Origin of the sequence: Enterococcus sp. AZ062, assembly GCF_051715065.1 — a bacterium.
Lineage (GTDB): Bacteria > Bacillota > Bacilli > Lactobacillales > Enterococcaceae > Enterococcus_B > Enterococcus_B mundtii.
Genome location: NZ_JBIOTB010000001.1, coordinates 346,029 through 403,699 on the forward strand (window position 1 = coordinate 346,029; position 57,671 = coordinate 403,699).

54 protein-coding genes and 1 pseudogene (1 of these 55 only partly in view) are annotated in these 57,671 nt (G+C 36.5%); 44 read left to right on the plus strand and 11 right to left on the minus strand.

All coding sequences use genetic code 11. The features are described from left to right. Together IGJ00_RS01670 and IGJ00_RS01675 are read left to right on the plus strand one after the other, a co-directional pair. Positions 1 to 1,018 carry the 3' portion of a PTS sugar transporter subunit IIC gene (locus IGJ00_RS01670; protein ID WP_019723248.1) on the plus strand. Its footprint begins 236 nt before the window's first position, so 1,018 of the gene's 1,254 nt are visible here — the last part of the coding sequence; the start codon falls outside the window, past its left edge; it ends in the stop codon at positions 1,016 to 1,018. 125 nt (positions 1,019 to 1,143) lie between these two features. Continuing rightward, complete coding sequence (locus IGJ00_RS01675) at positions 1,144 to 1,551, plus strand: MmcQ/YjbR family DNA-binding protein (RefSeq protein ID WP_071866202.1); 408 nt, start codon at positions 1,144 to 1,146, stop codon at positions 1,549 to 1,551. 131 nt (positions 1,552 to 1,682) lie between these two features. On the opposite strand, the gene IGJ00_RS01680 is transcribed toward IGJ00_RS01675, so the two are convergent. After that, a complete protein-coding gene (locus IGJ00_RS01680) occupies positions 1,683 to 2,411 on the minus strand; it encodes a class I SAM-dependent methyltransferase (RefSeq protein ID WP_074799647.1) in 729 nt (242 codons plus the stop codon). 202 nt (positions 2,412 to 2,613) lie between these two features. On the opposite strand from IGJ00_RS01680, the gene IGJ00_RS01685 reads away from it, so the two are divergent. Beyond that, positions 2,614 to 3,072, plus strand: coding sequence for a GNAT family N-acetyltransferase (locus tag IGJ00_RS01685; protein WP_074799669.1), 459 nt, complete (start codon positions 2,614 to 2,616; stop codon positions 3,070 to 3,072). 23 nt (positions 3,073 to 3,095) lie between these two features. Here the strand turns inward: IGJ00_RS01685 and IGJ00_RS01690 are convergent, their stop codons facing one another. Together IGJ00_RS01690 and IGJ00_RS01695 are read right to left on the minus strand one after the other, a co-directional pair. Continuing rightward, positions 3,096 to 3,422: a YrhK family protein gene (locus IGJ00_RS01690; RefSeq protein ID WP_074799648.1), complete on the minus strand. Its 327-nt coding sequence runs from the start codon at positions 3,420 to 3,422 to the stop codon at positions 3,096 to 3,098. Between the two features lie 27 nt (positions 3,423 to 3,449). Continuing rightward, positions 3,450 to 4,583, minus strand: coding sequence for an alcohol dehydrogenase catalytic domain-containing protein (locus IGJ00_RS01695; protein ID WP_019723244.1), 1,134 nt, complete (start codon positions 4,581 to 4,583; stop codon positions 3,450 to 3,452). A gap of 248 nt (positions 4,584 to 4,831) precedes the next feature. Here IGJ00_RS01695 and IGJ00_RS01700 point away from each other — a divergent pair, with 248 nt between their 5' ends. Next, the gene (locus tag IGJ00_RS01700; RefSeq protein WP_438844038.1) at positions 4,832 to 5,674 is read left to right on the plus strand and encodes a hypothetical protein; all 843 of its coding nucleotides are present in this window, start codon (positions 4,832 to 4,834) and stop codon (positions 5,672 to 5,674) included. A gap of 94 nt (positions 5,675 to 5,768) precedes the next feature. On the opposite strand, the gene IGJ00_RS01705 is transcribed toward IGJ00_RS01700, so the two are convergent. Beyond that, positions 5,769 to 7,463 carry an oleate hydratase gene (locus IGJ00_RS01705; RefSeq protein WP_074799650.1) on the minus strand — a complete coding sequence of 565 codons (1,695 nt, stop codon included), beginning with the start codon at positions 7,461 to 7,463 and terminating at the stop codon, positions 5,769 to 5,771. A 48-nt stretch (positions 7,464 to 7,511) separates the two neighbouring features. Continuing rightward, positions 7,512 to 7,640 carry a methanol dehydrogenase gene (locus IGJ00_RS01710; protein WP_074799651.1) on the minus strand — a complete coding sequence of 43 codons (129 nt, stop codon included), beginning with the start codon at positions 7,638 to 7,640 and terminating at the stop codon, positions 7,512 to 7,514. Positions 7,641 to 7,870: 230 nt separating this feature from the next. Here IGJ00_RS01710 and IGJ00_RS01715 point away from each other — a divergent pair, with 230 nt between their 5' ends. From IGJ00_RS01715 to IGJ00_RS01730, 4 genes are all read left to right on the plus strand, one after another. Beyond that, positions 7,871 to 8,113 carry an AbrB/MazE/SpoVT family DNA-binding domain-containing protein gene (locus tag IGJ00_RS01715; RefSeq protein WP_086335363.1) on the plus strand — a complete coding sequence of 81 codons (243 nt, stop codon included), beginning with the start codon at positions 7,871 to 7,873 and terminating at the stop codon, positions 8,111 to 8,113. 9 nt (positions 8,114 to 8,122) lie between these two features. Next, positions 8,123 to 8,440, plus strand: coding sequence for a hypothetical protein (locus IGJ00_RS01720; RefSeq protein ID WP_086335364.1), 318 nt, complete (start codon positions 8,123 to 8,125; stop codon positions 8,438 to 8,440). 81 nt (positions 8,441 to 8,521) lie between these two features. Next, positions 8,522 to 8,884, plus strand: coding sequence for a DUF1622 domain-containing protein (locus IGJ00_RS01725; RefSeq protein ID WP_010736474.1), 363 nt, complete (start codon positions 8,522 to 8,524; stop codon positions 8,882 to 8,884). Then, complete coding sequence (locus IGJ00_RS01730) at positions 8,884 to 9,240, plus strand: DUF1622 domain-containing protein (protein WP_142432907.1); 357 nt, start codon at positions 8,884 to 8,886, stop codon at positions 9,238 to 9,240. Before IGJ00_RS01725 ends, IGJ00_RS01730 begins: the two co-directional genes overlap by 1 nt. 235 nt (positions 9,241 to 9,475) lie before the next feature. Here IGJ00_RS01730 and IGJ00_RS01735 read toward each other — a convergent pair whose 3' ends face one another. Then, positions 9,476 to 10,906, minus strand: a complete 1,431-nt coding sequence (locus IGJ00_RS01735) for a DNA-binding protein (RefSeq protein ID WP_438744645.1) — start codon at positions 10,904 to 10,906, stop codon at positions 9,476 to 9,478. A gap of 497 nt (positions 10,907 to 11,403) precedes the next feature. Between IGJ00_RS01735 and tdc the strand changes: the two genes are divergently transcribed. From tdc to IGJ00_RS01750, 3 genes are all read left to right on the plus strand, one after another. Next, positions 11,404 to 13,239, plus strand: a complete 1,836-nt coding sequence (gene tdc / locus IGJ00_RS01740) for a tyrosine decarboxylase (protein WP_438744647.1) — start codon at positions 11,404 to 11,406, stop codon at positions 13,237 to 13,239. 27 nt (positions 13,240 to 13,266) lie between these two features. Then, positions 13,267 to 14,721 (plus strand): amino acid permease, encoded by a 1,455-nt coding sequence (locus IGJ00_RS01745; RefSeq protein ID WP_071866210.1) that lies wholly within the window; start codon positions 13,267 to 13,269, stop codon positions 14,719 to 14,721. A 153-nt stretch (positions 14,722 to 14,874) separates the two neighbouring features. After that, the gene (locus IGJ00_RS01750; protein ID WP_438744650.1) at positions 14,875 to 17,424 is read left to right on the plus strand and encodes an HAD-IC family P-type ATPase; all 2,550 of its coding nucleotides are present in this window, start codon (positions 14,875 to 14,877) and stop codon (positions 17,422 to 17,424) included. Positions 17,425 to 17,899: 475 nt separating this feature from the next. On the opposite strand, the gene IGJ00_RS01755 is transcribed toward IGJ00_RS01750, so the two are convergent. Continuing rightward, positions 17,900 to 19,342, minus strand: a complete 1,443-nt coding sequence (locus IGJ00_RS01755; RefSeq protein WP_438744652.1) for a helix-turn-helix domain-containing protein — start codon at positions 19,340 to 19,342, stop codon at positions 17,900 to 17,902. A 116-nt stretch (positions 19,343 to 19,458) separates the two neighbouring features. Here IGJ00_RS01755 and IGJ00_RS01760 point away from each other — a divergent pair, with 116 nt between their 5' ends. The 9 genes from IGJ00_RS01760 to IGJ00_RS01800 all read left to right on the plus strand — a co-directional run bounded on the left by IGJ00_RS01760 (position 19,459) and on the right by IGJ00_RS01800 (position 25,258). Next, a complete protein-coding gene (locus IGJ00_RS01760; protein ID WP_071866213.1) occupies positions 19,459 to 20,058 on the plus strand; it encodes an NUDIX hydrolase N-terminal domain-containing protein in 600 nt (199 codons plus the stop codon). Between the two features lie 68 nt (positions 20,059 to 20,126). Next, positions 20,127 to 20,579: a MarR family winged helix-turn-helix transcriptional regulator gene (locus IGJ00_RS01765; protein ID WP_062805801.1), complete on the plus strand. Its 453-nt coding sequence runs from the start codon at positions 20,127 to 20,129 to the stop codon at positions 20,577 to 20,579. A gap of 13 nt (positions 20,580 to 20,592) precedes the next feature. Further along, positions 20,593 to 21,120, plus strand: a complete 528-nt coding sequence (locus tag IGJ00_RS01770; RefSeq protein ID WP_071866215.1) for a GNAT family N-acetyltransferase — start codon at positions 20,593 to 20,595, stop codon at positions 21,118 to 21,120. A 3-nt stretch (positions 21,121 to 21,123) separates the two neighbouring features. Continuing rightward, complete coding sequence (locus IGJ00_RS01775; protein ID WP_438744656.1) at positions 21,124 to 21,834, plus strand: B3/B4 domain-containing protein; 711 nt, start codon at positions 21,124 to 21,126, stop codon at positions 21,832 to 21,834. 219 nt (positions 21,835 to 22,053) lie between these two features. Then, positions 22,054 to 22,464 carry a glyoxalase gene (locus IGJ00_RS01780; protein ID WP_438744658.1) on the plus strand — a complete coding sequence of 137 codons (411 nt, stop codon included), beginning with the start codon at positions 22,054 to 22,056 and terminating at the stop codon, positions 22,462 to 22,464. After that, the gene (locus IGJ00_RS01785) at positions 22,445 to 22,705 is read left to right on the plus strand and encodes a hypothetical protein (protein WP_019724093.1); all 261 of its coding nucleotides are present in this window, start codon (positions 22,445 to 22,447) and stop codon (positions 22,703 to 22,705) included. The genes IGJ00_RS01780 and IGJ00_RS01785 overlap by 20 nt, the downstream gene beginning before the upstream one ends. Positions 22,706 to 22,931: 226 nt before the next feature. Continuing rightward, positions 22,932 to 24,242: an NCS2 family permease gene (locus IGJ00_RS01790; RefSeq protein WP_071866218.1), complete on the plus strand. Its 1,311-nt coding sequence runs from the start codon at positions 22,932 to 22,934 to the stop codon at positions 24,240 to 24,242. Between the two features lie 164 nt (positions 24,243 to 24,406). After that, positions 24,407 to 24,886: a hypothetical protein gene (locus tag IGJ00_RS01795; protein ID WP_438844039.1), complete on the plus strand. Its 480-nt coding sequence runs from the start codon at positions 24,407 to 24,409 to the stop codon at positions 24,884 to 24,886. A gap of 21 nt (positions 24,887 to 24,907) precedes the next feature. Beyond that, positions 24,908 to 25,258 (plus strand): DUF7006 family protein, encoded by a 351-nt coding sequence (locus IGJ00_RS01800; RefSeq protein ID WP_071866219.1) that lies wholly within the window; start codon positions 24,908 to 24,910, stop codon positions 25,256 to 25,258. 309 nt (positions 25,259 to 25,567) lie between these two features. On the opposite strand, the gene IGJ00_RS01805 is transcribed toward IGJ00_RS01800, so the two are convergent. Beyond that, complete coding sequence (locus IGJ00_RS01805) at positions 25,568 to 26,464, minus strand: helix-turn-helix domain-containing protein (protein WP_071866220.1); 897 nt, start codon at positions 26,462 to 26,464, stop codon at positions 25,568 to 25,570. Between the two features lie 388 nt (positions 26,465 to 26,852). Here IGJ00_RS01805 and IGJ00_RS01810 point away from each other — a divergent pair, with 388 nt between their 5' ends. From IGJ00_RS01810 to IGJ00_RS01860, 11 genes are all read left to right on the plus strand, one after another. After that, positions 26,853 to 27,323, plus strand: coding sequence for a DapH/DapD/GlmU-related protein (locus tag IGJ00_RS01810; protein ID WP_438745437.1), 471 nt, complete (start codon positions 26,853 to 26,855; stop codon positions 27,321 to 27,323). 56 nt (positions 27,324 to 27,379) lie between these two features. Beyond that, positions 27,380 to 29,659 carry an ATP-binding cassette domain-containing protein gene (locus IGJ00_RS01815; protein ID WP_074799663.1) on the plus strand — a complete coding sequence of 760 codons (2,280 nt, stop codon included), beginning with the start codon at positions 27,380 to 27,382 and terminating at the stop codon, positions 29,657 to 29,659. 609 nt (positions 29,660 to 30,268) lie between these two features. Beyond that, positions 30,269 to 32,254, plus strand: a complete 1,986-nt coding sequence (locus IGJ00_RS01820; protein WP_438744663.1) for a BspA family leucine-rich repeat surface protein — start codon at positions 30,269 to 30,271, stop codon at positions 32,252 to 32,254. A gap of 177 nt (positions 32,255 to 32,431) precedes the next feature. Further along, complete coding sequence (locus IGJ00_RS01825; protein WP_438744665.1) at positions 32,432 to 32,920, plus strand: hypothetical protein; 489 nt, start codon at positions 32,432 to 32,434, stop codon at positions 32,918 to 32,920. Positions 32,921 to 33,461: 541 nt separating this feature from the next. Further along, positions 33,462 to 33,770, plus strand: a complete 309-nt coding sequence (locus IGJ00_RS01830) for an LPXTG cell wall anchor domain-containing protein (RefSeq protein ID WP_086335374.1) — start codon at positions 33,462 to 33,464, stop codon at positions 33,768 to 33,770. Between the two features lie 24 nt (positions 33,771 to 33,794). Then, entirely contained in the window at positions 33,795 to 34,601 is an 807-nt protein-coding gene (locus IGJ00_RS01835) for a WxL domain-containing protein (protein ID WP_086335375.1), read from the plus strand. Positions 34,602 to 34,691: 90 nt separating this feature from the next. Beyond that, complete coding sequence (locus tag IGJ00_RS01840) at positions 34,692 to 35,756, plus strand: DUF916 and DUF3324 domain-containing protein (RefSeq protein WP_438844040.1); 1,065 nt, start codon at positions 34,692 to 34,694, stop codon at positions 35,754 to 35,756. Continuing rightward, positions 35,740 to 38,742, plus strand: coding sequence for a WxL domain-containing protein (locus tag IGJ00_RS01845; RefSeq protein WP_108173652.1), 3,003 nt, complete (start codon positions 35,740 to 35,742; stop codon positions 38,740 to 38,742). The genes IGJ00_RS01840 and IGJ00_RS01845 overlap by 17 nt, the downstream gene beginning before the upstream one ends. A 61-nt stretch (positions 38,743 to 38,803) precedes the next feature. Then, a complete protein-coding gene (locus IGJ00_RS01850) occupies positions 38,804 to 40,087 on the plus strand; it encodes a helix-turn-helix domain-containing protein (protein ID WP_438844041.1) in 1,284 nt (427 codons plus the stop codon). Between the two features lie 49 nt (positions 40,088 to 40,136). After that, positions 40,137 to 41,615, plus strand: a complete 1,479-nt coding sequence (locus tag IGJ00_RS01855; protein WP_438844042.1) for a helix-turn-helix domain-containing protein — start codon at positions 40,137 to 40,139, stop codon at positions 41,613 to 41,615. 17 nt (positions 41,616 to 41,632) lie between these two features. After that, entirely contained in the window at positions 41,633 to 41,986 is a 354-nt protein-coding gene (locus IGJ00_RS01860) for a DUF7006 family protein (RefSeq protein WP_071866604.1), read from the plus strand. Between the two features lie 69 nt (positions 41,987 to 42,055). On the opposite strand, the pseudogene IGJ00_RS01865 reads toward IGJ00_RS01860, so the two are convergent. Then, positions 42,056 to 42,690 (minus strand): annotated as a pseudogene (locus IGJ00_RS01865) (recombinase family protein). A gap of 459 nt (positions 42,691 to 43,149) precedes the next feature. Here IGJ00_RS01865 and IGJ00_RS01870 point away from each other — a divergent pair. From IGJ00_RS01870 to IGJ00_RS01880, 3 genes are all read left to right on the plus strand, one after another. Then, positions 43,150 to 44,487, plus strand: coding sequence for a hypothetical protein (locus IGJ00_RS01870; protein ID WP_071866562.1), 1,338 nt, complete (start codon positions 43,150 to 43,152; stop codon positions 44,485 to 44,487). A gap of 652 nt (positions 44,488 to 45,139) precedes the next feature. Then, a complete protein-coding gene (locus tag IGJ00_RS01875) occupies positions 45,140 to 45,601 on the plus strand; it encodes a hypothetical protein (RefSeq protein WP_229078030.1) in 462 nt (153 codons plus the stop codon). A 151-nt stretch (positions 45,602 to 45,752) separates the two neighbouring features. Further along, the gene (locus IGJ00_RS01880) at positions 45,753 to 46,139 is read left to right on the plus strand and encodes a hypothetical protein (RefSeq protein ID WP_071866564.1); all 387 of its coding nucleotides are present in this window, start codon (positions 45,753 to 45,755) and stop codon (positions 46,137 to 46,139) included. Between the two features lie 688 nt (positions 46,140 to 46,827). Here the strand turns inward: IGJ00_RS01880 and IGJ00_RS01885 are convergent. Both IGJ00_RS01885 and IGJ00_RS01890 read right to left on the minus strand, forming a co-directional pair. After that, entirely contained in the window at positions 46,828 to 47,784 is a 957-nt protein-coding gene (locus IGJ00_RS01885) for a 1-phosphofructokinase family hexose kinase (protein WP_074800533.1), read from the minus strand. Continuing rightward, positions 47,784 to 48,542 (minus strand): DeoR/GlpR family DNA-binding transcription regulator, encoded by a 759-nt coding sequence (locus IGJ00_RS01890; protein ID WP_071866566.1) that lies wholly within the window; start codon positions 48,540 to 48,542, stop codon positions 47,784 to 47,786. The genes IGJ00_RS01885 and IGJ00_RS01890 overlap by 1 nt, the downstream gene beginning before the upstream one ends. Before the next feature lie 280 nt (positions 48,543 to 48,822). Between IGJ00_RS01890 and IGJ00_RS01895 the strand changes: the two genes are divergently transcribed. The 10 genes from IGJ00_RS01895 (at position 48,823) to IGJ00_RS01940 (ending at position 57,274) form a co-directional block, all read left to right on the plus strand. After that, entirely contained in the window at positions 48,823 to 49,284 is a 462-nt protein-coding gene (locus IGJ00_RS01895; protein ID WP_071866567.1) for a PTS sugar transporter subunit IIA, read from the plus strand. A gap of 20 nt (positions 49,285 to 49,304) precedes the next feature. Beyond that, positions 49,305 to 49,604: a PTS sugar transporter subunit IIB gene (locus tag IGJ00_RS01900; protein ID WP_071866568.1), complete on the plus strand. Its 300-nt coding sequence runs from the start codon at positions 49,305 to 49,307 to the stop codon at positions 49,602 to 49,604. A 37-nt stretch (positions 49,605 to 49,641) separates the two neighbouring features. Continuing rightward, positions 49,642 to 51,033: a PTS galactitol transporter subunit IIC gene (locus IGJ00_RS01905; RefSeq protein WP_071866605.1), complete on the plus strand. Its 1,392-nt coding sequence runs from the start codon at positions 49,642 to 49,644 to the stop codon at positions 51,031 to 51,033. Positions 51,034 to 51,062: 29 nt separating this feature from the next. After that, positions 51,063 to 51,308, plus strand: a complete 246-nt coding sequence (locus IGJ00_RS01910) for a hypothetical protein (protein ID WP_074800527.1) — start codon at positions 51,063 to 51,065, stop codon at positions 51,306 to 51,308. Between the two features lie 23 nt (positions 51,309 to 51,331). Further along, on the plus strand, positions 51,332 to 52,084 hold the full coding sequence (locus tag IGJ00_RS01915; protein ID WP_074800524.1) for a class II aldolase/adducin family protein: 753 nt from the start codon (positions 51,332 to 51,334) through the stop codon (positions 52,082 to 52,084). An 820-nt stretch (positions 52,085 to 52,904) separates the two neighbouring features. Continuing rightward, the gene (locus IGJ00_RS01920) at positions 52,905 to 53,159 is read left to right on the plus strand and encodes a hypothetical protein (RefSeq protein WP_130029228.1); all 255 of its coding nucleotides are present in this window, start codon (positions 52,905 to 52,907) and stop codon (positions 53,157 to 53,159) included. A gap of 500 nt (positions 53,160 to 53,659) precedes the next feature. Further along, a complete protein-coding gene (locus tag IGJ00_RS01925; RefSeq protein ID WP_086335383.1) occupies positions 53,660 to 53,926 on the plus strand; it encodes a lactococcin 972 family bacteriocin in 267 nt (88 codons plus the stop codon). A 98-nt stretch (positions 53,927 to 54,024) separates the two neighbouring features. After that, positions 54,025 to 56,193, plus strand: coding sequence for a hypothetical protein (locus IGJ00_RS01930; RefSeq protein ID WP_130029226.1), 2,169 nt, complete (start codon positions 54,025 to 54,027; stop codon positions 56,191 to 56,193). A gap of 5 nt (positions 56,194 to 56,198) precedes the next feature. Continuing rightward, a complete protein-coding gene (locus IGJ00_RS01935; RefSeq protein WP_202976743.1) occupies positions 56,199 to 56,834 on the plus strand; it encodes an ABC transporter ATP-binding protein in 636 nt (211 codons plus the stop codon). Positions 56,835 to 56,851: 17 nt separating this feature from the next. After that, on the plus strand, positions 56,852 to 57,274 hold the full coding sequence (locus IGJ00_RS01940) for a hypothetical protein (RefSeq protein ID WP_065096980.1): 423 nt from the start codon (positions 56,852 to 56,854) through the stop codon (positions 57,272 to 57,274). Positions 57,275 to 57,671 lie beyond the last annotated feature (397 nt).

The window sequence follows — 57,671 nt, forward strand, 5'->3', positions numbered from 1 at the left end:
AACGTTTGCGATTCTTTCTGTTTTGATTGCGTTCTTATTAGCTTATCATTTAGCAAACGGTTACCGTAAAGATGGCGTATCTGCCGGAGTGATTTCATTAGGTTCATTCTTCGCACTAGGCGGCGCTTTAGGTATGAGTTCAAACGGATTATTTATTGCAATTATTGTCGGAATTATTTCAACAGAGATTTTTGTTCGTTTAAGTGGAAATGAAAAATTGATCATCAAAATGCCAGACGGAGTGCCACCGGCAGTAGCAAAAGCATTTGCGTCATTATTACCAGCGATGATCACGATCTCATTTTTCGCACTAATCGCTGCAATTTTTGCAGCATTCGGTGTTGCTGATATTGTCGGAGCATTCTACACGGTGGTTCAAGAACCATTTATGGGTCTTGCTAACTCTTATCCATCTGCATTATTGCTTGCATTTATTACACCGTTCCTTTGGTTCTTCGGATTACATGGAGCAAACATGGTCGATCCATTGATGCAAACCATCAATGCGCCAGCGATCCAAGCAAACGTCGAAGCGATTGCTAACGGTCAAAGTGCACCATTTATCGTCAACAAACCTTTCTTTGACAGCTTTGTCAATTTAGGTGGTACAGGTGCAACACTAGGCTTACTGATTGCGATCTATTTAGTAGGACGTAGAAACAAACCTTATATGGTCGTAACGAACTTATCGATTGCACCAGGTGTTTTCAACATCAACGAACCAACAATGTTTGGTCTACCAATCGTCTTGAATCCAGTGATGTTTATCCCATTTATTTTAACACCGATGGTTTTAGTAACTGTTGCGTACTTTGCGACATCAACAGGACTTGTACCAGCAGCTACAGTAATGCCACCATGGGTAACACCACCAGTGATCGGCGGATTTTTAGCAACAAACAGTCTTTCAGGCGCAGTGTTATCTGCTGTCAACTTACTGATTTCAATTCTGATCTATCTACCATTCGTTAAAGTAGCAACGATCCAAGAAATGAAAAAAGACGCATTGAACGCGTAAGAAATAAAAAACGGAGAGCAAGTGATTGCTTTCCGTTTTTTTGTGTTACTACTGTTATCATTGCTATTTTTCAGAAAGCAACGTATAGTTTTTGTAAGCATTTTATTTGAATAGGAGGATAGCGTATGAATACAACAGATATTCAAAAAAGGATCGAACGATTCCAAGCATATGGGAACACACTTCCAGGAGCTAAGGTATATTTTCGTGAAGATTGGGAAACGCTTTATTTTGATTTGGATGGTAAACAGTTTGGGATGATGAGTCCAGAAGCAAATGAAAAAGCATTGATCACGTTAAAACATTTTCCAGAAAAAAACGAGGAATTACGAACGATGTACCCTGAGATCATTATACCTGGTTACTATGCCAATAAGAAACATTGGAATTCGATCATGTTAGGCAAAGATGAATTGTCAGACGAGGAAATCGAGAAAATGATTTTGATTTCTTATGAATTGGTACTAGCTAAATTCGCTAAAAAGAAACAAGAAGAAATCAAAAACTCAGTGATAGAAAGTGATAGAAAGTGATTGAAAGCTTGAAGGGGCATCAATCATTTTCTAGTCGATGAAAAAGGTCTGGAAATAGGGGCAACCTATTTCCAGACGCTTAATAAAATTTGTGCAGATGGACTAAGAATGTTTGGATCGATGATTCGCCTCTACATTTTTGTCACAGAAATAATCAACATCATCGGTCGTCTTAATTCGTCTTTCATACCAGGCATATCTAACATATGTGACGGTGGTATTGGTTCAAGCACATGGTTGATTTGAAAGCCATTAGACAATAATGTCTCAAGATAAGTTGTAATCGTTCGATGATATTTTTTTACAGAAGATCCTAGGAAGTTTGTGTCACGCTCCCCTTCGTCAAAATAATGGTCAACTGGAAAGTGCATGATCTGACTGTCTTCTGTATAAATCCAATCTTGCCGACCATCCGCTGTAAAAACAGGATGTTCAACTGAAAAAAGAAATTGGCCATTCGGTTTTAGAAAGTGATGGATATGCTTGACGAGCTGCTCCCAATTTTCCACATAATGGATAGCTAAAGAACTGAACACGACATCAAACGAGTCTTTTGCAAACTGAATCGTTGAAATATCATCTTTTATATAACTGATCGTGGTGTCATTTGTTCGAGCTCGGGCTTCTTCTAGCATCTTCTCAGACAAGTCGACACCAATGATTTTTTTTGCCCCTTGCGAAGCAGCGTAACGACAGTGCCAACCATAGCCACATCCAAGATCAAGGACTGTTTGTCCATGGAGATTGGGGAAGATAGTTGCAAGCGTTGGCCATTCTCCAGCACCTTGTAAGCCTTTTTTGCTACGAGGCATTTCTTTGTATTGATCAAAAAATTGTTGATCGTCGTAAATGTTTGTCATAATTGTTTCCTCCATGTCATTATTTTATACCACTAAACAACATGGAGCTCGTCTCTTTTGTGTGCAATCATCTCGCTCACTCCTTTGATTTCTATTCTAGCTTAGGTTAGAAAAAGAAGCAAAAATCCAAGCAACAGATAAAAGTACTTCGTGGTCTAATTTGACACTGCGTATAGAATGACTGGAGGTTGCAAAATTGAATATGTATCAATGGATCAAGTTAAATGAACACCCAGAGCTAATGGAAGAAACCGCAAGTTGGTTTTCCTCAAAATGGGGAATTCCTGCTGTAGTGTATAAGGAAAGTATTCGTACTGGCATCATTGCGAAGGAAAGTATTCCACAATGGTACGTCGTTCTAGATAAAAATGAAGCAATCGTTGGTGGAGTTGGCGTGATCGAAAATGACTTCCACGACCGTCCAGATTTAGCACCTAATCTTTGTGCTTTATATGTTGAACCGGAGCATCGGAATCAGGGGTTAGCGAAGTGGATATTGGAACAAACCAGAAAAGAGATGCATCGATTAGGGTTTAAACAACTTTATTTGATTACAGACCACACTTCCTTTTATGAACGATACGATTGGTCATTTTTGACGATGGTCAAGGAAGAAAGTGGAACAACTGCCCGGTTGTATCAAATCGCTACAATAAACTAAAAAGAGAAGCGCGAGAGGTGTGTTCAAATCTCGCGTTTCTCTTGTTTGGCTTGTTCTCTTCGTTGTTTTTTTTCATCATAGATAAAGATATTACGTACGATACGCAAGATGGGGCGAGTGGTCAAGAAGATGGCGCCTGCTAAATATAAGTAATTGCTGTAATAATCAGGAATTTTCGTGATCAAAGCAACACTTCCCAGGACATAAAAGATTCCTGTCAGCAAATCGACCGCTAATGAAATCAACGTGTAACGATTTTGAAAATACAAACGAAAGCGCCGTCCACGGATCTCAATATCTTCTTCTTTGCCAATCTCGACATCATGGGTATTTCGTTTGATTTTTGGCATATAAAATCACCTAACTAGTTTTTATTTCTACGGTTTCAAAACAACTTTGATATTTTTATCTTCTTTTTTGTCAAAAATCTCGTATGCTCGAGCCGCTTCTTCTAACGGCATTGAATGAGTGATGATCTGAGTTGGATCAAACATTCCTTCTGCAATCATGTCATAAATTTTAGGCATCAAGTGGACAACTGGTGCTTGCCCATGTTTGACGTCAATATTGCGCATAAAGAATTCTTGAAGTGGATAGGAAGAAGCAGGTGTCATATAAACACCAGTGATTTGTACTGTACCAAATTTTTTCACCGCTTTAGCAGCCATTTGGATAGGTGAGATCGTTCCACTTTGTAAGCTAACTAAATTTTTAGCTTTTTCTTTTGTTGGCTCTAAACCATCCATTCCGACACAATCAATGATGACATCTGCACCGCCACGAGCTAACTCATATAAATCATCTCCGGCTTGGTTCACGTCGTCTAATAGATAGGTTTCGATTTGATTATAGCGGACCGCTTTGTCCAAACGATGTTTGACAGGATCGACCGCAATGACACGTTTTGCTCCTGCCATCACAGCAAATTTTTGTGCAAATAAACCAACAGGACCTGAACCTAAGACGACGACGGTATCATCTTTTTTAACCCCTGCATTTGCAACGCTCCAATAAGCGGTTGGTAAAATATCAGATAAAAATAAAACTTTTTCATCAGGTAAATCATTATCTGGAACGATAAATGACGTAGAATCGGCGAAAGGTACCCGAAGATACTCTGCTTGACCACCCCAGTGATTTCCGTTCAATTTACCAAAACCGAATAATCCGCCGTATAATTCTTCCTGATTGGAATTATCACACTGACTTTCCATATGGTTTGCACAAAAATGGCAATGGCCACAACTAATATTAAAAGGAATAACTACACGTTGCCCTTTTTTCAACTTCTTCACTTCGGAACCAACTTCTTCGACAATCCCCATAGGTTCATGTCCAACAACATAGCCTTTTTCCATAACGGATTCCCCATGGTGATAAAGATGGAGATCAGATCCACAAATCGCTGTTGCAGTGATACGGATGATTGCATCGGTTGGTGCTAAAATTTTTGGATCATCAACATTTCTAATTTCCATTTTTTGCTTTCCTTGCCAAGTGACTGCTTTCATCGTAGTGCTCCTCTCCTGTTTTCGTTAATAAAACTAACGATAGTTATTTATAAACTCATTCTAAGGGAATGTTACTTTTTTTCACAATGAAACGCGCTTTTAGTTTTAGTTTAAAACAGTAAAATAACTTTTGACGAAAAAAGGAAGTTGTAGTTTTATTGACTGAAAGTTATAATTAAAGTAGTTGGTTTTCAAAAAAATAAAACGTAAAAGAACAATTTTTTGTGCTGACATAGGAAAGGAGAGAAATGAGAAATAGTCGATTAATCAAAATAATTATAGGAGTCGTGTGTACAGTCTTGCTCTTTTTTTTATCGATTGGCGGACTTTTTTATACGACTTTAGCAAATGAAGGATTTATGAATGAGCAAATCAAACAAGCAAACTACATACAAAAAGTAACGAAAGAGATCAATGGTCGTGTCCAGAGCTACCACCAAGAAGCAAGAGTCACTCCAGAATTACTTGCCGACAGTGTATCTGAGGAATTAGTTAAAAAGAATATCGAGCATTTTGTCAAAGAAACTTATCGCGGCAAGCAACCAAGCTTGATCCAAGCAACGGAGTTGGAAGAACATATCAAAGAGACGATCCATACATATAAAACAGAACATGAGATCAATATTGAAGAAGGGATTGCGGGAGAAGAACTCGCTTTACATATGATCGGCGGGATCTTTGAACGGAGTGTCCAACCAAGTTATCTGCATCTTTTTATTCGAGGAATCAATGACCTGAGCCACCAGGTACTTCACTATGCTTGGGGCATTGTGAGTGTGAGCCTATTGATCTTAGCGGGGTTCATTTATTTCAATCCTGGCTCTATCCGTTCACGTACCAAAAAATTTGCGTGTAGTCTGATGGGCGCTGGACTGATAAGTCTAGCATTGGCCGCAACTTTATACTATGCACAGATTTTGCAGACGGATGAGCAAATGGAGTCACTTCAAGACTTGATGCGGACGTATCTTTCTAACTTTACTCTGATTGTTTTACTGATCGGTGGAAGTGAGATTGTTGTGGGCGGCTTTGCATGGCTCCTTGCGAAAAGAGAAAACAAAAAAAGAACTGTCGGGCAAAATCAAAAGTAGCGAAACAAGAAAAGTCCTCCACCTATTTCCATAGGTGGAGGACTTTTCTTTTAGGACTGAAGTAGCACAGGAAAGTGAACTCCTTTAGTGAACCTCAATCAAACATTTTTTTCGCTGCACGCATCAACGTAGGGATATCTTTGTCATAACGTGGTGTTTTCACCAAACGTGACATTGGAATACCTGCAAAATGGAACGCAGCAATTTCTCCTGAACGAACAGCACTTTGTTCGGTAAATATCATTTGATAAGGCTGTTCAACGAACTCACCAGTAAAGGCAAGGTTTGTTGAATGTTTAGGAATGACTTTTGGTCGATCACTTTTCGCACGATTGTTGAATAAGGCAGAAGCATATGGCATGTAAACCGGAATATTATTGATGACACTATCGTAGATTTCGGTTTCTTTTTCGCGAATGTTTACTGGACCAGGATCAACTTTTGAAAGCTGACCAAGCAATTCTTCCAACATTTCTTTTCCGTTCATTTTAATATACTCTTTGTCGACAAATTCACCACGACGTCTTGGATACAAGAAGTAGCCCCAAATTACTGTTTCATTCGGTTTTTGTGAAGTGAAATGCGGTTGGTGATGCACGACGATCGACATATTGACATCTTTTTGACCAAGTGGGGTGATCGGTGTTGTTGAAATAAATGAATTCAACGCATTACCTGGTTCTTGTGTCGTGATACGTGTGATCTCGTTTAGCAACACATGATTTTTCGTTGTCAACGTAAAGCTGACCCATTCACTTGCGTCACGATCTGCGAAAAATTTATCTGGATTACCTAAATTGTAGAATTTTTCACTGGCTTTTTTCCACAAACTAGAAGCAGCACCGTAATCCATATTTTCCTCTGCGGGTGTTTCGTAGTCGCCAAGTGTTGCCGAATCAGTGATCGAACCATTCGTAAATAATACGCCAGTATCTCCATCAACGACGACATGTTCTTCTTCTTGTGTTTTTGTATTGATCATTTTCAAGCCAGTCACAGTGATTTCATCTTGCATCGCTGTTTCTTTGAATTCCCAGTCAATGACACGACGATTCAAAATGATTTTACATCCTTGTTCTTTCAAATAATTGATCAGTGGCAACATAATACTTTCGTATTGATTATAGCGTGTCCGATTGACCCCAACTAAATGCTCGATTTGAGTAAACTCATAAATCATTTGGTGCATATAGCGACGTAATTCTTGTGCAGAACTACGTGTTCGAAAAGCGAAAGTCGTTTCCCACATAAACCAGAAGTTTGTTTCAAAGAAATGAGGATCATCTTTGAAATACTCAGCAATCGTCACATTATCTAATTTTTCTTCTTCTGAATCAGGCATGGCAATCAGTTTCGTTAATAATACGCGATCTTTATTGTTGAAGCCTAATTTACCGCCATCAATGATTCCCTTGCCACCTTCCAACAAACGAGCTTTATCAAAAGTCGGATGTTTGGCATCGAAATCTCGTGTATCTTCTTCGGCTGTCATGCCCGGTTCTGTAGCAGAAGGGATGCGACTGAGTAGATCCATCAAATCGACATACGTACGGTAATTCAGCATACGTCCACCACGTGCAACGTAGCCTTTTTGATTTTCTAATGGGTGATTTTTGTTCCAATATTCATCAGTAACTGTGTCCACAGGAGCGCCATCATTTGATCCATGGTCATCTAAGGAGTAGAAAGTGATTTGATCTCCACGCCATTTGCCTTCTTGGATCAAATAAACAGCTGCTGCCATATTCGCGATTCCTGCACCAATCATAATTGCTTTCTTTTTTTGCATTGTCCAATCCTCCAATATCTCCTAAATCATTGTATTCTGGCTAATTTTCTAGATTGATTCAAATTCGTCATAAAGGTGACTATCATCTTCTAGTAAGCCTGTTTTTTTGCCAAGATAAACAGCACCTATAGCGACTAGTCCTAAGCCAATGCCTACTTTCAACCATTTCTTGTTCATAAAAAAACCTCCTTTTGGTTTGTGAACTATTTCTACTTCAAAGCATAGAGCGTTTAGAAAAATAAGCCAAATGATAGGGTAAGGAAGCAACCTGGGTTTTTGACAGTTTGGAGGAAGTGTCTGTTTTTTCGTGTGTTTTGTAATAAATTCTTAACAAAGAGAAGTAAAAAAAATTTGGGAATGAGTTATAACGCGTTTTAATTCATGTGAATCAGAAAGGTGTGGAAAAGATGAAGAGTTTAAAGGTGAGAAAAATTGGGAATAGTGTCGGTATCATTTTACCTAAGGAACTTAGGTTACATGAGGGGAATATTTTGAGCTATACGAAAGAAGGTACAACATTGATAATTGATACAAAAGAAGTGATGAGAGAACAAGACCGTAAAGAAATAGAAAAAGCATTTACTGATTTCTCAAAAGGTTTAGTAGTTTCCGAATCTGAAATGAAAGATACTTTTAGTAAGTATGGTTGAGGTGAGTAGATGGTGTATACGATCGTGTATTCGGAGAGTTTTCGCCAGGGGTTAGAGCAGTTGATCAATGGATGGGGAAATGAATTATTTTTATCTAAAGAAAATATTCGACATTTTACAAGGATGATCTATCAATCAATCGAACTTACTAAAAATTTTCTCGAAATGCATGAAGAAATATCTGCGTTGTATCATTTTCATGAACGTACATATCGTATATTAATCGGAAACAAATATGCCATATTTTACCGAATAAATAAAAAGAAACATCTTATTTTGATTGGCAATATTTTTCAGCAACGTCAGATGAAGCTCAGCGTTCAATAGCTAATAGTTAGTTTTGCTCAAACTGGACGAAACTCCGTACTCTTAGTAGGATAGGAGTAGAAGAAAAAGTGGGGTGTTAGGATGTTTAGTGAAACGTTGGTCCATTTGTTGGAATGGGTGACTGCGATTTTGAATATTTTCTCGATTTTAGTCTTATTGGTTGGAATTTTTTTAGTTTTAAAAAATTTGATGTTGGAACGTCCACTGATCAAAGATTATGCGACGCGGAATCGGCGGAATGCGGATATTCGAAAACTACTAGCTAGTTATATTTTGTTGAGTTTAGAAGTACTGATCGTGGCAGATCTCATTGAATCTGTCATTAAACCAACTTGGACAGACATTTTAAAATTAGCATTGATCATTATCATTCGCACGATCATCTCTTATTTCTTAAATTTAGAAATCGCGAGTCATGTATCGCATGAAAGAAGGGAAGTTTGATGGAACTCAGTTGGATGACACTTCTTTATCCATATCTTGAATGGTTGGTCTTGATTTTAGATATTTTTGCCATTGCGGTCTTATTATGGGGTGGTTTTCTTTCGATCAAAGATTTTTTGAAAGATTCTTTGAACCCGTCATTCAAACAAAATGAACGGATTCATCAAAATAATGGCATCAAAAAAATGCTGGGTGGGTATATCTTATTGAGTTTAGAGATATTGATCTCTGCTGGGATCATCGAGTCGATCATCAAACCGACATTACAAGATATTTTTCAGTTGGCCGCATTAGTCGTGATTCGTACGATCATCTCTTACTTCTTGAATAAAGAAATCGGTCCAGCGGATGTCTAAGTTTGCATAATCATCATAGGCAGAATGGGCAAATGATATTAGTGATCACGTCTCTTAAAATTGGATAGATAGTTTTTCAGAAAGTAACAATTATAAAAAAAGCTAGAAAAACCAAAATCTTGTAGGATGAATTTTTGGTTTTCTAGCTTTTTTTATGGAACTGTCTAGTTTTTCACACGCTTTATACGACAGAATAAATGTGTGCAAGAGTTACTATTACGAAAGTATGCCTCCCTCATGAACTATTTTTTACAAGCAATATAATCGCTTGTTCCACTGTTTCGACTGAGATTGGAATAACATGTTCCATGGACAAGGCAACAGGGGTGTAGAGTGTACGTTCACACAACAGCCGGTTAGAAGAGGCTGCCACAAAATCGAGAGCTTCTTTACTTAATTGTTTATAAATCATTGGCTCAACGGAAATGTCACATGTCGTAACGGCCTCTAAAGCTTCGCGATAAATCAAGTATTTGATATCTGAGTTGGTCACGATCCGCACAGTTAATTTTTGTTTATCTAAGCGTAAAATACCAGTCAATTCAATAACGAATGACCGCAGACAATTTGGATTGATCTTTAATTGATAAGGAAGTGCATGGCTCCAATCGCTAACGATCCGTTTTACTTCTTCAAATAACTCTCGTTGTTCATCGGTCAATAAATGGAATTTTTCAGGTAAGAACAATTGATAGTTTTTCCAAGCAGAACGCAAAATACGTATCAAAGCACGCTCAAAAGCTTTGTTTCCAAGAAAAGGATGGTCAAAATGTTGTTCAAATCGTTGGATCAATTGTTTTGTCTCTGGATTATTTTCAATAAAGACCTGATGCAATTGGGCAAAATCCTCTTCGATTGCTTCATAAGAATCAAATCCATAATCACATAGATTGAAGAGTATCAGAATAAAATAAAATTCATTTGGTTGAAAAAATTGCTTAAACGGACTTTCTTCCCAAGCAGCAAGAACGAAATGATAAATCGGTCTCTTTTTGATTTTATCGATGAATGATGGATCGATTGATAGCGGGGCATCTTTTTGATAGAACAGACTGATCAGAAAGCCTGTTTGCAAAATCTCTTGGGTATCCCGATCATAGATTCGCCCACTTTTTTTAGTGACTGCTTGAATAAACTCTTGCGCTTGGACATCAAAGGAGCAAGGAAGAGAGAGGTCAGGCAATGTGCCTGTCCGATAGCTCACATTTAGCAAAACCAAGCGTCTTTCGATGTCAGTAAAGTGAGGGGAATGATGTTCAATGGCGATATCGCATGCTTGAAAGTAGTCTAACACTTGTTTCTTCAATGCGTAAGCTTTGCTGACTGAAACAAATTCGAGTTCGGTCAATTGGATATAATCTGGTTCATCCTCTAAGTAAAGAAGGCAAGTTTTTAAAAATAAAGACGGCCGAGAGAGTCGTTGCATCAATTGGAAGCGAGAAGTTGTTGGTGCGAAGTATAAAGAATAGGTTTCTTTTTCTTTTGATTGATAAATGATTTGGTCGCTCAATTCTCTACTTAATGATTTGATATCATTCAACAGAGTGGTTTGACAAACATGTAACAAAGTAGCTGTCGTTGGAAGATCGACTTCCTTATTTACATAAAACTGTCCACAAAGAAAGAGTTGGCGTAAGAGATTTTTCTCAAGATAATGTTCAATCATGGGGAATCCTCCCTATTTGTATAGTCATGCACAAGCACGTAGCTATTATGCCATGTTTTTTGTAGATACGCATCTATCACCCAATCTTTCTTAGCAAACAAAATGCTAAATTTACTTATTTTTGTTATTGTATCTGTTTTAATTAAAAAAATTGGGAACTGATTGATAAAAAGAACCAAATAGAAAAAAAAAATATGACTATTTTTCAACGAATAAGTACATTTGATTTCTTTTTTTTGTTCGTGACTTAAACGTTATAATCAATAAATTGAACCATTCTTAGTAGGAAGTTTAGTCACAACGTTCGTTTTTTTGAGCTAAAAATACAGAATAATCAGACTTTATTTTTTTTGTCTTCAAAGTAAGAAATATAAAGATATGTTATTAAAAAAAATTTTTTAAAATTTGAGCGTATAGTCAAACACGTAAACTGATCAAGCAACAACAGCCGGCTGAGTATTTCCTGTGATCAGGTAACAAGAGAGGAGAAATGAATCATGAAAGATATGGACATCAAAGCCGTCTTTATTGGCGACAAAGCAGAAAATGGCCAAGTGTATAAAATGTTATTGAATAAGATGTTGGATGAACATTTAGGTTGGCGTGAAAATTATTTACCAGCTGACCTTCCCGCAATCAGTGAAGCAGACAAATCAACAACGTCTTATCTTACGACTCGACAACATATGATGGAGGTCTTAGATGAAGTCAGTGAACGAATGCGTGCCGGTTCAATTCCTTGGCATTCAGCCGGACGTTATTGGGGCCAAATGAATGCAGAAACATTGATGCCAGCTTTGTTGGCTTATCACTTTGCGATGCTTTGGAATCCTAATAACGTGGCATTGGAATCCTCAATGGCCACATCACAAATGGAAGCAGAAATCGGAGAAGACTTTGCGAAGCTGTTCAGTATGCCGAATGGTTGGGGACATCTGACAGCGGATGGTTCAATTGCGAATTTAGAAGGTCTATGGTATGCCCGTTGTATCAAATCGATTCCTTTAGCGGTCAAAGAAACTTATCCTGAAAAAGTGAAAGACCTATCGGATTGGGAATTACTTAATCTATCTGTAGAAGAAATCTTAGAAATGATCGAAACATTTACTGATGAAGAATTAGACAATGTCAAAGCTGCATCTTCACGAAGTGGGAAACACATCCAAGAATTGGGCAAATGGCTTGTTCCTCAAACCAAACACTATTCATGGATGAAAGCATTAGATATTTGTGGTGTCGGGTTGGATCAAATGATCGCGATCCCCGTTGATGACTGCTACCGAATGGATGTCCAAGTATTGGAAAAAACGATTCGTGAACTAGCTATCCAACATATCCCCATCTTAGGTGTGGTCGCTGTTGTAGGTACAACGGAAGAAGGACAAGTCGATCGTGTCGATCAAATCGTTGAACTTAGAGAAAAATTGAAAGATGAAGGCATTTATTTCTACCTTCACGTGGATGCAGCTTATGGTGGCTATGCACGTTGCTTGTTCATGAATGAAGCGTATGAATTTGTGCCTTACGCATCATTAGCAGAATTTTATGAAGAACATCATGTTTTCCATCATGAAGTGAAAATCGAACGAAGTGTTTATGAAGGATTCAAGGCAATCAGTGAAGCAGAATCAGTGACTGTTGATCCCCATAAAATGGGCTATGTACCTTATGCGGCAGGAGGAATCACGATCAAACATAAAAGTATGCGGAATATCATCTCTTATTTTGCACCTTATGTGTTTGAAAAATCCGTTAAAGCACCAGATATGTTAGGTGCCTATATTTTAGAAGGTTCAAAAGCTGGGGCAACGGCTGCGGCAGTTTGGACGGCACACCGAGTTCTGCCTTTGAATGTCACTGGCTATGGTCAATTGATTGGTGCATCGATCGAAGCCGCTCAACGTTTCAGAGAATTTCTTGATCAATTAAGCTTTACTGTCAATGGGAAAACAATCGAAGTCTATCCATTGAATCATCCAGATTTCAATATGGTCGATTGGGCATTCAAAGTCCAAGGTTGTACAGATTTAAAAGAAATCAACCGTTTGAATGAAGAAATGTTTGATGTCTCCTCTTATATGGAAGGTGATGTGTACGCAGAACGCTTTATCACTTCTCATACGACCTTCACGCAAGCGGATTATGGCGATTCTCCAGTGGCATTTGTTGAAAGCATGGGTGTTCCAAAAGAGGAATGGCAAAAAGAACAACAAGTTACTTTGTTGCGAGCTGCTATCATGACTCCGTATTTAACCGATGACAACATCTTTGATTATTACACCGAAGCCATCAAACACGCAATGGAAGAAAAACTAAGAGAAGTTCTTGCGTAGTTTTAGTGATAGAAAGAAGGATCGATCATGACAGACTCAAAATCTACCAAACAACTGTCAACGTTAACGTTTATTGGGATGACTTGCGCTTTAGTCGCAAGCGTCCGCAATATTCCTGATGTCGCTGCCACTGGTTGGACGATGTTGTTTTATATGTTAGTCGCTGTACTCTTTTATGCGTTTCCGATCTCTCTGATCTCAGGAGAGTTTGCAGGGATGTTTCCTCAAAAGGGAGGACCAGAACTATGGGTCTCTCAATCCCTCGGTAGAAAATGGGGATTTGTCGTCTCTTGGCTTTTATGGGTTCAAATGTTTCCAGGGATGGTCATGGTTGCCTCAGCACTTGCCCCATTGTTTGGCAACATGGTCAATAACGTCCCATTGGGCTTGAATAGTAAATTCACATTACTCGTGATTTTAGTCGTTTATTGGATCATCACACTATTGAACTTAAAATTCGACATGGCAAAAATTGGCGGGAAAATCGGTGTCTGGTTGGGGTTGTATATCCCGTTGGCATTAATGCTCCTATTGGGTGTCGCAGCATGGATCAAGGTCGGTATCATGCCAAATGGAACATTAGGAAAATTTTCTTGGGATCTTTTAGTTCCCGATCCAAGTACTGCAAAATCATTCGTTTATTTTGCACCGATCATGTTCATTTTTACTGGAATCGAAATGTCTTCTGTTTATATCACTCGATTGGCACATCCAGTTAAAACTTATATACGCGGTATTTTCGCTGCGTTAGTCTTTTTATTTGTGGTAAACACGCTGAATGCGTTGGTCGTTGCCAATGTGGTACCAAAGGGTCAAATGGAGTTGAATAATATTGCCCAGTCTATTTCGATCGATTGCCAAATTCTTGGCTTGCCACATATGATTGTGAACCTATTCAGCTTACTTGTATTTGTCGGTGTCGCTGTACAATTGTCTGCTTGGGCTTCTGGTCCAGCCAAAACTGTTACAGAAAGTGCAAGAAAAGGCGCGTATCCTCCTCGTTTCAATTTTTGGAAAACCAATGAATTTGATGTGTCAAAAGCGGTGATCTTGACACAATCTATTATCATTTCTGTGTTTGCCCTATTCTATTTATTGATTCCAGGAGTCAATCAAGCATTTTTGATGTTAGTAAATGCAACGACAGTGATTTATTGTATCGTCTATCTCATCATGGGTGTCGCATTCTTACGTTTTAGAAAAACAAATCCGGCTATCCCTCGTCCATTTCGAATTGGTAAAAAAGAGGGAAATGGGAATCTCGGTGCTTGGCTTGTTGTGTTAGTCTTATTTGCAGCAATCGTTTTTTCTGTCGGACTTACATTAAAAGCTGGTACGTGGATCAACTTTGTGGCTGTCGTATTGATCAGCGGCATTCTTTTTGTTGCCCCATTATGTATCGAAAAAATTAGAAAACCTTCTTGGGAACAAGAAATAAAAAACAAATTGAGTGAACAAAAATCAATGAAGCAATCGGAGTAAAGGGGAAAAATTTCGTTTGAAAAGCAAACCTAGAAACCTGGCTCATATTAAATCACACTAATTATTTCATGTTTGCCTGAAATAATCGACATAAGAAACCCTCCTTCTTACGTATAATAAGTATTATCAAATGAAATACAGGAGGGATTGCCGATGACATGGTACAAAGAAACTGCTGAACAAACAATGAATAAATTAAAGACGACCAAAGATGGTCTTTCAAATCAAGAACGTACCAGTCGTTTAGAAATACAAGGACGAAATGAAATAGAAGTGAAAAAGAAAGTCAGTCCGCTTCGGAAGTTTTTGAAGCATTTTACGGATTTGTTGATGATCATCCTTATGGTGGCTTCTGTCTTGAAGTTTTTAACGGGTGATTATATTGAAGGTAGTATTATTTTACTTGTAGTGATCATCAATAGTTTTGTTGGTTATTGGCAAGAAAGAAAAGCAGAAGAGTCACTCAATGGGCTAAAAAGTTTAATGAGTCAAGACGCAGTGGTTCTTTCTGAAGGCGTCAAGAAAAGTATCCCTGCCACTGAGATCGTGCAAGGGGATATAGTTAGTTTAACAGCTGGAGATGTCGTGCCTGCCGATATTCGTTTAGTCGAAACATATGGTTTGATGATCGAAGAAGCTGCGTTGACCGGTGAATCCGATGCGGTAGAGAAAATGAGTGAGCCGTTAGTCGATGAATTAGGCGCAGGAGATCAACTCAATATGGCTTTTTCAGGTACACTTGTCCAAGCTGGATCGGCGCTTGGTGTCGTCGTTGAAACAGGGAATACGACAGAGATTGGTAAAATCAATCAGGCATTACAATCAGTTCAACAACAAACGACCCCTTTGGTTCGCAAGATCCATCAGTTGAACAAGCAAATCTTCAGAGGAATCGTTTTTCTAAGTTTATTCTTGATTTTCTTTACCTCATTTAGGTATGGCTTAGAGTGGAACTTTTTATTCTCAACGATCATTGCGTTGATCGTTTCTATGATCCCAGAAGGGCTACCAGCGGTATTGACGATGATCCTCTCACTTGGGGTCAATGAAATGGCACAAGAACAAGCGATTATCAAAGGACTACCTTCCGTTGAAACACTTGGTTCAATGACGGTGATCTGTTCAGATAAAACGGGTACGTTGACCAAAAATGAAATGACTGTTGTGGAAACAAGGACAGAAGATGAGACACGCTTACTTGAAATCATGAAAAATTGTCAAGAAGTGCAAACGAAAGATGATCAAGTAGTGGAAACGTTGAGTGGCAATCCAACTGAGCTAGCTTTATTACGATACACAGCTGAACAGAATCTTCCCCTAAAAACGGCGCTTGCTAAATTGCCATTTAGCTCAAGTTACAAATATATGGCAACACTGCATGAAGAACAGGACCATGCAGTAGTGTTTGTCAAAGGAGCGCCAGAAGTTCTATTATCGAGATCTTCTTTGTCACAGTCAGAACAGCAACAATGGATCAACCAAGCATCACAACTAGCAAAAAAAGGCCAACGTGTATTAGGGTTCGCCTACAAGCAATTGCCTATTGAGCAAGAGTTAGACCATGCACAGTTGCAACAACTGACATTTGTTGGGATTGCAGGAATCATTGATCCACCAAAAGAGAGTGCGATCCAAGCGGTAAGAGAGTGTCAGCAAGCAGGGATCTCGGTGAAAATGATTACTGGTGACCATAAAGACACAGCCCAAGCAATTGCTGATCAAATCGGGTTGAAGCATACGAGTAATGTCCTTGAAGGAATCGATATCGATCGACTCTCTGATCAAGATTTAGCGAAGAGAGTGAGCAAAGTCGATGTCTTTGCTCGAACGACTCCGGAGCATAAATTAAGGATCGTAGAAGCTTTGCAGAAGAATGGTGAAATCGTTGGGATGACCGGTGATGGTGTCAATGACGCGCCCGCATTGAAGCGAGCAGATGTGGGAATCGCTATGGGGATCAAAGGAAGTGAAGTCAGTAAACAAGCCGCAGATATGGTCTTAGGCGATGACAACTTCCATACGATCGCTAAAGCAGTCAAAGAAGGACGTCGGATTTTAGATAATTTACAAAAAACGATCAGCTTCTTCTTACCTACATCTTTAGCACAAGGTTTGGTGATCATCTGGGCATTACTTGCGAATCAGCCATTGCCTTTGACACCGATCCAAATCTTATGGGTCAATATGGTGACAACAATCACGTTATCCTATGCGTTAGGCTTTGAACAAGCAAGTAAAGACACGATGAGTCGGCCACCAAGAGATCCTAACCAAGGGATTTTGACTAAGTACAATGTTTTCCGGATTTTCTATGTGTCCCTCTTGATCATTATCCCAGCTTATTGGTTGGCAATGCAGTTTGAAGGTCAAGCCTTACAACAAACTGTTCTTTTACAAAACATTGTTGCTGCCCAAGCCGTCTATATGATCAATTGCCGTGAGCAAGTCGATGCTTCATTGAACAAAGGCTTCTTCCAAAATAAATTCTTATTTATTTCATTAGGTATTTTATTTGTCCTCCAAACTGGAGTCATTTATCTACCCTTTGCGCAACAAGTTATTGAAACAACAAGTTTGAGCTTTGCTCAACATTTACCAATCCTTGCAAATGTACTTCTATTATTTACAATCGTAGAAGTCGAGAAACGAATCAGTAAAACATGGATCAAAAGAAAAGAAAGAGAAGCTTTTGCCGGTAACTGAGAATCGTCGATCGTTCAAGAGATAAAGGCAAAGCGGCAGTCTTCCCCTAGGTTACTTTAGAGGAAGACTGTCGCTTTTTCTGTCTTATTACTCAGTGCTGAACGCTTCTTTCACAACCTGATAAACGGTGTTCGAAAAGCTGACCTTCAACATTAAGCTAAAAAATCAAAAAATATGGGGAGCTATTTTCTGATTTTCTATCTTACTGTTCAGGTCATAGCGCTTTTCTCACAACCTATGATAAACGGTGTTCAAAAGCCAGCTCCTTCAATATTAAGTCAAAAATCGAAAAAATATGAGAAGCTATTTTCTCAATTTCTGCCTTAATACTTGGAGCTGAACGGATTTTTCACAACCTAGATAAACGGTGTTCAAGAAGCAACACTTCAATAATAAGCCAAAAAAATCAAAAATGAAAAAGCCATTTTCGATTTTTCTTTCTTATTACTCAGTGCTGATCGCTTCTTTCACAACCTTACAAATAACTTCTAAATGTGAGTTCGGTCAATTGGTCGAGCTCGTTTTTGGTTGGTATGGTAGAGATGTAGATGATTGGTATCGGGACTTGGTCGAGGGGGGTGTTTGAGACGAACAAGTCGCTTTTATGGAACGTGATGTCAGAAAGTTGAGATAATTCTACTGGAATCAACTGAACTCGTTTCCCAAAGTAATCATTTAATTCTTGTTGCAAAAAGGCTTTCCAAGAGGGTTCGCCTTGAAAGAAGAAATACAGGTTCAATTTATTTGGACGAACGGATAAGATCGCTTGCTGGATCAAAAATGATAAGAGGCGTAGAAAGTATTCGTCTTCTTGGACAGGTAACTCTTGTTTCAGTTGCTCAAGTAATTCTTGTTTGAATGGGTACAACTGTGGATATTGTTGCTCATATTCTTCCAAGAAATAGTGATACTGTAAATTCAACTGCTCGATCAAGATAGGTGATTCATGATATTTCAACAATAACAAGATCAAGTTATCCGCAAGTTTTGTCTCGTTTAGTTTTTCTAATTGCAAGGTATCAGCTAAATCCTGAACGAATTGTTTGATCTTGCCCGAAAAAGGATAACTTTGCAAGATATCTGCTACGGGTTCTTGGTATTGATTGTTGTAATTCCAACTTTCTAAAAAGCAAAAGAAAGCAAAAATCAATTCATCTTTTTGTAAATAAACGCCTTCTAATTCATAAAGCGTGGTCAATTCAGTCGCATACGTGGAGTAAAGAGTATCTTCAGGTTCAAAGAAAGAGTCCTCGATACGGCAGTTTGCCTTAACACGTATCGTGTTGATGAAAAACCAGCAAATGCCAAAAATCTCTTCTGTTTCAACAGAAAAAGGGGTTTGCTTCAAGCGTTTCAAAAAACGAAAGTAATGGGACTCATGGATGGAATAATCTTCAAAAAAATAATTATTATGAGTAAATGGCATCAAAAGACGATGATAAAACAAGCGGATCGCATTCTCAGAACCACTCATCGTACTTGTATATTTTGTCAGCTTGATCTGTAACCCATAACGAAGGAGTTGGCGATTGACTTTTCTTGTATGGCGTTTCAACGTTTCGTAAGAAAGTCCATTGGCTGCTAAGAAATTGGTTGTGGAACATTCCTTTGTAAACAATAGTTCTTTGATCAATTGTACACTAACGGATTGCTTTAGAAACAATTCCCACAGATCATTGGCAAGTAGATTTTGTTGATTGAGTAAACGAATCCCTGACTGATCACTATCGATCAACCAGCCATCAGGTAATTGTGAGCGGATGACTTGTAAGTCGGAAAAAATCGTACGTTCCGTTGTATTTGTTTCTTCAGCAAGCTCATTGACAGTGATTTTGGGATGGTTTAAAAGTAGTTCAATCAACGTGACTTGTCGTTGTAAATCTTTTTCAGTGATGATTTGATGCATGAGCGAGTACATCCAACATCCCTCCTTTTAAAACAAATTATAACACAATCCTTGACTTACATAAGCGGTTTCTTGTAGTTTTGGAGTAAGAGATAACAGCGTGGATTTATTGAAAGGAATGAATTGCAATGACAACAAAAAACGAAAAATACAAACGTTTATTAGCGATCGCAGAAGCCGGTCTCTTCTATGGCAAAGATCCATTTGACGAAGAACGTTACCAAGAATTGAAAGCGATCGCTTTATCATTATTAAGTAATGGCGACAAGGAAATCGAAGAACGCCTTGAATTTATTTTAGAACAAAATGAAGGGTATCCAACACCCAAAGTCGATGTACGTGCCTTTATCAAACAAGAGGATAAAGTACTGTTAGTGGAAGACAGCCATACAAAAGAATGGGCATTGCCGGGCGGTTTTGCGGAAATCGGCTATTCACCAAAGGAAAATATCGAAAAAGAGGTGAAAGAAGAAACCGGGCTAACGGTGACGGTGGATCAACTACTGGCGATTTTTGATACCAATACCCGAAAAGATATTCCACAAGCCTTTCAATACTATAAAGTCATTTTTGGATGTTCGATCATCGGAGGTTCTTTTATCACAAATAATGAAACTTCAAACAGCGCCTTTTTTGCATTGGACGATTTACCTACTCTTTCCCAAAAACGGACGACAGAGGAACAGCTTGCGATCTTAGCGACAGGTCATTTGCCTTATTTTGACTGATCAATATATTTTTGTTGCATTTGCAACAAAAATCAGTACAATAAAAGTACAACTAAAGGAGAGAAGAGATGGCTGAGATCATAAGAGAAATCGGCGCGATAGCACGAGCGTTAGATTCGATCAGTAATATTGAGTTCAAGGAAGTCGCTTTGACGAGGGGGCAATACCTGTATCTCGTTCGGATTTGTGAAAATCCAGGCATCATTCAAGAAAAAATAGCCGAAATGCTTAAAGTCGATCGAACGACAACTGCCCGTGCGCTGAAAAAGCTGGAAAGCAATGGCTTGATTCGACGTGTAACGGACGAACAGAACAAGAAAAATAAAAGGTGTTATCCAACAGCCCAAGGAGAAGCACTTTATCCGATGATCATCCGAGAACACCATCATTCTACGAAAGTCGCTTTAGCTGGCTTGTCTGAAGAAGAAATCCAACAGTTGGAAAGATTATTGACACACGTAAGGAAAAATATCAGCGAAGACTGGAATTTTGTAAAAAAGGGCAATAAACGCCTGTATTGAAAGGGATGTTGGAGTGGGAAAGGTAGAAATCAGACCGATTGTGGGAAGTGAAGTGGAACGCCTTCAAGCAATCAGCATTGAAACATACACAGATACTTTTGGCGAATATAACACGCAGGCAGATATGGATGCATATCTTTCGCAAGCGTATGATTTGCAGCGATTGACAAAAGAACTGATCCAGCCAGAATCAGCTTTTTTCTGGGCGCTAGATCATGGCGAAATTGCGGGTTATCTAAAACTGAACATAGGAAAAGCACAATCCGAGGAAATGCCTGAGGATCATCTAGAAATCGAACGGATCTATATTCGACCACCCTATAAGAAAAAAGGGATCGGCACTCACTTGATGAACTGGGCGTTGGCTCAAGCGAAAGCACAGGGAAAAACAGCTGTGTGGTTAGGTGTGTGGGAACATAATGATCCAGCCCAAGCTTTTTACCGTAAGCATGGTTTCATACGCCAAGGACAACATGTGTTTTATATGGGAGACGATGCACAGATCGATCATATTTTAGTCAAAAAAATCAATGAGGTGTAACGAATGAAAAAATTTGTAGCAGATCCATCATTTTGGGAAGTGTTCCCAGAAGCAAAAATTGAGATCCTAACGGTAGAAGGGATCAATAACGAAGTCGTTGAAGAAAACAAAGCGGATTACTATGACAAATTGAATCGTGCAGCCAAAGAAGCAAGGAATTATTTGACAGCAGAATCTTTTAGTCAAAACGAAGTGATTGCGCAATGGCGTCAAGCGTTTACCCAGTTCAAGACAAAAAAAGGCGCACGTTCATCAATCGAAGCACTGCTAAAAAGAGCCAGTCAAGGTCGCGAATTTTTCCCGATCAGTCCGTTAGTGGATATCTATAATAGTATCTCTTTGCGCTTTGGTGTACCTTGTGGCGGCGAGGATCTTGACACGATCGTTGGGGATCTTCATTTGGGTAAAGCCCAAGGTGGAGAAAATTTCTTGCCATTAGGCGCAGAAGCAGATGCGCCCGCATTACCAGAAGAAATCGTTTATTATGATAAAGAAGGCGCAGTTTGTCGCTGCTTTAACTGGCGTGAAGCGCAACGGACTATGTTAACAGAAAAAACGACGAACGCTGTGTTGGTGATCGAGGCAGTCAACGCACAACAAGCAGAAGTTGCCGGAAAAGCAATGACTGCTTTACAAGAAGACATTGAACGAACATTTGGTGTGACGAGTACTAGACAAACAGTGACGAAAGAACAACCAGAAATCACTTTGTGACCGGACACATAGGAAAAAAACAAAACGATGGAGTCACTCGTAATCTTCAAACTAAGCAAACTTGAAGATTGCGGGTGATTTGTCTTTTGATAGCTTAACACGAAAATAAGCAACGTTCGCTCAATCATCTTGTGCTTAATAGCAGTGACTTCCACTAAGTGTGTTTCCGCTTTCGTGCTATAATGAAAACAAGCTTTTATTTAGAGGAGGCGTTGTCAAATGATCCATAAATCTCGTGTCATGCTATATGTCGAAGATGTCGCATTAGTCAGTCGGTTTTTCGTTGAGCAATTGAAGGCAGAAACAGTTGAAACGTTGGAATTGCCAGAGGAATATCAAAGCATTGTCTTGCGCATGTCGCAAGAATTGGAGTTGGCTATTTTTCCGCGGACATTCGTTGAACGATTTTCACCAGAAGTGTTAGGACCACCACCGTCTATGATTTTTTTTACAGATAAGTTTGACGAACTTTACGAACAAATCGAAACAGCTGGTGAAATTTTGGAGAACAATGGCTTGTTGACGTTTAACTTTTCTGATCCTGAAGGAAATTTTTTTGTGATAGCAAAATTAGAATCGATAGAAAAAGTAGATGAAAGGGAGACAGAAGATGAAAATCTCGATCACTGAAACACTTGAAGATTATTTCAAAAAGCAACGGATGAAAAAGAGTGATAAATTGAGAATGAAGAATTTGAAATCTGGGAAAAATCCTGCCAAAGGATGGAATAAAATGGTCGATACAGGCTTCGGTGGTTTAAATTCTTTAGATTATCGTGGGAAAGGGAGTAATTTACCGATCAGCCAAATCGATAATCAGCAATTTCGTGCGGAAGAACAAAAGCGAATCGGTAAAGAAACCCATAGATAGAAGCTTCTCCAACTATTGTGTACTTAGTTTTATTTATTAGTAATAGACATACTCTTCTCTAAATGAAAGCGGAATAGGTAAACAGTAATGTTCGGATTTTTGATTAAATCCGAATTTTTTGTTTACTTATTTCTTTATTTGGGATAATATTAAACACGTTGTTTTATTAATAAATCTAATATAGTAAGAACTTTTTTATAAATGTTCGGTTTTAGGGGGATGAACGATGAAGGAAAAGATACTTTCCTACTTCGAGATTGACGCACTGAATACGACGGTGAAACGTGAGATACTGGCTGGGTTTACGACATTTATCTCTATGGCATATATCTTATTTGTCAATCCAACAGTGCTTGGTGCTTCGGGGATGGATGAAGGGGCAGTGTTTACTGCGACAGCATTAGCCAGTGCAATTGGCTGTATTTTGATGGGGGTCGTTGCACGCTACCCAATTGGAACAGCGCCTGCGCTAGGAATCAATGCCTTTTTTGCTTACTCAGTCTGTTTAGGTATGGGAATTCCATGGGAAACAGCATTGGCAGGAGTGTTCGTCGCTTCGTTGATTTTTATTTTGATCACCATTTTTAAATTACGTGAGATGATCATTGATGCCATTCCAACAGACTTGAAGTTTGCGATTTCTGGCGGGATAGGTTTGTTTATTGCCTTTCTAGGCTTGAGTGAAGGTGGCTTGATCGTAGCAAATGAATCAACTCTTGTTGGATTAGGTTCATTGAGTGTCGGTTCCACTTGGTTGACGATTTTTGGTTTAGTCATTACCGCGGTATTGTTAGTTCGTCGCGTACCAGGAGGGATTTTTATCGGGATGGTAGCAACCACGCTTCTAGGACTAGTCACTGGACTGATCCCTATGCCTTCACAGCTTGTTGCGGCAGCACCTAGCTTGAAACCCACTTTCTTAGTTGCATTGAAACACGTTGGTGATATCAATAGCTTACAAATGTGGGTAGTCGTTTTGACGTTCTTGTTAGTGACATTCTTTGATACAGCTGGAACATTGGTTGGTCTAGCAAACCAAGCCGGTTTCATGCAAGATAACAAAATGCCACGTGTTGGGAAAGCATTAGCTTCGGATTCTACTGCGATGTTAGCTGGTTCATTGTTAGGTACATCGCCAGTTGGGGCTTTTGTTGAGTCATCCGCAGGGATCGCCGTTGGTGGACGATCTGGATTAACTGCAATCACAACAGGGATTTTATTCTTGTTCGGATTATTTTTCTCACCATTATTATCAGTCGTGACTTCTCAAGTGACTGCACCTGCGCTGATTTTAGTTGGTGTGTTGATGGCCCAATCATTACGTCAGATCGAATGGGGAAAAATGGAGATTGCGATTCCTGCTTTCTTGATCTTGATCGGTATGCCGTTGACTTATAGTATCTCAGATGGGATTGCACTAGGATTCATCTTTTATCCAATCACCATGCTAGCAGCAAAACGTGGCAAAGAAGTCTCACCGATCATGTACGCGCTATTCTTTGTCTTTATAGGATTCATGTGGATCTTGAATGTTTGATTGATTTAGGTAGAACTTGAGTGTTCATTCGCTTTTAAAAGAGTGTGGGACAATCCAGTCGCCCTTTCTCAAAAATAAAAAACGAGTCTGATTTTGATGTTTTTTTGTCAAAATTGGACTCGTTTTTTGTCTCACATCTGATCAATGAAGCGTTGAGCCCGGTATTGAGTAAAGAGTTAGAAGAAGTCCGTGTCATGGTCAAGAAAACCTATGGACAGTTCCATGAGATCAATTCCTACTTCTTACAAAAGCATGCGCAGACACTTCGCTTTTCAGCAGTGACCTTTGAAGATGTGGCCGTCAGTTTTACGTTATACATGGATATGTTATTTCATTATTATCAACCAGACAAACAGGTTTTGTTTTTACTGGAGGGGAATTATTTGGTGGTACAATCGATTCGCCTGCAAGCCCAAGAACTTTTGAGTGACCATTACAATTTACTCTTTCTTCCGCTAAAGGAATTGACGCAAGAACGCTTGAATGATGCACAGATTGATTTAATTGTCACAAACTATCGGCCGTACCTTTTGGATTACGCGCTGGAAACTGAGTATATTTTAATGAATAGTATTACTACGGTGCAAGACTGGACACGGGTCAAACACCAGTTGAATCCATTGATCGATCGGATCGTTTTTTAAAAGAAAGAAGGAAAAAGAACTATGGCGGTATTTACTACCCAAGAAGCCTATCTTCAAGGGTTTCAAAGTACTTTGGAAGAAGTAGAGAAACGAGAAAGCCAAGTCCTGAAGGACTATATACAGAGCCAAATGAACCAATTGGAGAAGTTAGTATCACAAGTTTCTCAAGAAAATTTCTGGAAAGTCTTACCCGAAATCTTAGGGATCGATGCGAAGCTAGGCATCTTCTCAGAATTGATTGTCTTTGATGATTTTTCGAATGAGTATATTGTTCGAATGGTTGAAACAGATTATCGTACCTATTTCAAAGAATTGTGTGGGTTTAATCTTAGCATGGAGCCGAAACATTCCATGATTTTCAATGTTTTATGATTATCCGCTCGCTGACAATCTTAATCGATATGAAGAAAAATTAGCAGGATAATCATTATCTAAGAAACGAATTCTTTTTCAGAATCGATAATGCATACTAAACAAACATTTAGTTGAACATGTAATTTATAGTTTTTTGTTGAGATATTTTATGGGTTCAGAAACTTATAAGTTTAGGGCCATTTAATTTTAGTCAGGGTGCAATCTCTTTAATGTATCTTTTCAAAGGTTCTTGTTTTTGATTAAAAAAGCGCGATAGTATTAAGACTATGATTTTTTAATAATAACATAATTATTATCATGGTTCCTTTACTTGCGGTATTGGCCAGGCGTTGTTCCCAAATATTTTTTGAATACTTTCCCAAAATATTCTGGTGTGGAAAAACCACACGAGCTTGAAATATCTTTTATTGTTCGGCTCGTACTTGTTAATAGCATTGTTGCCATTGATAAACGATAGCTGGTCGTATACTCCATAGGTGTTTTTTTTAGAAACTTTTTGAAGCAGCGAAAACATTCAGTTCTACTAATTCCTGAATGTTTGGCAATTTCTTCGACCGTGATACATTTTCCGTAATTTGAGTGGATAAATGTTAACATTGCCTTCATATATTGTGTTTGAATCGATTCTTCGCAAAACATAGTTTTTTCTGTGAGATGATTCATTTTTGATGTCAAAAGACGCCATATTCTAGAAACTAATTCAATACAATATAATTCAAAACCTGTTTCAGTACCAGTTAATCCACAAATTTCTATGATGCTTTCAGTTATTGATATATCAATCGATTCTTCAGTATTTAAATATATGAATGGAAAATGGGAATCGAACACTTTGCTTATATTATTAAAGTAAAAATTATCGAAGATTGTTAATTCAAAAAAACTAATGGGAAATACTAAACCTGCGAGTATAGTTCCTTCTTGCAATGCTCTAACACTATGTAATTTACCAGAAGGAACATAGATTCCTTCCCCATGATGTAAAGTGACGGTTGTTGTGTTTTTTTCACTAGAGAAAATAATATATTCAACACTTCCTTTTAAAACAACTGAAAACTCCACTTCTTCATGCCAATGACATTCCCATGTTCTATTAAAATAGTCATCAAAATGATCTACACATGTTGTCACAGGGATATATTGATTTCTATGGGAAATTCTTTCTCTTAAATCGTTTTGTAATTCTAGCATTTTCACTTCCATTTAAAACCTACTCCTAAATTAAATTATTGTTGAAAAGAAATAATTGGTACTATTTTACCATATAAACATCTGATTTTATCTTATTTTAATTGCATTGTGGATGTATAATGCCTTAGTCGGATAAAAAAGTATTCATTTTTGTGAAATACTAAAATTTATTTTTTTGAATGAATATGAACTAGTTGATTTAATATTTAGAAAAAGGAGAAATTGGTAAAATGAATAATAAGGAAAAATATCATGATTTACTAAATAGCGGAGAAATATATGACAGTGTAGATAGTGAATTAATTGAATATCAGGGAGAACTTGTGAAAAAATAAGTGAGTTTAATCATACTTCAGAAACACCTGAAGGACATAAAAAGAGAGAAAAGATATTGAGAGAAGTGCTTGGAACATATAATGAAGGGTTATACATTATTCCTCCAATTTTTGCAAACTGTGGATTGAGGAATGTACATGTTGGTACAGACGTAGTTATTAATTTTAATGCGAATTTTGTAGACGATGGTGATATTTTTATTGGTGATGATTGTATGATTGGTCCTAATGTTTCTATAGCAACTGCAGTCCATCCTGTTTCCCCGAAGTTAAGAAAACACAAGCTCCAGTTTAACAAGCCAGTTCATATTGGCAATAATGTTTGGATCGGTGCTGCAGCGACTATTCTTCCTGGTGTAACAATCGGGGACAACTCGATTGTAGGAGCAGGAAGTGTTGTAACACGTGATGTAGAACCAGATAGCATTGTTGTTGGATCTCCCGCAAAATTGTTAAGGAAGATAAATGCTGAGGATGATATATTCTATGATGGCAGCAAAAAAATTCCTAAAGAAATCCTAGATAAATATCTATAGTGCTTATAGTTGAAAATTGATCAGTCACAGGGAATAAAACGATTGGAGGAAAGATTATGAAGAACAACGATAATGATGATATTAGGATAATAAATGCTTCTGAGAATAATTTGAAACATGTAGATATCACTATACCAAAAAATAAATTAGTAGTTTTTGCAGGTGTCTCAGGCTCTGGAAAAAGTTCTTTAGTTTTTGATACGATAGCAAAAGAAAGCAGTCGCCAATGGCAGGCTTCCTATCCTTTGTATGTTCGTAATAAAATGAAAAATTATGAAAGACCGAATGTTGAAGGGATATATAATCTAACTCCCTCAATAGTTGTAGATCAAAAATCTTTAGGACATAATGGTCGATCGACCGTAGGAACAGCTGTAGATGCTTCTCCATTATTAAGACTACTATTTTCGCGTGTAGGAAATCCAAGCGCAGGAGGGTCTATGGCATACTCCACCAATCATCCTGCAGGGGCATGTCCTAAATGTTCTGGTATAGGTAAAGAATTGGATATAAACGTTGAAAGTTTGTTTGACAAAACAAAAAGTTTGCATGAAGGGGCAATACGATTCAGTCAGTTTTCTTCAGGATGGCAAAGCCACTTATATCAAAATAATCCTCTATTAGATCCTGACAAATTGGTGAAATTTTTTTCAAAAGAAGAGTTGGATATATTATACTATGGATCAAATGATCCTATCAAAATTGAAATAAGATCTAATAATTCTGGACGAATCGACAAAGTTGATTATGAGGGTGTAGTCCCTCGCTTTCAAAGGCTTTATGTAAATAGGGATATTTCAAAATTGAAGAAAAACTTGCAGATAGAAATTGCTGAACATGTTTATGAAAAGACATGCTCAGTTTGTAATGGGACGGGATTAAATCCTAATGCGCTGGTATCTAAAATTAATGGGTATAATATAATTGATTTTATGAATGTGACGGTTTCAGAATTATTGCCTTTAATGAAAAAAATTGAGAATCCTATAGGAACTTCAATCGTTCAACAACTTATTCCTACGTTGACTCAAATGATTGACGTTGGGATAGGCTATCTTTCATTATCAAGAAGGACTAATACATTGTCTGGGGGGGAATTACAACGAATAAAAATTGTTCGTAATTTTGGAAGTAGCTTGAATAATATAACGTATATATTTGATGAGCCAACAGCAGGACTACACCCATTTGACGCAGAAAAGATTGGGAATTTACTTGTTGATCTTAGAGATAAAAAAAATAATGTCCTTGTAGTCGAACATAGTCAACAGATGCTAGCTCTTGCTGATCATATTGTTGAATTAGGACCAGAGGCAGGTATAAACGGAGGGCAAGTTGTGTTCGAAGGGGATCTGCTGAGTTTAAAAAAATCGAATACCTCCGTAGGAAGTGCTCTTCGACAAAAAATAGAACTGAATGAAAATCCGTTACCATGGAGTACAGGATATGAAATTTTAAATGCAAGTCAAAATAACCTGAAAAATATAGATGTCACTATTCCTAAAGAAATAATGACTGCAATAACAGGTGTCGCCGGTTCGGGCAAGTCTTCTTTGATACGACAAGAATTTGTTAAACGCTATCCTGAGGCAATAGTGATTGATCAAAAACCCATTGGAACCTCTATTCGTTCCACTCCGGCAACATATACTGGTGTGATGGACGAAATAAGAAATCTATTTGCAAAAAAAAATCACGTTTCAGCAAGTTGGTTCAGCTTCAACTCTAAAGGGGCTTGTCAAATATGTAAGGGAAAAGGAACGATTTCTTACGATATGGCATTTGCTGATTCGGTCACTGTAGTGTGTGAAGAATGCAAGGGCAATCGTTATAATAGCAAAGCGTTGAATTACAAATTTAATGGTAAAAGTATTGTTGAAGTGATGGATTTGACAATTATAGAAGCAATATCTTTCTTTCAATCAGAAAAGATAAACGATTTGCTCAATAGCTTACTTAATGTAGGACTTGGCTATTTAACGTTAGGTCAACCTACTAGTACATTATCTGGAGGAGAAGTTCAAAGAGTAAAACTTGCTAGTGAACTTCATAAAAAAGGAAACATTTACGTATTAGATGAACCCAGCACGGGTTTACATCATAAAGATATACAAAAACTGCTCAGCTTATTAAGAAAATTAGTGAATCAAAATAATACAGTTATTCTTGTCGAACATAGACTAGAGTTGATAGCTGCGTGTGACTGGATAATTGACCTAGGGCCTGGTGGAGGAAACGAAGGCGGAAACATTCTCTTCAGTGGAATTCCTACCGATATTGTAGATTGCCATGAGTCAAAAACTGGCAGGTATCTAAAAAAAGAAATATTAATTTAAAAAGACCGTACATGATACCCTTTGAAATTTTACCAAAAATAGGGACCGAAAACCTGTAGTTTTTGGTTCTTATTTTTTTGTAATGTTAGTTTCTTACTAATGATTAAGCGGATTATAAACACATAGTTTTTTTCGATATCAATTCTGTTATAAATAGATATTCAGGAAAAAAGTCTATTAAGTAATTTCGTGTATTTACCTTTTAGGAGGTCGGGACAGAAGTGTTCAGCCTTATTTCCGAAGAGGTTACTTCTGTTCTCGCCGTTTATTCGGTTTTAGTTGGTGGGAGAGAACTAATGTCCCACTCTCTTTTTGATTCTCCATTCCACAGCTCTTTCAGTAACCCAAATAATTAGGTCAGAAAGTCCCATTTATAGAGGTCAACAGAGTATACCCTGTTAGTTTTTAATTAAAATTTTCCCCTCTTTAATTTGTATAGAATGCTAGAACTTATAAGGATGATTCTTTATAAGTTCTTTTTTTGTTTAAAAATTTAATAATATGAAATAAATGTACACTCGGTTCGTTTTTGTAAACCTCAAGGGAATCTAATTTTGTTAAATTATTAATTGTTCTGAGGCGTTGGTTTATTTGAAACGGAGGCGAACGATGAAAAGGAAAACTTTAATAGTAATGATTCTGGTGGGATTAAGTATTCCAGCCAATATAAGTTATGCGGTTGAAAATGAAGTTTTATTTGAAGATACAATTGATAGTGAAGTACTTGATGAAATACAAGATGATCAATTAGAGGATATTGAATCATCCGTGGAGATAGATGCTGAATCAGGGTTAGAGGAATCTTCGGAGGAAGTAAAAGAGTCTGATGAGTCGACAGTCTCTGAATCAGTAGATCAAGAAGAAGTAAAAGAAAGTTCAATAGAAGTTATAAAGACACAAAATAAAGAAGCAGAGGTAATTGCTTCAGGTCAAAATGGAACTGGATTTACTTGGACTCTGTACGAAGATGGGGTACTTGTCTGTGGGGGAGGAACATGGTCAGGATCTTTTTCTGCATGGTACTCTTGGCGAAGTCAAATAACTAAAGTCATTATTACTGACGAAATAGATCCGCCCAACAATAGTGACGGATTTAGTACGATGTTTTATAACTGTAGCAATTTAATAGCAGTCGAAGGATTGGAAAAATTAAAAACAGGGAATGCAAAGTCTTTTGCTTTGATGTTTTATAACTGTGAAAGATTAGAAACGATAGATTTATCTAGTTTCGATACTAGTAGTTCAACAAGTTTTGCTTCTATGTTTGAAAATTGTGTGAAGTTAGAAAAAATTGATTGTTCTAAATTTAAAACCACTAATTCAATTAATTTTAGTAAAATGTTTGCATTTTGTAGAAATGTTAAAGAGTTGGACGTAGCTAATTTCGATGTGAGTAAGGCAATAAATTTATCAGGAATGTTTCAAGGCTGTAATTCTATAAGTTCAATAGATGTAAGCAAATTCAACACTGAAAATACTACTAATTTTAGTTCAATGTTTATAGGTTATAAAGGAACTCAACTGGATGTTTCAAACTTTAATACTGAAAAAACAACTGATATGAGTTTTATGTTTCAAAATGTGTCTAATATTGCTGAATTAGATGTTTCAAACTTTCAAATGAAAAACGTTAAAAATATGGAGTATATGTTTTCAGCAATGACTAGTTTAACAAACTTGAACTTACAAGGATTTGATGTTTCAAATGTAGAAAAAATTTCTGCGTGCTTTTCTGGATTAGCTAGCATTGAAAGATTAGATCTATCTCATTTTGTGACAAACAATTTGCGAGAAGCAGAGTATGTATTTAGAAATATGACGAATTTAAAAGAATTAAATATTGATAATTGGATTATACCGTCTAATGTTTCAGTTTATAAATTCTTTGAAGGTACCTTATCTACCAAAATTACGATTGGTTCTAGAGTAACATTAAATACCCTTATGTATATGCCCGATCTTAGTAGAGGATACGTATGGGCAGACACAAATGATGAAATAATAGATAGTGATCAATTAGTTGCTTTTCATAATAAAAATGGAGTAAGCAACACCTATCGAATCGAAGAGTTGCATACCTTGACATTTGATACGATAGGAGGGTCAGAAGTTGATAGTCAAAGAAGTATTATCGGTAAAAATTGGATTGTTCCTGATATACCAGAAAAGAAGGGATATATATTTGACTATTGGTCGACAGACAAAGATGGAGAAAATCCATATGATTTCAAAACTCCTATCTCCAGCTCACTCATATTGTATGGACAATATACTCCAGCCTATACCGTGAGCATACCAGCAATTATAAATCTAAACGAAACTAATCAATTAAAGGTAGTTGCGGAAAATTATGTGGAAGCAAAGACTTTGATCATTTCAACAGATGAAAAAGTGTCATTAAGAAATATACACGATAGTACACGGATACTTGAGAAGGAGATTACTAAAGAAAAAGAATATCCTGAATCAACTAATGTATTAGAAGTAGCAGGTATAAAAAAGGAAGAAAATACTTTATACATTCAGCAAGCTGAAGAAAAAGAATTAGCAGGAACCTACGAAGGGATTTTAAATTTCACCATAGATTTTTATTAGGAGTAAGTACATGAATGAAACTAAAAAAATACTTTATACATTTTGTTTGGTTGTTATTTGTAATCTGATTGCATTAATTATAGGGATTCAGATAAGGAAAGTGGGGTTATAGAATTGTAATAGAGGTAAAAAACTATAATAGAACGAAAATCAAATCAGAAAAAAAGGAGAATATTTATGATTAAAAAAATTATTACAGGATTTACAGTGCTAGCGTCTTTAAGTCTATTTAGTGGCATCGTACAAGCAGATGACCAAACTGAAGTGGAATACGAGGTTGGAAGTGAGTATGTTATTTCAATACCTTCTAAGGTTGTTTTAGATAATTTTGGATCTGTGCCATTAACAATCAACTCTGTTTCTCACAATTTGAGTCCAATGAAATTAGTTTCAATTTCGTTAACTGATGGTTTAATTGATGCAGGAGAAATTGAACTTAAAAGATTCATTGATCCTACAACAACTATAAATGCTTATGTTACTTTAGATGGAAATGCACTACCAGTTAATAATACTCTCAGAATTTATGACTATACAGCTGGACAAACAGAAGAACTAGCAAGGTTAGAACTAGGTATCCTTGGTTCGCCAAATACATTTAAAGCTGGTACTTATTCTACTATATTAACATTTACATCTGAGATGACTGACAAAGTGATTGGTTAATCAAGAAATATATTTGGAATGTAACGTGGGGGGATATTTAGATGCGGGCAATCAAGTTTGTTTTGTACTTATGATGCAGACAATTAAAAACTAGCTGTGGTTACTTTATATGGAAATAAAATGTTCAATGTATCTAAAGATTAAAAATTGTATGTTTCTTGATGTTCAAAAAAGTCCAACAGGGTGTGCCCTGTTGGACTTTCTATTTAGCTATTGAACACTTAAATTAGAAAATGACATCGAAGTTGAGCAAGAAAAATAAAAGGTAAGGGTCGAAAATCTTTAAGTGGTTGATCCTTACCTGTTATTTTTCTTGCACGCTAATTATTCTCTCGCATTCATTCTGATGAATTCGTGATCTTATTTCTTTTCAGGATTTATTTTCTAAATATGCATAATGAGGTGAAAATTGTGATTTTTAATATTAAATAAATTGTTATAAGATAATGATTGTAAAGAAGGTTGGAAGATAAGACTTTTTTTTCACTAAAAATTATTAAAAACAGTCGTTTTTGAGATAAATCTTAGAGGAGGAGGAAAGATGCGAAAAACTATTGGTCTTATGATTGGTCTAATGTCCCTAATAATAGCGATACAATTTCCGCTGCAGGTGTATGGTACACAGGTCCGATCCGTCGAGTCAGAAGGATCTATTGGATTTACAGGTACCTATGAACCGATCGGACCACCAGATCCCCCCCCTAGCACTAGCCCGCAAAAGCCAGGAGGCACTTTGCCGAAAACCAATATGACCGATAGCTCACTCGGAATGTGGATCGGAAGTTTCTTAGTGGCAGGCGTTTTATTAGTCGTAGGGAGTAAAAAAAGAAAAGCAATATCCAAAAATTAATTTAAAGAAAGCAGGAATTTAAGTATGAAATTTATTCGTTTAGCAACTGTAGCCGCATTATCAACAACGATTTTCGCAGGAGGAGTACAAGTCTTTGCTGAAGATACAGACCAAGATTCAAAAGAAGTACGTAAAACAACAACGACCGGTCAGGTCACCTTCACTCCAAATATTGAAGACACAGTAGTAGAACCTGATCCGGAAGGTCCAGAGGTGACGATTCCACCAATTCCTGGTACAGGACCACTAACTATTGCAACAGTTCCAACAATGAACTTTGGGACTAAAGTTATCTCAACTACTGATGAACATTACAACATGATTGCGGAAATGCAACAGAAAGTCGGAACAACAGGCGAAGAAAATATGATTCCTTATATTAGTATGGCACAAGTTCAAGACACCCGCGGTACCAATGAAGGATGGGAACTGAGCGTGAGTTTAAGTGAATTTCAAGCAGAAACTGATACTCTAAATCGTGTGTTAAAAGGCGCCCAAATCACGTTATTCGATCCTTCTCTTCGTTACAGTGTGAATGATGCAGATCAGGAACCAACGATTCACGCAAGTGGTTTAGAGTTGATTCCAAATGAAGATGCCGTGCCGATCATGACGGCTGCTAACCGAAAGGGTGGTGGAACTTCTTCCGTTGTTTGGGGAGATCATGATACGCTCGCAAAACAAGTGGAAGATGGAGTAGATGTCGTCGAAAATAAGGCGATCCAATTGTTTGTTCCTGGCTCGACTGCCAAAGATGCAGTAACGTATACCTCTACATTGACATGGGAATTAGAACTAACACCAGATAATGAGGCACCTGAAGAGGTTTAAGAAGTAACCATTCTTATTTCTATGTTCTATTAGTCACTGGCAGCGTTACAGATTTCTGTGACGCTGCTTTTTTAGAAAGGATTATGACAAATGATACACAAACAAACGATGCAAAAAAGTCTATGGTTGCTTATAGTGGTGCTCTTCTTTTTCTTGCCACATCCGACGGTCCAGGCCGAAGAAGCTGGTTTAAATACGTACGTTACCCCTCTTTTTCCAGAGAGCCAAGTGGATGAAAGCAAAGGATACTATGAGTTATTGCTCTCACCCGGGCAAAAAGAGACTTTGCGAGTAGAAGTCGGCAATTCCAGTTCAGAACCAATCAACGTTCAGGTGACACCACATACAGCTTATACGAATACTTTGGGGAATGTCGAGTATGGCAAAGATGCCGAAGAAGTGGATCCAACCTTACCCTACTCTTTGGATGAGTTGATGACTCCTTCGGAGGTCATTACTGTAGCGGAAAATGAAACAAAGGTCATAGACATTCCTTTACAGATGCCTAAAGACCCCTTTGAAGGGTATTTAGCTGGCGGTTTACGAATCGCCGAAGTAAAAGAAGAGGAAAATAGTGATGTTCCAGAAGGAGAAGGCGTAGCTATCAAGAATGAATTTGCCCATGTGGTAGGTGTGGTCGTCAGTAATACCCGAGACTCGGTACAACCGGAGTTGGAACTATTAGATGTGTTTGCGGATCAATTGAACTATCGCAATGTGATCAGTGCCACGCTACAAAACTTTACGCCCACTTTTGTCAATCAATTGGCGGTGGAAGCTACCGTGAAACGAGCAGGGGAGAACGAGGTGCTCTATAAGGCTGAGAAAGAAATGATGCAGATGGCCCCAAATTCTAATTTCAACTTCCCGATTTCTTTAGAAGGTGACCGTTTTCGAAGTGGGAACTATGTCCTAGAATTAACAGCTACATCGGGAGAGAATGAATGGTCATGGACGCGTGAATTTACGATTGAAGCCGATGAAGCCCGCAAGTTAAATCGAGAAGACGTGATGATTGATTCAAGTATCAATTGGTGGCTAGTAGCCACACTTGTTTTGTTTGCGGTACTTTTACTTATTACTGGTTGGTGGTTAATAAAAAAAAGAAAAGAGAATAAGAGTGAAAGGGTGAAAGACAATGAAAAGGAAAAATAAACTCGCTTTATTTTGTGTCATTTTTCTTTGTTCTCAGCTAGTTACACTTCCACTGACAATTGGTTTATCTACCTCTGTTCAGGCAATCGAAAATACGACTACAATTGATTCTTCGACGACCTTTAATGAGCATGAACAACTTAAAGATAAACCGATCTTCTCATTTCAAGAGACTCAAGCAACCTGCTCTATTGGAGAAGTGTTTACTTTAGTAATGATTGCAGATCAAAAAGTTACTGAAGCAGCAATAACTTTACCGGAAGAAACAGCAGTTCTAGATGACGAGTTAGCGCATGGAATCACTGTAAAACAAGACCTAGAAAAAAATCAAATAGAAATAAAAATGGCTGTTCCACAAAAAGTATTTAGTATTCCTTTGGTTTTTGAGCAGACAGGCATGTATACAATTACTTTAGGAGAAGCAACGATGACGCTTGAGATAGTTGGTGAAGAATCATCCCAAGAACATAAAGGAAACAAAGTAACTGATTCATCGAGTGAAGATAAAAAGGAGGAAACAATAGAGTCCTCTTCTTCAGAAGAAGAACTACCTGATGCCGCCACACTGAATGAACCAAACCAAGAGGTAAATCAGGAAGCAAATGATGTTGAAGTGAATAGTGATGATCTAATTAACGTAGGCTCATGGGTTGATTTTATCGAAGCCTTTTCAAATCCATCTATATCTACAATAGAAATTACTGATGATTTTGAAGTTCCTACAACGCCATTAACTGGCTTAACAGGTATGGTAACTGGAAACAATTCTAATGTGACTGGAGGAGCCACGTTCGTTTATTTGACGAGGAGTAGTATCTCTAGAAAATTAGCTATTAATGGCAATGGACATCAAATCGATTTTGGGGCTGTTTCATTGGGCTTAAGGTCAGCAACACATAATGCCAATTCCCCATGGGATATTACATTTAATGATTTGGATATCTACTCAGGGAATTGGTGGGGGTTTTTTCAAACAGTAAACCTCACTTCAGCACAACATGCACTTTCTAATATCACTCTAAATAATATCAATGGGTATGGTAACGAATTAATTGCTCCTTATTATACGAATGTTAATATTTCTGGAACAGTTAACAATCATATTACTGCAACTTATAGCTCTAAATTCCGTACGGATTGGAGAGTGAATACGGTAAATTCTGTAAATTTAGAAACTAGAAGTTTAACTATTAAGGAAGATGGAGAACTTAATTTGTCAACTGTCAATAGCGGGAATATTATTATAGGATTAGGCGGGTTAAATGCTAATTTGACATTAGAACAAAATGCTACAATCAACATGGAATCTAATGGAACGGGGACTGGGGATAATGCGAATGGCAGAGGTTCTAGTATAGATATCGCCAATGGAGATCTGATCATGAAAGAAGGGTCAACTATTAACATTGACAATAAGAGAAGTTATTCAGCGATAACCTTGCGTAGCAGTAACTCTACGTTAAAATTGGAAGATAGTGCTAAAATAAACATCGAGTCAACAGGTCATACCAATAACTCAAATGCGATAGATAGAAATTTAGTTTATATGGCTGCTGGGAGTTCTTTACTAGTAGGCGAGAATGCGGAATTTAATATCAATGCCACAGGAAGAGGCAGTGCAACATCAAACATTGTCCATGTAGCTGGAAATGCAAACTTCCAAATTGCCAAGGATGGGTCTCTAGATATAAAAAGTGATAGCACGTCAATCAGTCAAAGTTTACTTAATTTTGCCTCAGCAGGTTCAACATTCGAATTCTCTGATGCCAAAAAAGTGAACTTAGAACGTACGACACCTATTTCTGGATCTACCTCTAATGGACTGATTAGTATCGCTGGAACTACAGGTCTTCTAGATATCGATGTCCAATCTGTTAAGCAATGGGATAGAGATAATTTTACAGAAGAACCCGATTATTTTTGGACCCCTATTTTTAATTTAATTCTTCGTTACAATACGATAAATCCAACAATCACGAATGTTTCTTCTATCTTTCAAGAGACGATGACTAGCTTCAATGAAGCTTTCACTACACGTAACGTTCAGAGAATACTCTTTGAAAAAATACCAGATGTGGAGATAACTATTGACCCTCTAACAGAAGACGCATTGGAAGTAAATTCTTATACTATTACCGGCAAGGCTTCTCCGCACAGTGTAATACGGTTCTCTGGTGATCCAGCAATACCAGATGGTGAAATTCCATCACCAAATTTTTCGGAAACCGATAAATATCATGTGACTACTGATGAAAATGGAGACTATTTATATGAGTTACCTAAAGATTCACTATTCACTGAAGGAAACGAAGTGACGGCTTATGCCTACCTAAATGGAAAATCTGCTAATGCAAGTACGATTGTTGAAAAATCGAGAAGACCACCTAATCCTAAGGATCCGATGAATCCCGAAATTGAAGTCGATCCAGAAAATAAACCTGAGCTCGAAGAAGAACAAGGTTTATTAAGCATTGATTTTGCTTCTCAATTCACATTTGGTCAACAAGCGATCTCTACGAGAACGAAGCGGTATTATGCGCAACCGCAACGCTTGTTAAATCCTGATGGAACCGTTAATGAGGCTGAAGAGCGACCAAATTATATCCAGATCAGTGATCGACGGCCAGAAGAGGAACGTCACGGCTGGCAATTAGCAGTTACGCAAAACAGTCAATTTACGGATCTACAGGAAAATGAACTAAGAGGGGCACGTTTGTTTTTAACTAACCAACAATTGGAGTCTATGCACGGAAGTGAAGAGCCGATGTTGTATAATCAAGGCGGTGTCACCTTAATTCCAGGAGAAAAGACTGAACTTTTGACCGCGCTTGACGGCCAAGGGTTAGGTACCTGGATCTATCGGTTTGGTGACGGTGAAAGTGCAAGCGAAAGCGTGGCACTTGAAGTCCCTCCAACCGCGAATCCAAGAGCAAGCACATATGAAACAACACTCACTTGGGAACTAAGTGTAGTTCCCGACAATTAGTCACAAGAAAGAGAAGGGCTGCGGCTCTTTTCTTTTTCTTCTTAGAAAGGAGAGATAAAATATGCACATTTTATTTGATCATTTAGTCATGGCGGATAAGACTAAACGCTGGTTGGTCTTATTGGCAACGTTAGAAGAAGAGGAACACGTTATCGCCCACACCTTAGTTGAGCAAACTGGTTTTGGGCGACGGACGATTATTGAGGACATAAAGGAGATCAAGGACTACTTTGGTGAGAGGATCCATTTGATCGGTGATGAGAAGGGCTATCACTTTTCCTTTCTTAACCCTAAAGGGTATTATAAGGAGAAACAAGCGTTACTGGATAAAGAGAAACTTTTTCTCTTGGTGGATCAGTTGGCTGCGGGAAAGTGTTTAGACAATCAACAGTGGGTGGCACATCTTGATGTTTCGAGTACAAGCTTTCAACGGATGAAACGACAGCTTCAAACGTTATTAACGAACTATTATGGGATAAAAATTGAATCTAAAACCAATCAACTATGGGGGGAAGAAGCGGAGATTCGCCAATTTCTTTATGATTTTTATTTCACCTTACCATTGTATCCCAGGTTTCTTTCAGAACATATTCAGGACATACATCAGGAGAAGGTGGTGATTCAAGACGGGCCTTGGCACCTAGACCAAACTTTGTTTAATCAATGGCTGAGACTAGCCAAGCAACGGGTTGACCAGGGACATTGCTTACATGAACAAGTGGCATATAAACAAGTTCAAACGACTCTAACCCAGGCTTTGGATCAACAGGTCAGTGTGGCTCTTCCAGGATCAGAAAAAGCTGCGTTGTTCCTCCTCTCATTAGATGAACGCCAGTTTCTGAACCCTATGACACAACAAGTATTTATCCACACATTTTCACCTGTGAGTGAGTATGAGTTACCAATGCGTGAGACCGAAGGTCTGACTTATGGTTTTTTCGAAACACTCCTCTTTTTAATGGAGGCCTTTTTCCAGTTGCCTACACTTGAAGCACCAGCACAAGTGCCGTATGCAAGCCGTGAGAAACCGTCTCCTTTAGACGTACTCATGAAACGTTTTTTAGCCGAGAAGAAAAAATATAGCCAGACGATTTATGTTTCCTATCAGCTAGTAGGCCCACGTGCTTTGACACGATGGATCAAACAGGAAGTTGAAACGATTTTAAAAAAATCTGGCTTACAGGCGGTTGAAGCTGCCCAAATGAATCCGCTCGGACTAGTACGCTATGTACAAATCGTGAATCAACCACAAGCTAGAAACGCTCGTGCAACGATTGAACTTCCCTACGTACCTAGCAAGGAGAAAATCGCTGAAGTGCTCTCTGTATTTTCTGAGTCAAGATGATTTAACGGTCAGGAAAGATAAATATTTGAAAAAGTGAGGAGGAAAAAAGTTGCGTGAGTTTCAGATGGCTTTTATTACCAGCGCAGAGGTCAAGCGATGGATGCAGGTGTTAAGTGTGATGGAACAAGAACGGCGTTTTACGATTGGAGAGCTGAGTGAACAACTAGCTATTTCACAACGTACCTTAATAAAAGATATTCAAACATTCAAAAAATATTTTGGTACAAGCATCGAATTACGTTCGAATTACAGTGGGTATCATTTTGAAGAACGAAATCGTAGTGACTACCAAGAGAAAAAAGAACAACTGTTGGAAAACGAAGTGCTATTTGAAATCGTGGGAAATGTTTTTTGTGGAAAAGATTTTACAATAGCTGACTTAGCTCACCAATACAGTTACGCAGAGAGTACTTTACGAAGGTTTTTTTTAAGAATCCGACCGGTATTAGCTGAGTATGAGTTAACATTGGCTTTTAATCCAGTCAATTTTTTAGGGGAAGAAGTCAATATCCGAAAGTTCTTTTTTGATTTTTATTATAGCAGTGAACAAACTCCGTATACAATCCGTCCGCCAGAAAGCTTACATACGTTGGTCTTGAACGAACTGTCTGGCAAATTGGGGAAGTATGAATTGGGCACAGGAATCACGATTTCAGCCTTTTATTACCAGCTTTATATCGCAATGGTCCGAGTCCATCAGAACCATTTTGTATCCTTACCTGAATGGCTAAAGGTAAACATTTATCAAGAAAAAGATTTTCAGTTGCTTTATTCTTTACAAGAAAGGATCAAACAGGAATACGAGATCTATCTACCAAAAGAAGAATTCGCTTGGATCCATTTATCGATTATTTCCAAACGGACGATCCATCGTGTGGACCAAGAACAAACTTTTAACCAACGATTCAGCCATTGGAAGGACCTTCAGTTTATTGTGTCAGATTACCTTTCTGACCCTTTTTTTGAACAGTGGGATACGGATACTTTAGGACAGTTTCTGACCTCTTTTTTCATTTCGCACTTGATGAATGAAGCAGTGAGTCCGGTGTTGAACAAAGAGCTAGAAGAAATCCATTGGATGGTGAAGAAAAGCGACAAACAGATTTATGAGGCCAATAAACAGTTTCTCTTAAAACACGCCCCAGTACTCAGTTTTTCTGCCCAATATTTTGAAGATATCGTGGTGAGTTTTACGGCATATATGAACTTATTGTTCCACTATTACCAACCGGTCAAAAAAGTTTTATTTTTATTAGAAGGCGACTACTTAGTGGTTCAATCAATCCGAATGCAGGCACGTGTACTATTAGGGGAATATCATAAGCTGTTGTTTATGCCAATTCAGGAATTGACGCCGGAACGTTTAAATGATGCACACGTTGATTTGATTGTAACGAACTATCGACCGTACCTTTTGGATTTCGCTCTTGACACAGATTATGTTCTTATGGGAAGTATTCCTACGGCGCAAGATTGGGCAAGAGTCAAGCATCAGTTGAATCCACTGATCGATCAGGAAACATTTTAAAAGAAGGAATGAAAAAAATGACGACATTTTTTACAAAAAAAGCGTATCTGGAGGGCTTTAAAAGTATCTTTGAAGAGGCTGAAAAGCGAGCAAGTGAAGACCTAAAGGTCTATTTAAACACCCAGATCCAACAATTGGAGACCTTAGTGAGTCAGATCTGTCAGGAAAATTTTTGGGAAATATTTCCGGAGATCTTAGGAATCGATGCCAAGATGAGGCTATTAGCAGATTTGCTCAACTTTGATAATTTTCTAGATGTGAAAGAAATACTTAGAATCGTTGAAAGTGACTATCTCACCTACTTCAAAGAATTATGTGGGTACGATCGCAGTAAGGAACCGAATCACTCCATGATTTTCAATGTAGTATAATAGATCGATGGCCTGATTGGAGTAACTTAAATGCGTAGACTCTTATTTTGGTAAGAATTTTTTCATTGGTTAATGATTATTTGTTTTTATATAGTCATTCTTATTGTTGATTTCATGTTTAATTCTATAAACTGTTTGTCTAGTAATATTGTAGTTTTTTGAAATTGTTGAAATAGCAACACCCTTATTCAGATCCTCAACGATGCTTTTATAAACAAGGCGACGTTGAGGATCTTTTGTGTCTGCGCTGTATAGCTTAGGGCGTCCTTTATAAACACCATTCGCTTTAGCAATCTTAATTCCTTGTGCCTGACGTCATTTAGATTCTGTACGTTCCTGCTCGGCAATCATGGCAAGAATCTGAATGATTAAATCCTTAATGAACTTATCTAGGAGAGGATTACCAATTGATTCAGCCATGATAGGTAGACTAGTAATGATCAGTCGGATGTTATTATTTTTTAGGTAATTAACTGAAGCAATAATTTCATTATAATCTCTTCCTAATCGATCAATAGCCTCTCAATAAAAGTATCTTGTTCACGTACAAAATCTAAAGCTTTTTGAAAAGCTGGTCTTTCTGAAATTGTGGCTCCTGATTGTTTCTCAATAAAAATTTTTTCTGCTCCAAATTGTTTTATTTCTTCAATTTGGCGTTGTTCATTTTGATCAAGGGAAGAGACACGAATGTATGCAACTTTCAATTTTTCACCTACTTTCTCGAACTATTTAAAATACACCCTAATAATTCATCATCTACATCAATGAAAGTTTTTTCATGTGTCTATGAAAAAGAAGGATTACATTTTTCTGTGTTAGATATACTATACTTTATTGAAAGAACGAGAATATAGTAATTGGCACCCAAGGTATTAAACAAAAAAATCACAGATTAGCTGATTATTATATTAAAGGACTAAGTTAACTACCAAATAATTTAGTTGAATGAAAACAGAGAGAAAGTTTAAACATATTGATAATGAAACTTAAGTAGAAGATATGGTCAATTTAGAAACAAAATCAATAATGTATTATCTCATTTTATAAATTAAATAATTTGCTGTGTATCTATGGTTAAAATCGTTGTATTAATTTTAGATAAGTTAGTGAAGTGTTAGTATAAAATCTTCCATGCTTAAGAAGATTCGCCAGGGGGAAACATAATGATTAGTAAGAAAGAAGAAAAAAAATTAATCGCAGAAATCGATAAAAAAAGAACTGAGTACATGAAGAGTAAAAGGTATGGTAAAGATATATGTGAATTATTCCTTCAAAATTTTAATTTTAAAGGAAATACGTTAGATAAATTAGATGTTCAAAAAGAAATATTTCCACTCGTAAAACAGGTTATTGAATCTTACCCAGAAGAACTTCAACATCGTAATATTGATTTAATAAAGTCTTCTTTAGATCGAAGCTATTATGCTTCCCAAAATGCTACTCTTTTATCTCATTATACTGAACAACTTATCAATCATAATGATGATAGTTTCTTAGTAGTGCCAACTGGTTTTAGAACTGGAACTGGAGCGCATGAAGTGTCATGCATCATAAAAAAAAACGATGAAAAAATTCAAGTGGAAATATTTGACAAAGCGGGTGTTTCTCCTCCTGAACGTCTTGAAAAAGCAAATGAAATTCTCGATAATTATGGAAGAAATTATATTGTAAGCAATTATTTCTATAAAATAGATAATACTCCTGATGGAATTAATTCAATGGCTAAAGCTATTGCAAGTGGGTTTACAGATAGAGGATTTAAACCTTCTGATATAAAATATCAACCGTTACACTTTCTTAGTAAAATAGCAAAGAGCGAGCATTATGGACGCAATGTTACATCAAGCCAATATATACAAGGGAACTGTTTAATGAAAGAGGTAGTAGCTTCACTAAAAAGAGTACTCTCAGAAAAAAGTTCTCCAGGGCAGCTGATCTTTGCGACTGATAAACAAGGTAGAACGGATTCTTTAAACGGTATTCTTACAGAAGTTGCTTGTTTCCGGTTAGAAAAAATGGGGTATGGAACTGATATCAGCAACTATTTAAGAGATCAATATAAAATGTATTGTTATTTAAAAGATGATAGGAAAAACTATCCAGAAGACATTAAAGTTATGAGGAAGATAGAAAATGGTAAAATATTAAATAAACATTTCACTAATAGCATTCCAGAATTTAAAAGAGTAGCTTCTTATAAGATTGAAGTATCACTCAATGATAACAATAAAAAAAAGAGTCTTTTTAGTAGATTTAAAAAGTTTATAAAATTAGAAGGAAAGAAAGTTCGAGTCAATCATTTGACTAAGGAAGAAATATCGGTGATACGATTAAACGTTAACGATATTAGAAAAAATGTAGAAAAAGATAAAGAAAAAATAAGTAGGAATTTTAATAACATTAAAGAGAAAGCTTTAACTATGTCAATGTTTATAGAGCCAAACGTCTCCAGAGGATCAGTTAGAAATTCTTCGGTAAAAAATCATAATGTACGAGAATAATATATCAAGAGGTTGAAATAAGTCACCTTTAAATTTGTTGTACTCTATTGAGAGATCAAAAATATACCAAAATTTTTTTATGTCTCTACAAGTCCATTAAAGAATTCTCATATATTTTTTTGCCCGTTGCTTTGTATCCTCCACTTAAAAGAGAAGTAATATCTGGATCAAGAAAACATTCCAGATAATCAATTCGATCGATATTTTCAGCAATAAGAATGCCTTTTTCTATTTGGAAAAGAGTTTAGATGGTCTGAAATCTAGTTATTCAATCAAGAATTAGTGAATGAATAAGGTGTAAATTTGTGTAAATCGCAGGAAGATATTGTGTGAGTATAATTGAGTTTACTCAAAACTGAAAGTTAAAAAGTTTATAATGTTTATTGTTTACCCTTACCGTTTATTTTTGTTTCTATATTCTAGATCCTCCAAGTATTGATCCTAAAAAGCAACAGCAACAGCTTTAATATCTTTCCTATAGTGTTAAATCCTTATGATATAATTATAGTAAAATCTCATAAAATAAGTAATATTTTCAAATATTGTTATTTTTACGAAAATTGTGAGGAGTTAGTGATGAAAAAATTTTTTGTTTTTAGGTAGTGTTATTAGTGTGGTTCTATTGTCGGGTTGTGGGCAAGGGAATATCGAGATGATAGACTTTGTTGATGTCAATTTTAAGGGGTTAGATACTAGAGGAACTGCTAGTTATTTTGTTGATCATGAACGTCTTCGTAATTATTTGGTTGAGAATGATAAGGAGTTAACCTTTGAAAGTAACAACGCCTATTATGATGATAAACAACTTGAAGAAATGTTAGGTATAAATTTAGATAAAAATTCAGAGTTATCCAATGGAGATAGTGCTAAATTAACACTTGAAGTTGATTCTTCAAAAGTTAAAAATTTAGTCGGTGGGGATAAAGAAATAGTTATTAAAGGTCTTGATGAACCAAAGAAGTTAATAACAGGAGAGGTTGAAAAATATTTAGTTGTTAACTTTAACGGTGTTAGTGGACTTGGCACTGCAACAATTGATAATACTCTTCCGGACGATTTACGTTATATTCAATTTACTTTAGTTGATGATGGGAAATTTAAGAATGGGATCTAGCAAAAATTGATATATCAGAAGATTTAGAGAATCGTTTGGCAGATAGAAGTTATCTTTTAGATGATACTTTTGATCCTAGTTTTGAAGTTAAAGGATTAGATGAAGTTGCCGAAAAAGCTACTGATAATGTTAATTTAGACGATATTAACGTATGATCGATGAAGAAGTGAATAGATCATATAAAGATTGGAGCCCGGAAAAATCTTACGGATCTCGATTTGAGATAAAAGAGGAGGGCCTATCTTATCGACAATTTGCTAGAAATAGCACTGACTCACAGTTTAGTTTTCATTCTGCAACAAACAATGGAAATCTGATAAAGATTGTCAGCGTAAAGAGGTATTACGGTGGAACTGAGAACAAGTTGAATTCTGAATTTACTGCTATAATTGGCTACTCAGACTTATTTCTTGATGAAGAAAATAAAGTTAACGTTGCTGACCTAGTATCTATCACAGATACTAAGGATTCGACTTATTCCGTGGAATCTGTTATCCAACTGTATGAGGGATACGGATATAAGCGAGTTGAAGAATAATTTACTGATTTTGTCTACCGTAAGAGTTTCGGTAGACAATTTTTATTTTGAAAGAAGGCTTCTTTAAACTCGTGAGAAAATATAGAGGGATTTTAGTTATGTACGTCTCTTGTACACTACTTCAGTATTTTGTTTTATGTTATAAAATTGATAGTGATGTTTATTTAGCAAAAGAGAGAACTATTATATAAAAAACGTGTTCATACGAGCATTCTAAGGTCAGATTCACACGTTAAGAGGTATCATTGGCTAAATGAGTCATCATACCAGCTACGAATAAATATATTTTTAGGGAGGAACGAAGTAAATGAAAGAACAACAATTAGGCTATACTTTTTGGGGACGTCCATTATAAGTATTAGAACGAAGAGCGGCTGTATCGTTCGATTATGCTTGTGGTGAACTGATTCAGTTCAATATTCAAACGAAAAAATATCATTGTGAAAATTGTTACCAATTCATTGATCAAGACTTCCAATTGCTAAACAAAAAAATAAGTAGGTTTGTTATAGTCAGACAATTGTCTGGCTTTTTTCGGCTCTATAATTTATGAATCAGAATTGATTATTCTGTTCCATAAATTATAGAGCCGAAAAACTGGAAAAATCAGTTGTACTTATCCAGGGCTTTTTTTATTTGTATCAAAGAATTTTTTGAACAGTCAAGGGAACAGAGAATATGTAGCGATTTATTCTTTGATCTTGAAAAGGTGGATCTTTTTGCTGAATTCAGCGACTTGCGCGACATCGATCGTACCGTTTGTTTTCGAGAGCGCATTAGACATGCCGCAAGCCATCGAATAGGACAATGCTTGTTCAATTGGATACTGTTTATTCAATGCTACGGCCATTCCACCAACTGTTGAATCGCCACAACCTGTTGTATTTACAATAGCAATTTTAGGAATCTCAATCTTAAAAAAAGTGGATTGGTACTTAACGATTGCCCCATCGCCACCTTGGGAAACCATAACGGTGTCGATCCCCTCGAAAAGAGTGCTCTCTAGCACAGTAAAAATTTCTTGAGATGAACATAATTTTCGTCCAATCAGCTCTTCTAATTCATGCTGATTTGGTTTAACAAAATTCGGACGAGCATTCGTTTGGGCTAAACAATTTTTTAGTTGTTCGCCAGATATATCCATTAGAATCGGTATCTGTTCACCTAATGCTTTACGGATAAATTGAAGCAATTGAGCGTGAAAGTGACCATTCGCAGAGTTTACTGAGCCAGAAATACAGACGACGGTAATCGGATGTTGCTCAATTAACATGGAGAGATGATGATAAAAAAGTTTCTCATCTTCATCAGATAAGTAAAGTCCTTTTTCTACCAGCTCTGTATGGGTGTTTCCGTCGTGCATGATCGTAATCGCATTGCGAGAATTTCCATTGATAGTGAGAAAATCTAATAAATAATGTTCTTCAGCTAGTAAAGAATCAAGAATCGATTTGCCAACATTTCCTCCCAAAATACCGGTTAATAAAACTTCTTCTCCTAACTGTGCGATGACTCTGCCAGCGTTGATGCCTTTTCCCCCAATTGATATATGCGGGTTATCCACCCGATTCACTTGATCCAATTGTAGTGAGGGCACAAGATAGGTGTAGTCCATCGAAGGGTTCATTGTAATCGTTAAAATCATTATTTTTCCTCCTTAAGGATTTCCGTAAAGGAACGATAATGCTCATAAGTAGTCTCAGAAAGTTTATTATCAGTAATTAAATAGTCGACATCAGATAGGGAGTAAAAGGTGTAAACGTCGGAACGATTAAATTTAGAGCTATCTGCAACGATGCATTTTTTGCGGGAATGTTCGAAAGCAACTTGTTGGATCGAACCTTCAACAAGATTCGCAGTGGTGATATTGTTTTCGAAGATCCCATTTGTAGCAGCAAAAGCGAAATCGATATTTAAATTTTCAAAACTTTTTTCTGCGGTTTCTCCATAAAATTCTTCCGTTGTGCGGGAAAATTCCCCACCTGTCAACAGTACACGATAATTTGTATTGTAAATTAAGTAATTAAAGGCGAGCAAACTATTTGTGATCACGAATAAGTTTGCTTTTTTTAGTTCAGGTAAAGCATGGAGCGTCGTTGTTCCGGCACCAATATAAATAGTGTCGTTATCTGAAATGATACTGTTCATGACTTTTCCGATGAATTTTTTTTGAAGAACATTTGTATCGATTTTTTCTTGGGTAGAAAGCTCATGCTCGATTTTTTCTAGTTTTTGCGCGCCACCATAAATTTTTACCAATAAAGATTGATCCGCTAACTCTGTAATATCTCTACGAATAGTCATACCGGAAACGTCTAATGTTTTAGCTATTTCTGCAATGGATAAGTAGTCATGCTGATTCACTAACGCTAAAATTTTTTCTTGCCGTTCTTTCTTTAACATAGTTTCACCTCGGGTTGGATTAACGATCTTTCAAGTTAATTTTTTCAACTTTCTTTATACATTAATTAATAGCATTTACACTCAGAAAAAGCAAGGATAAATGTTTGGATGTGTTAAAGTTTGTTAATTTTATTTGCAGAAAAGAGCCGACATTTAGAAAAAATGACAAAAAAGAAAGCGTTGACAACGAATAAATACTATTGTATATTTACATTGTGAAACACATCTTAACAAACATTAACATTTTTTATCATGTAAGTTGAACGAGGAGGAAGAATAGGTGGACTACACGAGTATGTTTGATGAAAGGCTGATTTTTCTCGATTTGGAAGGAGACAATTTGGAAGATCTATTTGGAGAAGTAGCGAAACGACTACAGAAAGAAGCTTTTGTTAATGAGAATTATTTAAAGGGATTAATAGCAAGAGAACAAGTTTTTCCAACTGGGCTGATTACGCAGTATTTAAACATTGGCTTACCTCATTCAGAACCAGCGTATGTCGAAAAGCCTTTTATTGCTATTGTACGTCTAAGTACTGAGGTGAAGATAAAGCAAATGGGAGATAGTCAAGAAATGCTGGTAAGGAATCTCTTTTTTTTAGGAATCAAAGAACCAAAAGAACAAGTCGGCTTATTACAATCATTAATGGCATTGTTTATGGATGGAAAATTTGTAAAGGCATTCATTGAAGCGCGAGAGGCACAAGTAATTTATCAATTGGTAACGCAGAATATAAAATGAATTTTGGGGAGGATTTTAAGATGAAAAAAAGATTAATCGTAGCATGTGGGAGTGGTGTTGCAACAAGTCAAACGATCGCAAGTAAAATCGCTGGGATGCTTGAAGACGATGGGATCGATTTCCCCGTTGAAGCAGTGGATTATAAGTCTATCCAAAATGAATTGCCATTGACAGGGATTTATGTTTACGTTGCACAGCCAGATGATGAAGTATTGGAAAAAGCAGAAGAGTTAGGAGTACATGTTTTTGCCGGAATTCCGTTTCTGACGGGCATGGGTATGGATGCTATTTATGATGAGATCAAGGAATTGATTGCCTAGCACAAAAAAATCTTATCAAAAGAAAGAAGTGAAAAAAATGCAACTATTTCAAGATGTTATCAATTATATTCTAGATTTGGGTTCCGCCATTTTTGTACCACTAATCATTTTGCTCCTAGGTTTGATTGCGGGTATGAAATTCAAAAAAGCATTTATGTCCGCGATTACGTTAGGCATTGCTTTTACAGGGATGTCGATGGTCATTGGTTTTATGTCAAACGCAGTTAGTCCAGCATCTGAAGCATTGGCAAAAAATACGGGATTGAATTTGCCGGCGCTAGATCTAGGATGGACTGGAGCTGCGAGTATCACCTGGTCATGGTCCTATGCATTTATTTTCTTCGCAGTTGTTCTCGGTGTGAATTTTATTATGTTGATTTTTAACTGGACAAAGACGCTCAATGTCGATATGTGGAATGTGTGGGGCAAAGCACTAACGGCCTATCTTGTCTACTTTGTCAGTGGTAGTTTACTGGCTGGGTTTGTTACTGCCATCATCCAGGTCATATTGGAACTTAAGATGGGGGATATGTTCCAACGCCATATTGAGGATTTGACAGGTATCCCTTTAGTAACCGTAACACACTTAATGAATATTTCAGCAGTACTCTTATTACCAATCAATGTGATCATGGATAAAATTTCTTTCTTTAACCGGCGCGCCGATACAAAAGCATTAAAAAAGAAAATCGGTATCTTCTCTGAAAACTCGGTGATGGGATTTCTCATCGGCTTGGGTTTAGGGTTGGCCGCAGCTTATGGGGTTTCGGGTTCATTAAATTTAGCTATTCAAATCGCTACAGCAATGGCTTTATTCCCAATGATCTCAAAAATGTTTATGCAGTCTCTTTCACCACTTGCCGATGCAATGTCGGAAATGATGAAAAAACGGTTTAAAGACCGGGAAATTTATATTGGGTTAGATTGGCCTATCTTAGCTGGTCGCACTGAGATTTGGGTCGCCGCGATCTTATTAGTACCAGTCTTTATTGGTTATGCAATCGTTCTACCGGGAAATGCTGTTTTACCTTTAGCGGGAATTATCAACTATTCGATCGCAGTAGGTGGTTTATTACTCACAGGCGGAAATTTGGTTCGTATGCTGATCATGGGGGTCATTTCGATGCCAATTTATCTGTATGCAGCCACTTATTTAACTCCAATCTTAACGGGCTTAGCAGATCGAACCGGTGCAGTTGAAGGAATACAAAAAGGCCAACAAATTACCTGGTCTTCGATCGAAGGACCGGAATTTCGAATCTTGTTTGCAGAAGCGTTTAAAGGAAATATCTTGGGTATCATCGGGTCAGTTCTGTTTATCGCAATGTTTGTTTGGTTGTATAAATATATGAGCAAGGTAAAGGTGCCAAGTCAAAGATACGAAGAACAAGGTACACAATCTACGCAAGTACGTGCTACGAATGGCTAAAATTTTCAAAAAGTAAAGGGGCGGCAAAAATGGGAAAGAGCGAAAAAATAAAATGGCAACTGCTTCTTTTACTAGCAATTGGCTGCTATCTCTTAGCTTTGGTGACACAACAGTACCTATTTAATGTCGTAGCTATTGGTCTAGCAGTCTGTGTATATAAATATGGCAATCCAGTACTTTTCAAAGAATACGATGAACGGAAAAAGAAACAGGATGAAGAAGCATCTAAAATAAGAGCAGCTGTACAAACAATCATACGTAACAAAACGCTTTAAAAATAAAAAAGGTGGTCTTGAATATGTCAGATGGACGGATGATTTTTGAAAGAGAGCGGGAAGATTTAGCACGAATCGTAAAATTGATCTTTACAAGGAAGAATACGAATGTGGCAGGCGGTAATTTCTCTTTTAAAACAACTGATGAAGTAGGGAAAGAATACATTATTATGACACCGACTATGATGTCAGAAGCTTATTTAGGGGAAGTCTCACCAGCACAAATCTTAGTCGTTGAGCCTCATACAAGAAAAGTGATTGATGGGGTAGGTCAACTTACACGAGAAATCAACTTACACGAAGCGGTTTATGATACGAATCCAGCGATAAAAGCGGTTTTACATGCCCATTCGCCACACTCGATGTTTTGGGCAACCGCCGGCTTGGATATGCCTAATTTAACGGAAGCGACCCAAAAAATCGGCTATATTCCTGTGTTAGACTTTGAACCTAATTGCTCGCCAGAATTAGCAGAATTAGTTTCTGATTACATGAAAAAAGAACAAGTAGCCTTACCAAATATGTTGCTACTCAACAGTCATGGAGTGTTGATCAGTGCGCCAGGAGCATCGGGCATTGAAGCGATCCATAAAGCTTTACAGATTCTAGATACTACGGAATGGAATGCCGAAATTGCATATAAGCAGACGATATTCCAATCCTTAGGTTTATTAGATGGTTTTTATTCTAAAGGTAGACAGGTAGGAACCCTTGAAGATTTGAAAAATCATACGCCGATTTATAATAAAGAAGAAATTTTTGCTGGTGGTGATTAACTATCAGTTAATCATCTGTTACGATTGAAAAAAATCCAAGAACCTTCGTTTACGAGTTCTTGGATTTTTTTCTTATGATGGGGATTTTGTTACTGAACTTCAAATAAAAATTTAAGTACGCTTAATGTAAATATTATTAAAAATTACTTATTCTTGAGAACATTCCACAAATCGAACCGCTGAAAAATAAGGACTAGAATATGACGACATGAAATTAATCGATCTTTACGATAATAATCGTTTAAAATATATGTGGTCTTTTGAATACACGGATAAAAACTTTGTTAATTACGTAGCAGCAATCCCACAGTTCAAGTTTATACGATTAGTGGAATTATCTAGCGATGAGGTAGTTCTAACGACGATTGGAAATTTTCTTGACTATATACCTGACCAAAATTAGTTAGAAAAAATTTGTCCTAGCTTGGTTGCTAAATAAATGCAAGAAGAGGTAGTAAATAAAGTGACGATATTTAATAGATACAAAGATGCGAGATTTATCTAGTTCGTCAGATATATGAAGAGACAAGATCGTTAAATTTAGAAAGTACATAATGAAAAGGACTCAATGCCTAAAAACGTGTTGAGAATTTTTTATGGTTTTGATAATTTTTGCATAATGTTATAACCAACGATCAAAGGTTATTGAACAGTTATGATGTTAAAACAATAATTTATGAAAAATTGGCAACATTTAAAAATAGCATGATATATTGAAGTAGGGAGTATGATGTTCAATTAATTTAAGGAGATGAAATAATGAAAAAAAGTGATACTAAAAGGCTTAATTTTAACTACGTTTATGTTAATGGCGTGTTCAATGATTATCCCAGATGAAGTTGCTTTTGCCAGTGAAGAAACTATTTCTGGCAGTGAAGAAGTTATAGATGAATCTAGCAATAATATGCAGGTGGATATGTCAGGATTAGTGATACATAGGAGCGTTGGTACCCTCAATTTTTCTGAGTATGTTTATATGCAAAATAAACCACATGGATCAAGTCGTTGGCTTCCAACCTTGACAAAAATTTGGCAGGTTAAATATAAAGACGGAAAAAATACCAAGGTTATGTGAATTGGACAGGTAAGTATAAAAATGGTACGCAAATTGGTGCATATTATCAATACACTGGCGTGTTAACTAGAGCATAATTTTTATAGGAAAGATAAAGTTATGATCCTTGGATAAACGAAAGGTGACAGTATATTGAAATTAAAAACGATTCGTTCTATTAGAGTAGTAAAAATAATACAGTCCTTACTTAGTTTCTCGTCTGTCTACTTACTAATAAAAGGACCTAAGTATGTATTTTTAATACCACTATTATTTGGTTTTCTCTTGGAACTAATCCTTCCAAAAGAGTATGGTGGGGGAATATTCAAAAATAAAAAGAATGTATTTATACATTCAGATAAAATTTGGATTGAACCACTTATTGGAATTATACTTTTGATTATATTTATTATTTTTTCAACTATTTAATTATGGCGAATTTTATAATGAACTTAGCCACCTAAGGCATAAAAAACGCCATCGTTTAATTTTAAAATCAGAAGGAGGATATTTATGAAATAATAGTTGTTTGTACATTATCTTTAATTGTCTTGGCTACTGGTGGTATCGCTGCCTCAGCAGCAACGGAATACCCTGATGGTGGTACATGGAATTATGGTGTCGGTATCACAGGTTCATATTCTGATTATTTCCATGGTACTAAACGCCACAGCGCTACTGTAAAAAAAGGTTCAGACGAATCTTATCAAGCTCAAGGGGCTGGAGTGTGGGCTAAGGCTCGTCTTGGCGCATATTCAGGATGTAATTTCTATTATAATTATTGGTAGAATGGCTTTGAGAGAGTACACATATTCTCTCAACTATAATAGGAACGGAGCGTATGTATTTTACGTTCCGTTTTTCTTTAAAATTTGGGGGAACTACTTTGAAAAAAACAATGATCTTATTCCTATCTATAATAACCATTCTAATAAGTGTTGCATTTGCACTAAATAAAAAATCAGAAGAAGATAAATATTATGATAATATTGAGTTAACTAGTAATTCCACTCATTTTTTCATAAAAGATTCGGATATATCAATTGATGATCAGTTATCAGAGTTTGCTTCTTTATCAAAAAAATACAACGCTACATTTATTCGTTCTGATATTTTAACAGAAAATGGAAAAACATATATTTATAAGTCAGGTATATATTCTACTAATTATTTTGATCAATTGGGTATCAAGCTAGCAAGTGGAAAAATTCCTGCTTCTAATAATGAGTTTCTTGCAAATTATAATACTGAAGATAACAATCAAAGTGGCCGTATTTCGAATATGTTTTCTGATAAGAAGTTGATTTTTGGAACATTGCAGGATTTTTATACTAAAAATAAAATGAGTGTAAATGGCAGCTATACACTTATATCAGAATCAAAAGATTCAGCTGATATTTTAAATCAGATTTCTACAGTTTTTAAAATACCTAAAGATGAACTGTTAAAAGCTACTTATGAGCAAGCATATGGCCAAGGAACGATATACTTGTTAGTGTTAGTGTTATCAATCATTATCATGGCAATATTCTGTCTGATGAGTGCATTTTATCCAATTGCTAAGTTAAAAGAAATCGGTGTGATGAAATTGCTTGGCTTTAAAGATATAGATATTTGGATAAAGCTTAATAAAATTATATTATTAATCCCTGCGCTTTTCTATATATGTACACTGCCTATTCAATTCTTTATTATTCCAGATAGCAATCTATCTTATTTCTTGGAATTAACGTTAGTTGAATTAGTTGTTTTTGTATTAGCTTGGGTATTTTCTTTAGTAATGTTAATCATTATTAGACGCTATAATCTCTCGGATATTTTAAAAAATTTCTTTAATTTAAAATTTTCACTTTATTTCAGTTATCTATTGAAGTTTTTCGTTTTCGTTGCCGTTGTTGCCGTTATTCCTTTGTTAGTAACAGAATTAAATACTCTACATAAGGACTTAAAAGCAAAAGATTTGTATGAACAGCAGAAACATTATCTTACACTATCAAAGTTTAACTACGTTGATGATGAATTCCAAGAGTCTCTCCAAGGGAAAGGAAAATTAGATTCTAAATTAATTAATCTGTATAAAGAGTTAGATACTTCAGCTGATATTCAATATGTTTCAGTAAGTAATATAAATGCTACCGTATTTAACGGAGCTAAAATAAATACAAGCAAATTTAAAAATATAGAATTTGATGATTCGGACGATTACCTAATTATGAGTGCTAATGAGAACTATCTGAAAAGAATTCAATTCAAGTTACCAACACCTTCATCAAAAATATTTTCTGAAACAGAAATGACTTACCTAGTTCCTGAATATTTGAAAAAAGATTTTGAAAAAACAGAATTTTTTATAAGAATTCAACTCGCATCTCTTCTATCGGATAACTCGTTTGAAAATATTGAAGATATCCCAATTAGGTTTATCTTTTATCCAAACAATGAAAACGAAATATTCTCTGAAAATATAGAAATGATAGGGAATAATAAGACGTTTATAAAAAATCCGATTATTTTTTGCATAAATAACAATACAATAAACACAAGTAGTATGTTCTTGAAAAATAGTCCTTTAAGTAATCCACTTAGAATTGAGAATACTAAAGAAAATAAACTTGCAATAAGTGAGGCGATAATAAATAACAGCCTTGAGAATAATTCTATACAATTTGAAAATATTCTTTCCACAGGCTTTGCACAAGAATTGCTTATTTCACAATCTAGTGTAGGGATTTGGATTACTATCCTATGTCTAACGATTTCAGTTAGTGTATTAGCTTCTTATTACATTATATTGATTATTTTGGCTTCCAAGAGAAAAGAAATGATTGTATCAAGACTTTTAGGCTATACTTTCTATGATAGGTATCGCAATGAAATTTTCTATTTCTTTTCCATCTATATTTTTGGACTGATAGAAATAGTCATTTTGAATAGGCAACTACTGTCAATTCTTGCTTACTTGTTACTAGTATCAATAGATATTTTTATTATTTTCTTAATGGTTACTCGATATGAAAAAGGAACACTTAGTGCAGGTTTGAAGGGGGACGTATGATGAGTATTATTAATATCAAAAACTTCAATAAAAGTTTCGGTGATAAAGTCGTTTTTAAAGATTTTAATTTAGAAATCAATGATGGCGATATGGTTGCAATAACCGGTCCTAGTGGGTGTGGAAAAACAACTTTGCTTAATACTATTGGCTTGATTGAGCCAGTGGAACAAGGTGAATACCATATTTTTCAGAAAGCAGCACCAAAAATAAATTCGAAGCAAGCCAATAAAATGATTAGAGAAAACATTTCATATTTGTTCCAAAATTTCGCATTAGTCGACAATTTTACTATAAAAGAAAATTTAATGATGGCGTTAAGGTATGTGAAACAAACAAAAAAAGAAAAAGAAGAGTCAATAGATAATGCACTAAGAATGGTTGGATTAGAAAATTATCAAAAATTAAAAGTATTTGAAATTTCAGGTGGAGAACAACAGCGAGTTGCTATTGCTCGTTGCCTCTTAAAACCAAGTAAAGTTATTCTCGCAGATGAACCAACTGGATCACTGGATACAAAAAATAGAGATGAAATTTTAGCAATCTTGAACCAGTTAAATGCAAGTGGGAAAACTATTATCATAGTAACACATGATAACAAAGTAGCAGAGAGTTGTCATCATACTATTGGACTCGGTGTATAAAAAAGAAGGAGCTATAAATGAAATTACAAAATAGAACACTTAAGAAACTATCGATTTTGATTCTTTTGGTAGTTGGTGTTATTTCTTCCTTTTTATATGTAACATCACGATTTGATTCGCTAAATAAATTTAATCCTCTAGTAAAAATGCAAGTTGGATACGCAATTGTACCTGAAAAAGTGACATACAATGGTGGAAAAGAATATGCGGATGATGGAAAGCGTCAAATACCAGATGATTATGAGAATATTGAAGTAATAAATTCAACTACTATGAAAATTGAAAAATTAACATTTAAAGGTGGGCAAGCTCCAGAAAATCATAATTATGTTAAAGTTCGTTATAAAGGAAGCTATGTATACAAAATAACGTTTATAACAGATGATTCAGTCCCTAGCGATGTGATGAAAGTAATAAGAAAAAATAAAACCGCTGAATAACAAAAATTGGTAAAAAACTAAATTCAGAAATTAAACTAAGACATACAAAAAGGAATCCGTTTCGGTGGCGAAGCCAAACAGAAACGAATTCCTTTTTTTGATGACATATAGCCCCATATTCTAACAGGGGGCTAACAAGTAACAGGGAACTGTCTCAACTACCCTATTGAGGCTGATATATCAACGTTCTTGTTGTCACATTCCATTAGGAATGGTCACACGATTCTTCCCTATTTTTCTGGGTATTCTTTATTGAGTAAATGATTCTTTTCAACCTCTTCGACGAATGGCCGATATAACTGTCCATTAAAAATTTCAAAGTTCCTTTCTTTGAACGCCTATGTTCTCATCTATTTACTATAAGATATAAATATCCTTTTTATCTATATCAGAAAAA

What these genes read in the sequence shown, in the direction of transcription:
- IGJ00_RS01780 (WP_438744658.1), top strand. Translation starts at nt 22,054, where the DNA reads ATGATCCATAAATCTCGTGTCATGCTATATGTCGAAGATGTCGCATTA.
- IGJ00_RS01690 (WP_074799648.1), bottom strand. Translation starts at nt 3,422, where the DNA reads ATGCCAAAAATCAAACGAAATACCCATGATGTCGAGATTGGCAAAGAA.
- IGJ00_RS01885 (WP_074800533.1), bottom strand. Translation starts at nt 47,784, where the DNA reads ATGATTTTAACGATTACAATGAACCCTTCGATGGACTACACCTATCTT.
- IGJ00_RS01785 (WP_019724093.1), top strand. Translation starts at nt 22,445, where the DNA reads ATGAAAATCTCGATCACTGAAACACTTGAAGATTATTTCAAAAAGCAA.
- IGJ00_RS01725 (WP_010736474.1), top strand. Translation starts at nt 8,522, where the DNA reads ATGTTTAGTGAAACGTTGGTCCATTTGTTGGAATGGGTGACTGCGATT.
- IGJ00_RS01720 (WP_086335364.1), top strand. Translation starts at nt 8,123, where the DNA reads ATGGTGTATACGATCGTGTATTCGGAGAGTTTTCGCCAGGGGTTAGAG.
- IGJ00_RS01835 (WP_086335375.1), top strand. Translation starts at nt 33,795, where the DNA reads ATGAAATTTATTCGTTTAGCAACTGTAGCCGCATTATCAACAACGATT.
- IGJ00_RS01680 (WP_074799647.1), bottom strand. Translation starts at nt 2,411, where the DNA reads ATGACAAACATTTACGACGATCAACAATTTTTTGATCAATACAAAGAA.
- IGJ00_RS01870 (WP_071866562.1), top strand. Translation starts at nt 43,150, where the DNA reads ATGATTAGTAAGAAAGAAGAAAAAAAATTAATCGCAGAAATCGATAAA.
- IGJ00_RS01860 (WP_071866604.1), top strand. Translation starts at nt 41,633, where the DNA reads ATGACGACATTTTTTACAAAAAAAGCGTATCTGGAGGGCTTTAAAAGT.
- IGJ00_RS01815 (WP_074799663.1), top strand. Translation starts at nt 27,380, where the DNA reads ATGAAGAACAACGATAATGATGATATTAGGATAATAAATGCTTCTGAG.
- IGJ00_RS01755 (WP_438744652.1), bottom strand. Translation starts at nt 19,342, where the DNA reads ATGTACTCGCTCATGCATCAAATCATCACTGAAAAAGATTTACAACGA.
- IGJ00_RS01735 (WP_438744645.1), bottom strand. Translation starts at nt 10,906, where the DNA reads ATGATTGAACATTATCTTGAGAAAAATCTCTTACGCCAACTCTTTCTT.
- IGJ00_RS01910 (WP_074800527.1), top strand. Translation starts at nt 51,063, where the DNA reads ATGGGAAAGAGCGAAAAAATAAAATGGCAACTGCTTCTTTTACTAGCA.
- IGJ00_RS01775 (WP_438744656.1), top strand. Translation starts at nt 21,124, where the DNA reads ATGAAAAAATTTGTAGCAGATCCATCATTTTGGGAAGTGTTCCCAGAA.
- IGJ00_RS01875 (WP_229078030.1), top strand. Translation starts at nt 45,140, where the DNA reads ATGATAGACTTTGTTGATGTCAATTTTAAGGGGTTAGATACTAGAGGA.
- IGJ00_RS01700 (WP_438844038.1), top strand. Translation starts at nt 4,832, where the DNA reads ATGAGAAATAGTCGATTAATCAAAATAATTATAGGAGTCGTGTGTACA.
- IGJ00_RS01790 (WP_071866218.1), top strand. Translation starts at nt 22,932, where the DNA reads ATGAAGGAAAAGATACTTTCCTACTTCGAGATTGACGCACTGAATACG.
- IGJ00_RS01905 (WP_071866605.1), top strand. Translation starts at nt 49,642, where the DNA reads ATGCAACTATTTCAAGATGTTATCAATTATATTCTAGATTTGGGTTCC.
- IGJ00_RS01715 (WP_086335363.1), top strand. Translation starts at nt 7,871, where the DNA reads ATGAAGAGTTTAAAGGTGAGAAAAATTGGGAATAGTGTCGGTATCATT.
- IGJ00_RS01900 (WP_071866568.1), top strand. Translation starts at nt 49,305, where the DNA reads ATGAAAAAAAGATTAATCGTAGCATGTGGGAGTGGTGTTGCAACAAGT.
- IGJ00_RS01695 (WP_019723244.1), bottom strand. Translation starts at nt 4,583, where the DNA reads ATGAAAGCAGTCACTTGGCAAGGAAAGCAAAAAATGGAAATTAGAAAT.
- IGJ00_RS01800 (WP_071866219.1), top strand. Translation starts at nt 24,908, where the DNA reads ATGGCGGTATTTACTACCCAAGAAGCCTATCTTCAAGGGTTTCAAAGT.
- IGJ00_RS01765 (WP_062805801.1), top strand. Translation starts at nt 20,127, where the DNA reads ATGGCTGAGATCATAAGAGAAATCGGCGCGATAGCACGAGCGTTAGAT.
- IGJ00_RS01845 (WP_108173652.1), top strand. Translation starts at nt 35,740, where the DNA reads ATGAAAAGGAAAAATAAACTCGCTTTATTTTGTGTCATTTTTCTTTGT.
- IGJ00_RS01820 (WP_438744663.1), top strand. Translation starts at nt 30,269, where the DNA reads ATGAAAAGGAAAACTTTAATAGTAATGATTCTGGTGGGATTAAGTATT.
- IGJ00_RS01830 (WP_086335374.1), top strand. Translation starts at nt 33,462, where the DNA reads ATGCGAAAAACTATTGGTCTTATGATTGGTCTAATGTCCCTAATAATA.
- IGJ00_RS01760 (WP_071866213.1), top strand. Translation starts at nt 19,459, where the DNA reads ATGACAACAAAAAACGAAAAATACAAACGTTTATTAGCGATCGCAGAA.
- IGJ00_RS01880 (WP_071866564.1), top strand. Translation starts at nt 45,753, where the DNA reads ATGATCGATGAAGAAGTGAATAGATCATATAAAGATTGGAGCCCGGAA.
- IGJ00_RS01850 (WP_438844041.1), top strand. Translation starts at nt 38,804, where the DNA reads ATGCACATTTTATTTGATCATTTAGTCATGGCGGATAAGACTAAACGC.
- IGJ00_RS01745 (WP_071866210.1), top strand. Translation starts at nt 13,267, where the DNA reads ATGACAGACTCAAAATCTACCAAACAACTGTCAACGTTAACGTTTATT.
- IGJ00_RS01675 (WP_071866202.1), top strand. Translation starts at nt 1,144, where the DNA reads ATGAATACAACAGATATTCAAAAAAGGATCGAACGATTCCAAGCATAT.
- IGJ00_RS01915 (WP_074800524.1), top strand. Translation starts at nt 51,332, where the DNA reads ATGTCAGATGGACGGATGATTTTTGAAAGAGAGCGGGAAGATTTAGCA.
- IGJ00_RS01940 (WP_065096980.1), top strand. Translation starts at nt 56,852, where the DNA reads ATGAAATTACAAAATAGAACACTTAAGAAACTATCGATTTTGATTCTT.
- IGJ00_RS01750 (WP_438744650.1), top strand. Translation starts at nt 14,875, where the DNA reads ATGACATGGTACAAAGAAACTGCTGAACAAACAATGAATAAATTAAAG.
- IGJ00_RS01805 (WP_071866220.1), bottom strand. Translation starts at nt 26,464, where the DNA reads ATGGAAGTGAAAATGCTAGAATTACAAAACGATTTAAGAGAAAGAATT.
- IGJ00_RS01840 (WP_438844040.1), top strand. Translation starts at nt 34,692, where the DNA reads ATGATACACAAACAAACGATGCAAAAAAGTCTATGGTTGCTTATAGTG.
- IGJ00_RS01920 (WP_130029228.1), top strand. Translation starts at nt 52,905, where the DNA reads ATGATTATCCCAGATGAAGTTGCTTTTGCCAGTGAAGAAACTATTTCT.
- IGJ00_RS01730 (WP_142432907.1), top strand. Translation starts at nt 8,884, where the DNA reads ATGGAACTCAGTTGGATGACACTTCTTTATCCATATCTTGAATGGTTG.
- IGJ00_RS01685 (WP_074799669.1), top strand. Translation starts at nt 2,614, where the DNA reads ATGTATCAATGGATCAAGTTAAATGAACACCCAGAGCTAATGGAAGAA.
- tdc (WP_438744647.1), top strand. Translation starts at nt 11,404, where the DNA reads ATGAAAGATATGGACATCAAAGCCGTCTTTATTGGCGACAAAGCAGAA.
- IGJ00_RS01705 (WP_074799650.1), bottom strand. Translation starts at nt 7,463, where the DNA reads ATGCAAAAAAAGAAAGCAATTATGATTGGTGCAGGAATCGCGAATATG.
- IGJ00_RS01825 (WP_438744665.1), top strand. Translation starts at nt 32,432, where the DNA reads ATGATTAAAAAAATTATTACAGGATTTACAGTGCTAGCGTCTTTAAGT.
- IGJ00_RS01890 (WP_071866566.1), bottom strand. Translation starts at nt 48,542, where the DNA reads ATGTTAAAGAAAGAACGGCAAGAAAAAATTTTAGCGTTAGTGAATCAG.
- IGJ00_RS01710 (WP_074799651.1), bottom strand. Translation starts at nt 7,640, where the DNA reads ATGAACAAGAAATGGTTGAAAGTAGGCATTGGCTTAGGACTAGTCGCT.